The sequence below is a fragment of the Mycobacterium sp. NGS51 genome, assembly GCF_059812525.1.
The window spans coordinates 113,480-167,075 of the sequence record NZ_JCALCV010000007.1; the positions used below are offsets into that span (position 1 = coordinate 113,480).

At 65.3% G+C, this 53,596-nt stretch carries 64 protein-coding genes (2 of these 64 cut by a window edge); 22 read left to right on the top strand and 42 right to left on the bottom strand.

The window, feature by feature from the left end:
* The 4 genes from AC5Y5W_RS10920 to AC5Y5W_RS10935 form a co-directional block, all read right to left on the bottom strand.
* Positions 1–1,097, bottom strand: partial view of a cytochrome P450 gene (locus tag AC5Y5W_RS10920; protein ID WP_499900120.1) — the 5' portion only. The gene continues 127 nt to the left of window position 1, outside the view; only the first 1,097 of its 1,224 coding nucleotides appear in the window; the start codon lies at positions 1,095–1,097; the stop codon falls past the left edge of the window.
* On the bottom strand, positions 1,094–1,798 hold the full coding sequence (locus AC5Y5W_RS10925) for an NIPSNAP family protein (RefSeq protein ID WP_499900119.1): 705 nt from the start codon (positions 1,796–1,798) through the stop codon (positions 1,094–1,096). The genes AC5Y5W_RS10920 and AC5Y5W_RS10925 overlap by 4 nt, the downstream gene beginning before the upstream one ends.
* Positions 1,798–2,364: a hypothetical protein gene (locus AC5Y5W_RS10930; RefSeq protein WP_499900118.1), complete on the bottom strand. Its 567-nt coding sequence runs from the start codon at positions 2,362–2,364 to the stop codon at positions 1,798–1,800. Before AC5Y5W_RS10930 ends, AC5Y5W_RS10925 begins: the two co-directional genes overlap by 1 nt.
* Positions 2,365–2,462: 98 nt before the next feature.
* Positions 2,463–3,632, bottom strand: a complete 1,170-nt coding sequence (locus tag AC5Y5W_RS10935; RefSeq protein ID WP_499900117.1) for a CaiB/BaiF CoA transferase family protein — start codon at positions 3,630–3,632, stop codon at positions 2,463–2,465.
* Between the two features lie 96 nt (positions 3,633–3,728).
* Here AC5Y5W_RS10935 and AC5Y5W_RS10940 point away from each other — a divergent pair, with 96 nt between their 5' ends.
* Together AC5Y5W_RS10940 and AC5Y5W_RS10945 are read left to right on the top strand one after the other, a co-directional pair.
* Positions 3,729–4,880, top strand: a complete 1,152-nt coding sequence (locus AC5Y5W_RS10940; RefSeq protein WP_499900116.1) for a phosphotransferase — start codon at positions 3,729–3,731, stop codon at positions 4,878–4,880.
* Entirely contained in the window at positions 4,877–5,395 is a 519-nt protein-coding gene (locus tag AC5Y5W_RS10945; protein WP_499900115.1) for a TetR/AcrR family transcriptional regulator, read from the top strand. Before AC5Y5W_RS10940 ends, AC5Y5W_RS10945 begins: the two co-directional genes overlap by 4 nt.
* An 11-nt stretch (positions 5,396–5,406) precedes the next feature.
* On the opposite strand, the gene AC5Y5W_RS10950 is transcribed toward AC5Y5W_RS10945, so the two are convergent.
* A complete protein-coding gene (locus AC5Y5W_RS10950) occupies positions 5,407–5,799 on the bottom strand; it encodes a type II toxin-antitoxin system VapC family toxin (protein ID WP_500009419.1) in 393 nt (130 codons plus the stop codon).
* Entirely contained in the window at positions 5,786–6,016 is a 231-nt protein-coding gene (locus AC5Y5W_RS10955) for a FitA-like ribbon-helix-helix domain-containing protein (RefSeq protein WP_499900114.1), read from the bottom strand. The genes AC5Y5W_RS10950 and AC5Y5W_RS10955 overlap by 14 nt, the downstream gene beginning before the upstream one ends.
* Before the next feature lie 55 nt (positions 6,017–6,071).
* Here AC5Y5W_RS10955 and AC5Y5W_RS10960 point away from each other — a divergent pair, with 55 nt between their 5' ends.
* Positions 6,072–6,752: a DUF427 domain-containing protein gene (locus AC5Y5W_RS10960; RefSeq protein ID WP_499900113.1), complete on the top strand. Its 681-nt coding sequence runs from the start codon at positions 6,072–6,074 to the stop codon at positions 6,750–6,752.
* Positions 6,753–6,865: 113 nt separating this feature from the next.
* Here the strand turns inward: AC5Y5W_RS10960 and AC5Y5W_RS10965 are convergent, their stop codons facing one another.
* The gene (locus AC5Y5W_RS10965) at positions 6,866–7,747 is read right to left on the bottom strand and encodes an acyl-CoA thioesterase (protein ID WP_499900112.1); all 882 of its coding nucleotides are present in this window, start codon (positions 7,745–7,747) and stop codon (positions 6,866–6,868) included.
* 77 nt (positions 7,748–7,824) lie between these two features.
* Here AC5Y5W_RS10965 and AC5Y5W_RS10970 point away from each other — a divergent pair, with 77 nt between their 5' ends.
* The 3 genes from AC5Y5W_RS10970 to AC5Y5W_RS10980 are packed head-to-tail and all read left to right on the top strand — an operon-like array spanning position 7,825 to position 9,924.
* On the top strand, positions 7,825–8,289 hold the full coding sequence (locus tag AC5Y5W_RS10970; protein ID WP_499900111.1) for an SRPBCC family protein: 465 nt from the start codon (positions 7,825–7,827) through the stop codon (positions 8,287–8,289).
* The gene (locus AC5Y5W_RS10975; protein ID WP_499900110.1) at positions 8,286–9,104 is read left to right on the top strand and encodes an SMP-30/gluconolactonase/LRE family protein; all 819 of its coding nucleotides are present in this window, start codon (positions 8,286–8,288) and stop codon (positions 9,102–9,104) included. Before AC5Y5W_RS10970 ends, AC5Y5W_RS10975 begins: the two co-directional genes overlap by 4 nt.
* Before the next feature lie 10 nt (positions 9,105–9,114).
* A complete protein-coding gene (locus AC5Y5W_RS10980) occupies positions 9,115–9,924 on the top strand; it encodes a thioesterase family protein (protein WP_499900109.1) in 810 nt (269 codons plus the stop codon).
* Here AC5Y5W_RS10980 and AC5Y5W_RS10985 read toward each other — a convergent pair whose 3' ends face one another.
* Complete coding sequence (locus tag AC5Y5W_RS10985) at positions 9,925–11,157, bottom strand: cytochrome P450 (RefSeq protein WP_500009420.1); 1,233 nt, start codon at positions 11,155–11,157, stop codon at positions 9,925–9,927.
* 135 nt (positions 11,158–11,292) lie between these two features.
* On the opposite strand from AC5Y5W_RS10985, the gene AC5Y5W_RS10990 reads away from it, so the two are divergent.
* Positions 11,293–11,823, top strand: coding sequence for a TetR/AcrR family transcriptional regulator (locus AC5Y5W_RS10990; protein WP_500009567.1), 531 nt, complete (start codon positions 11,293–11,295; stop codon positions 11,821–11,823).
* Here AC5Y5W_RS10990 and AC5Y5W_RS10995 read toward each other — a convergent pair.
* Positions 11,798–13,144 (bottom strand): FAD-binding oxidoreductase, encoded by a 1,347-nt coding sequence (locus AC5Y5W_RS10995; protein WP_500009421.1) that lies wholly within the window; start codon positions 13,142–13,144, stop codon positions 11,798–11,800. The genes AC5Y5W_RS10990 and AC5Y5W_RS10995 overlap by 26 nt on opposite strands.
* Positions 13,145–13,148: 4 nt before the next feature.
* Entirely contained in the window at positions 13,149–14,945 is a 1,797-nt protein-coding gene (locus AC5Y5W_RS11000) for an acyl-CoA dehydrogenase (RefSeq protein ID WP_500009422.1), read from the bottom strand.
* Positions 14,946–14,997: 52 nt separating this feature from the next.
* On the opposite strand from AC5Y5W_RS11000, the gene AC5Y5W_RS11005 reads away from it, so the two are divergent.
* Positions 14,998–15,882 carry an alpha/beta hydrolase gene (locus tag AC5Y5W_RS11005; protein WP_500009423.1) on the top strand — a complete coding sequence of 295 codons (885 nt, stop codon included), beginning with the start codon at positions 14,998–15,000 and terminating at the stop codon, positions 15,880–15,882.
* Positions 15,883–15,904: 22 nt separating this feature from the next.
* Here AC5Y5W_RS11005 and AC5Y5W_RS11010 read toward each other — a convergent pair whose 3' ends face one another.
* Positions 15,905–16,678 (bottom strand): SDR family oxidoreductase, encoded by a 774-nt coding sequence (locus AC5Y5W_RS11010; protein WP_500009425.1) that lies wholly within the window; start codon positions 16,676–16,678, stop codon positions 15,905–15,907.
* Between the two features lie 98 nt (positions 16,679–16,776).
* Here AC5Y5W_RS11010 and AC5Y5W_RS11015 point away from each other — a divergent pair, with 98 nt between their 5' ends.
* Together AC5Y5W_RS11015 and AC5Y5W_RS11020 are read left to right on the top strand one after the other, a co-directional pair.
* A complete protein-coding gene (locus AC5Y5W_RS11015) occupies positions 16,777–17,247 on the top strand; it encodes a GbsR/MarR family transcriptional regulator (RefSeq protein WP_500009426.1) in 471 nt (156 codons plus the stop codon).
* Positions 17,211–18,077: a class I SAM-dependent methyltransferase gene (locus AC5Y5W_RS11020; RefSeq protein ID WP_500009427.1), complete on the top strand. Its 867-nt coding sequence runs from the start codon at positions 17,211–17,213 to the stop codon at positions 18,075–18,077. Before AC5Y5W_RS11015 ends, AC5Y5W_RS11020 begins: the two co-directional genes overlap by 37 nt.
* Here the strand turns inward: AC5Y5W_RS11020 and AC5Y5W_RS11025 are convergent.
* Positions 18,040–18,696 carry a TetR/AcrR family transcriptional regulator gene (locus AC5Y5W_RS11025; protein ID WP_499900590.1) on the bottom strand — a complete coding sequence of 219 codons (657 nt, stop codon included), beginning with the start codon at positions 18,694–18,696 and terminating at the stop codon, positions 18,040–18,042. The genes AC5Y5W_RS11020 and AC5Y5W_RS11025 overlap by 38 nt on opposite strands.
* A 141-nt stretch (positions 18,697–18,837) precedes the next feature.
* Here AC5Y5W_RS11025 and AC5Y5W_RS11030 point away from each other — a divergent pair, with 141 nt between their 5' ends.
* The gene (locus tag AC5Y5W_RS11030; protein WP_156657862.1) at positions 18,838–18,963 is read left to right on the top strand and encodes a hypothetical protein; all 126 of its coding nucleotides are present in this window, start codon (positions 18,838–18,840) and stop codon (positions 18,961–18,963) included.
* Here AC5Y5W_RS11030 and AC5Y5W_RS11035 read toward each other — a convergent pair.
* The 4 genes from AC5Y5W_RS11035 to AC5Y5W_RS11050 form a co-directional block, all read right to left on the bottom strand.
* Positions 18,960–20,384, bottom strand: a complete 1,425-nt coding sequence (locus AC5Y5W_RS11035) for an NAD(P)(+) transhydrogenase (Re/Si-specific) subunit beta (RefSeq protein WP_500009428.1) — start codon at positions 20,382–20,384, stop codon at positions 18,960–18,962. The two genes, AC5Y5W_RS11030 and AC5Y5W_RS11035, sit on opposite strands and share 4 nt — an antisense overlap.
* Positions 20,381–20,707, bottom strand: a complete 327-nt coding sequence (locus AC5Y5W_RS11040; RefSeq protein WP_500009429.1) for an NAD(P) transhydrogenase subunit alpha part 2 — start codon at positions 20,705–20,707, stop codon at positions 20,381–20,383. Before AC5Y5W_RS11040 ends, AC5Y5W_RS11035 begins: the two co-directional genes overlap by 4 nt.
* Positions 20,708–21,805, bottom strand: coding sequence for a Re/Si-specific NAD(P)(+) transhydrogenase subunit alpha (locus tag AC5Y5W_RS11045; protein ID WP_500009430.1), 1,098 nt, complete (start codon positions 21,803–21,805; stop codon positions 20,708–20,710).
* An 88-nt stretch (positions 21,806–21,893) separates the two neighbouring features.
* Positions 21,894–22,355, bottom strand: coding sequence for a nuclear transport factor 2 family protein (locus tag AC5Y5W_RS11050; protein ID WP_500009431.1), 462 nt, complete (start codon positions 22,353–22,355; stop codon positions 21,894–21,896).
* A gap of 56 nt (positions 22,356–22,411) precedes the next feature.
* Here AC5Y5W_RS11050 and AC5Y5W_RS11055 point away from each other — a divergent pair, with 56 nt between their 5' ends.
* Together AC5Y5W_RS11055 and AC5Y5W_RS11060 are read left to right on the top strand one after the other, a co-directional pair.
* A complete protein-coding gene (locus AC5Y5W_RS11055; RefSeq protein ID WP_500009568.1) occupies positions 22,412–23,623 on the top strand; it encodes an acyl-CoA dehydrogenase family protein in 1,212 nt (403 codons plus the stop codon).
* Positions 23,623–24,435, top strand: coding sequence for a tyrosine-protein phosphatase (locus tag AC5Y5W_RS11060; RefSeq protein ID WP_500009432.1), 813 nt, complete (start codon positions 23,623–23,625; stop codon positions 24,433–24,435). The genes AC5Y5W_RS11055 and AC5Y5W_RS11060 overlap by 1 nt, the downstream gene beginning before the upstream one ends.
* 9 nt (positions 24,436–24,444) lie before the next feature.
* On the opposite strand, the gene AC5Y5W_RS11065 is transcribed toward AC5Y5W_RS11060, so the two are convergent.
* From AC5Y5W_RS11065 to AC5Y5W_RS11125, 13 genes are all read right to left on the bottom strand, one after another.
* On the bottom strand, positions 24,445–25,716 hold the full coding sequence (locus AC5Y5W_RS11065) for a DUF7373 family lipoprotein (protein WP_500009433.1): 1,272 nt from the start codon (positions 25,714–25,716) through the stop codon (positions 24,445–24,447).
* A gap of 37 nt (positions 25,717–25,753) precedes the next feature.
* On the bottom strand, positions 25,754–26,230 hold the full coding sequence (locus AC5Y5W_RS11070; RefSeq protein WP_500009434.1) for an Rv0361 family membrane protein: 477 nt from the start codon (positions 26,228–26,230) through the stop codon (positions 25,754–25,756).
* A gap of 11 nt (positions 26,231–26,241) precedes the next feature.
* On the bottom strand, positions 26,242–28,005 hold the full coding sequence (locus AC5Y5W_RS11075) for a serine/threonine-protein kinase PknH/PknJ (RefSeq protein WP_500009435.1): 1,764 nt from the start codon (positions 28,003–28,005) through the stop codon (positions 26,242–26,244).
* Positions 28,006–28,117: 112 nt separating this feature from the next.
* A complete protein-coding gene (locus AC5Y5W_RS11080; RefSeq protein WP_500009436.1) occupies positions 28,118–28,600 on the bottom strand; it encodes a DUF456 domain-containing protein in 483 nt (160 codons plus the stop codon).
* Complete coding sequence (locus AC5Y5W_RS11085) at positions 28,600–29,568, bottom strand: NADPH:quinone oxidoreductase family protein (protein WP_500009437.1); 969 nt, start codon at positions 29,566–29,568, stop codon at positions 28,600–28,602. Before AC5Y5W_RS11085 ends, AC5Y5W_RS11080 begins: the two co-directional genes overlap by 1 nt.
* Positions 29,569–29,577: 9 nt before the next feature.
* On the bottom strand, positions 29,578–30,438 hold the full coding sequence (locus AC5Y5W_RS11090; RefSeq protein ID WP_500022277.1) for an SDR family oxidoreductase: 861 nt from the start codon (positions 30,436–30,438) through the stop codon (positions 29,578–29,580).
* 49 nt (positions 30,439–30,487) lie between these two features.
* Entirely contained in the window at positions 30,488–31,894 is a 1,407-nt protein-coding gene (locus AC5Y5W_RS11095; protein ID WP_500022278.1) for an aldehyde dehydrogenase family protein, read from the bottom strand.
* A gap of 79 nt (positions 31,895–31,973) precedes the next feature.
* A complete protein-coding gene (locus AC5Y5W_RS11100) occupies positions 31,974–32,912 on the bottom strand; it encodes a class I SAM-dependent methyltransferase (RefSeq protein ID WP_500022279.1) in 939 nt (312 codons plus the stop codon).
* A gap of 33 nt (positions 32,913–32,945) precedes the next feature.
* Complete coding sequence (locus AC5Y5W_RS11105) at positions 32,946–33,893, bottom strand: SAM-dependent methyltransferase (protein ID WP_500022280.1); 948 nt, start codon at positions 33,891–33,893, stop codon at positions 32,946–32,948.
* 71 nt (positions 33,894–33,964) lie between these two features.
* Positions 33,965–34,597 (bottom strand): TetR/AcrR family transcriptional regulator, encoded by a 633-nt coding sequence (locus AC5Y5W_RS11110; protein WP_500022281.1) that lies wholly within the window; start codon positions 34,595–34,597, stop codon positions 33,965–33,967.
* A 238-nt stretch (positions 34,598–34,835) separates the two neighbouring features.
* Positions 34,836–35,822 (bottom strand): pirin family protein, encoded by a 987-nt coding sequence (locus AC5Y5W_RS11115; protein WP_500022282.1) that lies wholly within the window; start codon positions 35,820–35,822, stop codon positions 34,836–34,838.
* Positions 35,823–35,884: 62 nt separating this feature from the next.
* Positions 35,885–36,433, bottom strand: coding sequence for a DNA starvation/stationary phase protection protein Dps (dps, locus tag AC5Y5W_RS11120; RefSeq protein ID WP_500022283.1), 549 nt, complete (start codon positions 36,431–36,433; stop codon positions 35,885–35,887).
* A gap of 81 nt (positions 36,434–36,514) precedes the next feature.
* A complete protein-coding gene (locus AC5Y5W_RS11125; protein ID WP_500022284.1) occupies positions 36,515–37,426 on the bottom strand; it encodes a DNA-3-methyladenine glycosylase family protein in 912 nt (303 codons plus the stop codon).
* Between the two features lie 59 nt (positions 37,427–37,485).
* Between AC5Y5W_RS11125 and AC5Y5W_RS11130 the strand changes: the two genes are divergently transcribed.
* On the top strand, positions 37,486–37,893 hold the full coding sequence (locus AC5Y5W_RS11130; protein WP_500009446.1) for a nuclear transport factor 2 family protein: 408 nt from the start codon (positions 37,486–37,488) through the stop codon (positions 37,891–37,893).
* Positions 37,894–37,899: 6 nt separating this feature from the next.
* On the opposite strand, the gene AC5Y5W_RS11135 is transcribed toward AC5Y5W_RS11130, so the two are convergent.
* The 4 genes from AC5Y5W_RS11135 to AC5Y5W_RS11150 all read right to left on the bottom strand — a co-directional run bounded on the left by AC5Y5W_RS11135 (position 37,900) and on the right by AC5Y5W_RS11150 (position 40,758).
* A complete protein-coding gene (locus AC5Y5W_RS11135) occupies positions 37,900–38,280 on the bottom strand; it encodes a DUF427 domain-containing protein (protein WP_500022285.1) in 381 nt (126 codons plus the stop codon).
* Between the two features lie 65 nt (positions 38,281–38,345).
* A complete protein-coding gene (locus tag AC5Y5W_RS11140; RefSeq protein WP_500022307.1) occupies positions 38,346–39,128 on the bottom strand; it encodes a class I SAM-dependent methyltransferase in 783 nt (260 codons plus the stop codon).
* Positions 39,129–39,238: 110 nt separating this feature from the next.
* Complete coding sequence (locus AC5Y5W_RS11145) at positions 39,239–40,255, bottom strand: NAD-dependent epimerase/dehydratase family protein (RefSeq protein ID WP_500022286.1); 1,017 nt, start codon at positions 40,253–40,255, stop codon at positions 39,239–39,241.
* Entirely contained in the window at positions 40,252–40,758 is a 507-nt protein-coding gene (locus AC5Y5W_RS11150; RefSeq protein ID WP_500022287.1) for a nuclear transport factor 2 family protein, read from the bottom strand. Before AC5Y5W_RS11150 ends, AC5Y5W_RS11145 begins: the two co-directional genes overlap by 4 nt.
* A gap of 68 nt (positions 40,759–40,826) precedes the next feature.
* Here AC5Y5W_RS11150 and msrA point away from each other — a divergent pair, with 68 nt between their 5' ends.
* On the top strand, positions 40,827–41,339 hold the full coding sequence (msrA, locus tag AC5Y5W_RS11155; RefSeq protein WP_500009450.1) for a peptide-methionine (S)-S-oxide reductase MsrA: 513 nt from the start codon (positions 40,827–40,829) through the stop codon (positions 41,337–41,339).
* A 13-nt stretch (positions 41,340–41,352) separates the two neighbouring features.
* On the opposite strand, the gene AC5Y5W_RS11160 is transcribed toward msrA, so the two are convergent.
* Both AC5Y5W_RS11160 and AC5Y5W_RS11165 read right to left on the bottom strand, forming a co-directional pair.
* Entirely contained in the window at positions 41,353–41,814 is a 462-nt protein-coding gene (locus AC5Y5W_RS11160; protein WP_500022288.1) for a PaaI family thioesterase, read from the bottom strand.
* A 15-nt stretch (positions 41,815–41,829) separates the two neighbouring features.
* Positions 41,830–43,164: a cytochrome P450 gene (locus tag AC5Y5W_RS11165; RefSeq protein ID WP_500022289.1), complete on the bottom strand. Its 1,335-nt coding sequence runs from the start codon at positions 43,162–43,164 to the stop codon at positions 41,830–41,832.
* A gap of 112 nt (positions 43,165–43,276) precedes the next feature.
* Here AC5Y5W_RS11165 and AC5Y5W_RS11170 point away from each other — a divergent pair, with 112 nt between their 5' ends.
* Together AC5Y5W_RS11170 and AC5Y5W_RS11175 are read left to right on the top strand one after the other, a co-directional pair.
* Positions 43,277–43,885, top strand: coding sequence for a TetR/AcrR family transcriptional regulator (locus tag AC5Y5W_RS11170; RefSeq protein ID WP_500022290.1), 609 nt, complete (start codon positions 43,277–43,279; stop codon positions 43,883–43,885).
* Positions 43,886–43,953: 68 nt separating this feature from the next.
* Positions 43,954–44,166 carry a TOBE domain-containing protein gene (locus AC5Y5W_RS11175; protein ID WP_065014754.1) on the top strand — a complete coding sequence of 71 codons (213 nt, stop codon included), beginning with the start codon at positions 43,954–43,956 and terminating at the stop codon, positions 44,164–44,166.
* A gap of 12 nt (positions 44,167–44,178) precedes the next feature.
* On the opposite strand, the gene AC5Y5W_RS11180 is transcribed toward AC5Y5W_RS11175, so the two are convergent.
* The 3 genes from AC5Y5W_RS11180 to AC5Y5W_RS11190 all read right to left on the bottom strand — a co-directional run bounded on the left by AC5Y5W_RS11180 (position 44,179) and on the right by AC5Y5W_RS11190 (position 47,320).
* Positions 44,179–45,057, bottom strand: a complete 879-nt coding sequence (locus tag AC5Y5W_RS11180; RefSeq protein WP_500022291.1) for an alpha/beta fold hydrolase — start codon at positions 45,055–45,057, stop codon at positions 44,179–44,181.
* Positions 45,058–45,139: 82 nt separating this feature from the next.
* The gene (locus AC5Y5W_RS11185) at positions 45,140–46,240 is read right to left on the bottom strand and encodes a fatty acid desaturase family protein (RefSeq protein ID WP_500022292.1); all 1,101 of its coding nucleotides are present in this window, start codon (positions 46,238–46,240) and stop codon (positions 45,140–45,142) included.
* Between the two features lie 15 nt (positions 46,241–46,255).
* Positions 46,256–47,320 carry a ferredoxin reductase gene (locus tag AC5Y5W_RS11190; RefSeq protein WP_500022293.1) on the bottom strand — a complete coding sequence of 355 codons (1,065 nt, stop codon included), beginning with the start codon at positions 47,318–47,320 and terminating at the stop codon, positions 46,256–46,258.
* Between the two features lie 69 nt (positions 47,321–47,389).
* On the opposite strand from AC5Y5W_RS11190, the gene AC5Y5W_RS11195 reads away from it, so the two are divergent.
* From AC5Y5W_RS11195 to AC5Y5W_RS11205, 3 genes are read left to right on the top strand one after another with little or no spacing between them, the layout of a single operon-like run.
* On the top strand, positions 47,390–48,064 hold the full coding sequence (locus AC5Y5W_RS11195) for a TetR family transcriptional regulator (RefSeq protein ID WP_500022294.1): 675 nt from the start codon (positions 47,390–47,392) through the stop codon (positions 48,062–48,064).
* Positions 48,065–48,088: 24 nt separating this feature from the next.
* Positions 48,089–48,766: a DUF427 domain-containing protein gene (locus AC5Y5W_RS11200; protein ID WP_500022295.1), complete on the top strand. Its 678-nt coding sequence runs from the start codon at positions 48,089–48,091 to the stop codon at positions 48,764–48,766.
* Positions 48,754–49,809, top strand: coding sequence for a glycoside hydrolase family 183 protein (locus AC5Y5W_RS11205; protein ID WP_500022296.1), 1,056 nt, complete (start codon positions 48,754–48,756; stop codon positions 49,807–49,809). The genes AC5Y5W_RS11200 and AC5Y5W_RS11205 overlap by 13 nt, the downstream gene beginning before the upstream one ends.
* Here AC5Y5W_RS11205 and AC5Y5W_RS11210 read toward each other — a convergent pair.
* Positions 49,788–50,138 carry a hypothetical protein gene (locus AC5Y5W_RS11210; RefSeq protein WP_500022297.1) on the bottom strand — a complete coding sequence of 117 codons (351 nt, stop codon included), beginning with the start codon at positions 50,136–50,138 and terminating at the stop codon, positions 49,788–49,790. The two genes, AC5Y5W_RS11205 and AC5Y5W_RS11210, sit on opposite strands and share 22 nt — an antisense overlap.
* 65 nt (positions 50,139–50,203) lie before the next feature.
* Positions 50,204–50,818: a GNAT family N-acetyltransferase gene (locus AC5Y5W_RS11215; RefSeq protein ID WP_500022298.1), complete on the bottom strand. Its 615-nt coding sequence runs from the start codon at positions 50,816–50,818 to the stop codon at positions 50,204–50,206.
* A 56-nt stretch (positions 50,819–50,874) separates the two neighbouring features.
* On the opposite strand from AC5Y5W_RS11215, the gene AC5Y5W_RS11220 reads away from it, so the two are divergent.
* Positions 50,875–51,351 (top strand): SRPBCC family protein, encoded by a 477-nt coding sequence (locus AC5Y5W_RS11220; RefSeq protein WP_500022299.1) that lies wholly within the window; start codon positions 50,875–50,877, stop codon positions 51,349–51,351.
* A 19-nt stretch (positions 51,352–51,370) separates the two neighbouring features.
* The gene (locus tag AC5Y5W_RS11225) at positions 51,371–52,660 is read left to right on the top strand and encodes an acyl-CoA dehydrogenase family protein (protein WP_500022300.1); all 1,290 of its coding nucleotides are present in this window, start codon (positions 51,371–51,373) and stop codon (positions 52,658–52,660) included.
* Positions 52,661–52,671: 11 nt separating this feature from the next.
* Here AC5Y5W_RS11225 and AC5Y5W_RS11230 read toward each other — a convergent pair whose 3' ends face one another.
* Both AC5Y5W_RS11230 and AC5Y5W_RS11235 read right to left on the bottom strand, forming a co-directional pair.
* Positions 52,672–53,574, bottom strand: a complete 903-nt coding sequence (locus tag AC5Y5W_RS11230) for an alpha/beta fold hydrolase (RefSeq protein WP_500022301.1) — start codon at positions 53,572–53,574, stop codon at positions 52,672–52,674.
* Between the two features lie 9 nt (positions 53,575–53,583).
* On the bottom strand, positions 53,584–53,596 hold the 3' end of the coding sequence (locus AC5Y5W_RS11235) for a MaoC family dehydratase (RefSeq protein ID WP_500022302.1). It continues 443 nt past the right edge of the window; only the last 13 of its 456 coding nucleotides appear in the window; its start codon lies beyond the right edge, outside the window — the gene reads right to left on this strand; its stop codon occupies positions 53,584–53,586.

Consider the following 53,596-nt stretch of genomic DNA (forward strand, 5'->3'; position numbering starts at 1 on the left):
AGGCGGGCGAGGTGATAGCCCAGGCAAAAGTGCTGACCGCGCCCAAAAGCCAGCGATCGTTTGATGGGCCTGTTCCAGATGAACTCGTCGGGCTGCGGATATTCGCGTTCGTCGCGGTTGGCCGACGCTAGCAATGTGATGATCCGCTGTCCCGGCCGGAGTGTGGTGCCGTGCATCGTGAACGGTTTTCGTGCGGTCCGCGCAAACCATTGCGCCGGTGCGCAATAGCGGACCATCTCATCACGCACCACAGGCACGTTGTTTTCCGGATCCGCCCGCACGGCCGCCAATTGAGCCGGGTGCTGGCCGAGTTCCCACAGTCCATGGGCGACGATTTTGGGCACGGTCTCCGTCCCGCCGATCAACACGCACAGCAACTGGGTCGCCGCCTCGACGTCGTCGAGTGCGCTGCCGTCGGGCAGTCGGTAGTCGAACAACCCGTCGACGACCGGTAGCTCACCGTCGGACGAGCTCGCACGCCGGCGCTTGACGACGGGAGTGAGGTATTCCAGATAACCGGGGCGAGCCGTTGCGGTGTCGACTCCGGCCTCGGGCTGGGGCAGGCTGCCGGCATTGACCGCGGCGAGTATGTCTGCCGCCAGATCTGTTGGCAGGCCCAGCAAGTCGCACACCATCGCGGCGGCCACAATGCCGCCGTAGTCCTGGGTCAGATCTAGGCGTCCACGCGGTAGCAACTCATCCAGCCGCTGGTTGGCCAGCTCACGGATTCGCGCTTCGTACTGGGTCACCGATCGCGGGCGCAGCGGCCGTCCGTGCGCCCGGCGGATGCCGTCGTAGATCGGCGCGTCGAACATGGCGTGAAACGGCAGCGGATGTAACGGCGGGTCAGGCACCGGTCCGTCGTTGTGGTTTGCCAAAACCGTTGCAGCGGGCAGGGTTCCCTCAGAAGCGACGAAGGTTCCGTCGTTGACTTCCAATACCCGCCAGATGTCCTCGAACCGCGAAACAGCGTAGGTGTCCCACTTGGGAATGTAGTAGAGCGGGTGGTGATTCCGCAGCTCCCAGTAGTACGGCAGCGGATCGTCCATCACCGCCGGATCGAACGGGTCGTAGGTAAAGCTCTGTGCCGCAGTCATTGCAGCGGCGACGGCGGTAGCGCCTGCAGGATCGAGTCTTCCCAACCGTCGCGCAACGCGGGGGCCACACTCATCCAGGTGACGATCTCGGCGGGCGGGTTCTCCTTCCAGGACGGGTAGTGCTCGGCGAAGCATTCCCAGCCGCCATCCAGCGCCCAATAATGAATGACCTCGTTGTAGCGGAAGGTGGTGGTGAACGAGCCGAGCCAGCGCTTTCCGGTCCGCTCCGACCACGGCACGTACAGCCGTTCCAGCTCACGGATGTAGTCGTCCTGACGTCCGGGTTTGGTTTGCATGATCTCCTGGATCACCACGGTCGCATCGAAGTTCGCCTCGCGCAGCTGGGTGAGCGTCTTGTTGCTGGGCCCCGGATACATGATCCGGCCCTCCCCTGACGCTGCGATCTCCGACAGGAATGCCGACCACTTGGCCGCCTGCGCCTCGTGGCTGCCGCCGCGCGCCTGCGCAGCGCCGATGCGCGCGTAGTCGGCGAACGTGTCGATTTCCCAGATCACGGTGACCTGCGGCCAGTGACCGTTGTAGGTGCTGGTTTCCCACATCCCGAACAGCCGGGCGCCGAGGTCGGTCATCATCGGCTGGTAGCTGTCGGTGAACACCTCGGCGAAGCGGTCGCTGCGCCCGCAGCCCAATGCGATGGTCTCGTGCAGATAGAGCAGCGTGTGGTTGTGGTACGTGCGCATCAATCGACCAGGATCAGTTCCGAACCGACCGGCGAACACGTTTTGAGGTGGCTGCGCAAGCTCTCGGTGGGGCCGACCGGCAACGCCGTCCCGGCCGCCGCGAGCGCGTGGCGTTTGAAAGACCGTGCGGCCGCGCTGAGCACGTGCTGTGCGGCAGCTGTCCGACGATCGACCGCCAACGGCCAATCGTCACCCCACAACGTGACGTCGGTCAGACTGTGGTCCAGTGCCTCGAGCACCGCGTCCCGAATGCGCGAGTCCACCGCCAAGGCCCCGGCGCTGACCGCCAGCCCCGATCCGGCCAGTGGTGTGCTCAGCTCAGTGTGCAGATCCAAGCAGCGCACCCCCAGGATTTGCAGTGGCCGAACGTCCTGGTTCTGCGGCAACAGGACATTGACCTCCCATCCGGCCATCACCCGGTCGAACAACCAACCGCCGGCCGAGCACACCACGTCGACAACGTCGGACGCCAGAACATCAAGCCGATACTTCGGGCTTTGCCGGGCGTCTTCGCTTCGGCGTGAACGGGGCTTTGACGCAACGCTAATCACGGTCGACGTCGTCATCGCATCATCCTCAGTGCGTAACGGGGCTGAGCGGCTGCAGTGGGACCGCACCGCAATCGGTCATCAGCGTGACATTTTTAAGCGAATCTGTAAAGCCTCTAGGTGTCTCGACTTGATTGCAACTCGGCGAGGACTTCATCGGTGTGCTCGCCGAGGTTCGGTGCGGTATGGCGCGGCGCCCACGGCGTGCCGTGAAAGTCGACCGGTGTCGCAACCATGGAAACGCCTGCGGCCCCGTCCGGTACGTTCACCAGGCCGCCCGCCGCGTGAAACTGGTCGTCAGCCACGACGTCTTCGATCGTGTTGATCGGCGACCAGAAGAAGTCCGGCTCGCGAGCAAAGATTTCCGCCCATTCGGCCAGCGATTTGGCGGAGAAGACCTCGTCCAACTCGGTAATCAACGCGGCAGCGTTCGCCGCACGGGACCGCGGCCGTGCGAAGCGCGGATCGGACAGCCACTCCGGGCGACCCACCACCCGGCACAACGGCGGCCAATGCCGCTCCCCCTCGAGGCCGACAATCCAGAAGCGCCGCCCGTCACCGGCCACGTAATTGTTCATGCACGGGTTGCCCATCGACTCGCGTTGGCCGATCGCGATCGACTGGCCGGTCAGCAGGAACGTGTTGAGGTCGAAACTGACCGTGTATGCGCCCTGCCGGTACAGCGAGGTGGTCACCAGCTGACCGGTGCCGGTGCGCGCGCGGGCGATCAGTGCGGCGCAGACCCCGGCGGCCAGCGTCATGCCCACGGTGTGATCACCCATGCCGCCCCGTTGAAACGGCGGCGTGTCTCCGGGGCGCGTCAGCAGATGAGCGAGGCCGGCACGGGCCCAGTAGGCCGCGACGTCGTAGGCGGCGCGGTCGGCGTCGGGTCCGGTCAGCCCGTACCCCGTGATCAAGCCGTAAACCAAACGGGGATTGTCGACGGCCACCGTTTCGTAGTCCAGCCCTAACCGGTGCAGCGCGCCGGGGCGCACGTTAGTGAGGAAAACGTCTGCGTCACTGAGCAATTCGAGTGCGGCAGCACGGCCGTGCTCGCCGGTGAGATCGAGGACGACGCTGCGCTTGGAGCGGTTGTCCATTTCGAACGGCGGGTTGGTGTCCAGCCCACCACCCAGGATCCGGGCGAATGTGCGCCCCGGATCACCGGCGGGCGGCTCGACCTTGACGACGTCGGCACCCCAGTCGGCCAGGATGCCGCCCGCCGCCGGGCCCGCCACCCAGACGCCGAGTTCGACGACCTTCGTGCCTTCCAGTGGTCCAGCCACGCGGATCCTCCGATGATTTCGACGAAACTCTTTACACTTCTGCGCTGGTTCGTAAACTACGCGGATACCCTCGCGGACCTAGGAGGCTAGCGGCCGGTGGCAGGCAATTCCGGGATTTCATCGGCGGCGGCCCGGACGATCCGCCGCGCGGTGCCCGCCGCGGGTTTGGCCGCCCACCTGGGCCGGGGGGTGCAGCGGGTGGCCACCGATGCACTCGTCGGCGGACTCCGCTCGTTTCCGCGGCGGCTCGCAGATCTCAACCCGACGGTGCTGTCCCGGCTCATCGGGAGACCCGTGTCGTCGGTGTCGCTCATCGCCGGCGACTCGGGCACATCGTCACGGGCGCGGCTGGCGCTGCGCGGCGACGGCGTTCCGGGATCGGTGTTCGTCAAGATGACGGCGCAGACGGTGGCCACGCGGCTGATGGGTGAGCTGGGCCGGCTCGCGCACACCGAGGTCCGGTTCTACCGCGAGCTGTCCTCGGGGCTGGTCGGGGTTCCCCACTCGTATGGGTCGGCGTTCGACTTGCTGACCGGCCGCTACGTGTTGGTGCTGGAGGACCTGGCGGTCGACGAGTGCGAGTTTCCCGACACCCTGCATCCGCTGGACAAAGACCAAGCCGGTCTGGTCGTGGAGGTGCTGGCCCGGCTGCACGCAACGTTTTGGGGGCGCCTGCCTCGCTGGGTTTATAGCGCATCGGGTGATCACACTTCGCTGCTGACAGGCACTCTGCTCAAAACATCCGCCCGCCGGCTGGCCGAACGCACGTCGATACCTGTGGAAGCCGGTCGCTTCATCGACGAGAATTACCGTGCCGTCGCGCAATTGATCGATACGCCGCCGCACACGGTGGTGCACGGTGACGCACACCCGGGCAACGTCTACTTCCGAAACGGAGCGGCGGGACTGCTTGACTGGCAGGCTGTGCGCCGTGGACATCCCACCCGCGAGCTCGCCTACACCCTGATTACCGGCATGACCACCGCCGACCGCCAGGCCAGCGAGCGCGAATTGCTCGACGAATATCGTCGAACGCTGGCGGCGAGTGGCGGCCCGCTCCTCGATCGCGAAGAGTTGTGGGAGCGCTACCGAACCGCTGCCCTGTATGCCTATGTGGCGCCGTTGATCACCGCGGGCATGGGCGGCATGCAAGCCGAAAGCATCGCGCTGGAAGGCGTGCGGCGAGGCGTCGCGGCCCTGACGGATCTGGACACGGTGGCGTTGCTCGAGAAATCGCTGTCGTCGTGAGCACCCGGGACCGGATACTGGTGGCCACTGCCGAGGTACTCAGCCGCAACGGCCTGACCAAGCTGAGCTTGTCCGATGTCGCGCTGCAGGCCGGGGTTTCCCGGCCGACGCTCTACCGATGGTTCGCGTCGAAAGAAGAACTGCTCGACGCTTTCGGCGACTACGAGCGCCAGATGTTCGACAGTGGTATCAGCCGCGCAACCGCCGGCTTGCACGGATCGGACAAGCTCGAGGCCGCGTTGCGCTTCATCGTCGAATACCAGCAGTCTTACTCGGGGGTCCGGGTTGTCGACGTCGAACCCGAAGTCACGATTTCCCAACTGGCCGACGTGATTCCGGTGATGCGGGCGCGGCTACAGCGGCTACTGCCGGGGCCGAACGGAGGGGTCAAGGCGGCCACTGCCATCCGGGTCGCCGTCGCGCACTACATCGTGCGCAGTGATGACGCCGATCAATTCCTGGCGCAGCTTCGCCACGCGGTCGGGCTGAGATCGCCGCTGAACGGCGACAGCTGATCGGCAGTGCGTCAGCTCAATACTTCGATTCTGCATTTCGCCCCGGGCGCTCGCGCTAGGCGGGCATCTGCGGTTACCAGCACTGCGCCCAGCGCTTCCGCCAGCGACACGTATGCGCCGTCGTAAGGCGTAATGGCGTGTCTCAGCTGCCAAATCCGTTCTAGCAGCGGCCGATGAGGCGAGCGCCAAAGCGCCAGATCGGCCAAATCGGCTGTCGCCTCGGATGCTCGGCGCGCAGGCATCACTCGAGCGGTAACCTGACGGCGCAACACTGACAAGACCTCAAGGTCCACGAGTTCAGGTGCAGCCAAGGTTTCACCCGCCAAGCGATGCCGCGCGCGTTGCCCGTCCGGACCGTCATCGCCGAGGGCCACGGCCAATACGCTCGCATCAACGACGATCACGTTCGTCCCGAAGGTGGTTTACTGCGGTGCGAAATGACACAGAGCCACCTTTTCGGGTCGCAAGCCGGTCCAGCACCTCATCGAGAGTCGGCTGACCTGCTTCAGCGATAAGTCGGCTGCGGAGGTATTCCTGCAACGACTGGTGCGCGCGAGCAGCGCGCTCACGCAGGACCCGGTGCGTCTCTTCCGGCACGTCTTTGATCTGCACACTCGGCATGGCGCCATTATGGCGCTACTGGCGCCATACTGCAAGTATCGACTATGGTGTGGACATGAGCCTGGTTGCCGGCAGAGGGCCGCTGAGCGATGAGCCCGCCGGCCGGTTCTCGGCACCATTGCCCGACGGTCTGGTGTACGTCGAGTCGCATCCGCGCCGCGTGCAAGCGTTTCTCGGCGGACACACCGTTATCGACACCGAACTTGCATTGTTGGTACACCGCCGGAATCGACCGCTGTCCTACGCCTTTCCCGCCGACGAGGTCGGCGACTTGCCCAGCGCGCCCGAGCCCGAGGCCCCCGGCTATGTCACGGTGCCCTGGGACGCGGTCGACACCTGGCTGGACGAGGGCCGCACGCTGGTGCACTATCCGCCGAACCCGTATCACCGGGTCGACTGCCGCCCGACGCGACGGCGGTTACGCGTCGACGTTCGGGGAACGACGCTGGTGGACACCGACGACACCGTGATCGTGTTCGAGACCGCGCTGCCGCCGCGGCTCTACGTGGACCCGTCGTTGGTTCGCACGGATCTGCTGCGGCGCACCGACACCTCGACCTATTGCAACTACAAGGGGTATGCGACCTACTGGGGGGTAGTCATCGGTGACGCCGTGGTGGAGGACGTCGCCTGGAGTTACCCGGACCCGCCGCCGGAAAGCTTGCCGATCAAGGGTTTTCTGAGCTTCGACGCGGCGCGGGCCGACGTCATCGCAGAACTGCCGTCGGCCAGATAGGCCGCCACCCAGACTGCGGCCACAGTCACTCGTGGCGAAAACTCGCGCTGTGAAGGCAGTCTCGGCGCGTTACTCGCAGGCTCGGTCGGGTGCGGCTGAAGCCGCGTACACCGCTATATCCGCGACTGGACGGCGATCGCGGTGTCACTGCCCCGCATCGGCCGGATCAATGCTTCCTGGGTGAACGACGCGAGCAGGTCGCCTTCCTCGGTGTGCACCGTGCCGCGGATATATGACATGCCCGCGCCGACCTGTGTGCTTTCGTGCGAGTACAGCAGCCAGCCGTCCCAGCGCACCGGTTCGTGGAAGCTGACCGTCACCGTCATCGGTGCGGTCGACACCGTCAGATGCGACTGGCTGGTGCCGATACCCGCGTGGGCGCGCATCGTGGTCGAGATGCCCAGATGACCGGTGAAGTAGGCGATCAATGCCTTGGCCAGCTCGTCGCGCGTCGGGATCGGGTCATAGTGCAGCCAGGCATACAACTCCGGCGGGCCCACCTCGTCGGGACTGTTGACATCGACGACGTCGACCAGCCGCAATTGTCGTCCGACCATCGGCATTTCCGAGACGTTGGCGTCGGCGGGCGCAGTGACCTCGGGACGGGAAAGGTGATGGCTGATGACATCTGCCGAGGAGACGTCGGCCAGCACGGTCACCGTCATACAGCGCCGACCATTCTGCACGGCAGCCACGACCGCCGTGGCCGTCGACCGGCCCTCGTGGACCACGTCGATCTCCAACTCGACCGGCGGCCCCACCGTCACGGCGCGGGCGAACACCGCATGCGCAGAACGCACCGATTTCTCCGGGAACCGTTTGGCCGCAGCGACAATCACCTGCGCGAGCACCTGCGTGCCCTCCACCACCTGACGCTCGTCGGCGCCGGCGAGGCCGGTGTCGCCGGTGAACCGGTCGGTACCGTCGGTTCGCACATCGAACAGCTCAAGCAGCCCGGACACTGACCATTGGGTCTGATCGGCTTCGGTCGTCATGGCTTACAGCGTGACACTTTCGAACATATATGTAAAGCTAGCGGCCAGGCCGGCCACCTGCGTAGAAAGGCATCAGATTGGGCATCGTCACCACGAGCTCCCAAACGGCATTCACCCACTGCGCCGAGACCGTCTACGACTTCGTCACCGATCCGGCCAACTGGACGAAAACCTACCCCGGCAGCGCGCACATCGGCGATCTGCCGCAAGTCCCGCTCCAGGTCGGCGATACCTGGGTGGAAGCGGGTCCCGCCGGCGACAAACTGTTTACCTGGCATCTGGCCATCGCCATGCGGCCCAAGCTGTTTGTGTTCAACTCGGTCGGCCGGCTGGGCCACGATCACGACGGCAACGGCGGTTTGGCGGGCCGCATGACGATCGAATATCACTTCACCAACCCTGGCCACGGCGTCACGCTGTTCACCCGCACGATGACGATCGAAGCCGACAAAGAAGCCCCGCTCCCGGATGCCTTCTTCCGCATCGTCAACCCTGCCTACATCGACGCGTACCACGCCGCCGTCGCACGAGAACTCCAATGACGCTCACACCGCTGGCCAAGGAGTTCTGCTTCGGCGAGGGACCGCGCTGGTTCGAAGGCCTGCTGTGGTTCTCCGACATGCTGGGCGAGGCGGTGCACACCGTCACGTTGGGCGGATCGATGACGACGTTGCCGCTACCCGGTCACACTCCGTCCGGGCTCGGTTTTCGTCCCGACGGATCCTTGCTGATTGCTTCCACTGAAGACCGGTTGGTGTTGTGCTATGACGGTGAAACAATCACCACCGCAGCGGATCTCGCCGATGCCGTACCGGCCAGCCTCGGGGACATGGTCGTCGACGAGGCCGGACGCGCATACATCGGCTCGCAGGCCTTCCACGGCGGGGTCATCGTGCGGCTGGACCCCGACGGTTCGGTGACTGTGGTGGCCGGCGATCTGGACTTTCCCAACGGCATGGTGATCACACCGGACCGGCAGACCTTGATTGTCGCCGAGTCGATCGGCCGCCGACTCACCGGATTCCGCATCGACGGCGACGGCGGGCTCACCGACCGGCACGTATTCGCCGACAACCTCGACGGCCCACCCGACGGCATCACGCTGGACGCCGCGGGCGGGGTCTGGACGTCGATGACGCTGGCGCACCAGTTCGAGCGAATTACCCACGGCGGCACCGTCACTGACCGCATCGACATCGGTGAGCGCGCCGCGATCGCCTGCACGCTCGGTGGGCCCGAGCGCCGCACGCTGTTTCTACTGTCGAGCACCGACGCCTACCCCAAGAGGTTGATCGGCACCCGGCTCTCCCGCCTCGACACGGTCACCGTCGACATCCCCGGCGCCGGCCTGCCCTGAAAGGTGAACGATGACCGACTCGTATTACGAACTGATCGACGCCACCGACCCGCTGGGAGAGAAGTTCGTCGCGACCGACTTGGTGCGCAGTACGTGGTCGGCGGCAATCCAGCACGCCGCACCGGTGTCGGCGCTGTTGGTGCGTGGCCTCGAGCGGTGCGATCAGCGCGACGACACCCGGCTGAGCAGGGTGGTCGTCGACCTGCTCGGGCCCGTTCCCGCCGAGGGCGACTTCTGGGTGCGCTCGCAACTGGAGCGCTCCGGCAAACAGATCGAATTGGTCAGCACTGAAATGCTGGCGCCGGGCCCCGACGGCCGGCCTCGGCCGGTCGCCCGCGCCAGCGGCTGGCGGTTAGCGCAGCAGGACACCCACGATGTGACGCGAGCCGCCGAACCGCCGCTTCGTCCGCTCGGTGAAGCGCGCAGCCGCAACCTCGAAAAGGATTGGGACCGCAACTATGTGCACAGCCTCGACTGGCGGTGGCTGACCCCACCGCTCAACGACGGTCCCGGCGAATCGTGGATCAGCCCGACGGTCGATCTCGTCAAGGGCGAGACGATGACTCAGCTGGAGCGGCTCTTCGCGGTGGCCGACGACGCCAACGGCATTGGCGCCAAACTCGACATCAGGAAGTGGACGTTTCTCAACACCGATCTCGTCGTCCACATACACCGGGTTCCCGACGGGGAATGGATCGGCATCCGCGCAGAAACCAACTACGGGCCCGACGGCATCGGCACGACGATCGGCACGCTGTTCGACGAGCACGGCGCGGTTGGCGGCATCCAGCAGTCGGTGCTGGTGCGCCGCCGCGGTTAGCTACCGGACGAACGCCGGAACCCGCTTGATGCCGTGCACGAAATTGCTGTAGAGGAAATCCGGTTCGCCAAACTCGATCCGTTCCAGGCGGGTCAGCAATTCGTGGAACAAGTGGCGCAACTCGGTCTTGGCCAGCCGGTTGCCCAGGCAGAAATGTGGACCGCCGCCACCGAAGCCCAGGTGCGGGTTGGGTGAGCGCTGCAGATCGAAGGTGTGCGGTTCGCTGAAGACGTTCTCGTCGCGGTTGGCCGAGCAGTAGAACAGCCCCAGCTTGTCGCCGGCGTTGATCGGCTGGCCCGCGATCTCGGTGTCGGTGGTGGCGAACCGGGCGAACTGCATCACCGGCGTGGCCCAGCGCACGAATTCCTCAGCGGCCACGCCGATTCGGCTGTCGAAGTCCGTTACCAGCCAGTCCCGCTGGGCGGGGTGGGCCGCCAGGGCCATCATCGCGTGCGTGGTGGTCTGTTTGGTGGTGTCATTGCCGGCGGACGCCAGCAGCACCAAGAAGGCGCCCACTTCCTCGTCGGTCAACCGGTGGCCGTCGACTTCGGCGTTGACGATGCTGGTCATCAGGTCGTCCGCGGGATGGCGCCGGCGGAATTTGGCCAACTCGATGCCGCAGTTGCTCAAGAAGATCATCTCGTTGACGGTGTCGGCGGCTCGCTCCTCCAGCGTGCTGTATTCGTCATCGCTCATGCTGAACAGCTTCTCGGCGGCCTTCGCGACGGTTTCGCGATCCGACGGTGCGACGCCGAGCATGTCGGCGATCGTCATCATCGGCAGTCGCGCCGAACACGCCGTGACGAAGTCGATGTCGCCCGCGCCGACGAGGTCGTCGACGACTCTCACCGCGTTCTTGTGGATCTGGTCGTCGATCAACCTGATGTTTCGCGGCGTGAATGCCGAGCTGATCAACTGCCGATACACGGTGTGCTGCGGTGGGTCCATGGTCAGGAAAAAGGTTGCGATGCGCTGGACTTCGGCGGGCATCGGGTCCAGTGCCACACCTTGGGCGGAGCTGAATAGTTCAGGATGCTGGCTGGCGTAGACGATGTCCTCGCGCCGGGTCAGCGCCCAAAACCCTGGTTCCTCCATCGGAAACAGCGACGGTAGCGGCGGGTGCCAGCTCAGCCCGTCAGCGGCGCGCAGCCGGGCGAACGTTTCGTCTCGGACGGTGAACGGCTGACTCCAAAATTCGTGTGAGGTGATGTCGACAGCGCTGTACTCGGTCATCGAGCCCTCACGATCTGTCCCGCGTTACGCCGAGATCCTGGGTGCTCACGGCTAGAATCACAGGGGCCGTTGAGGGTGGCACCAGGACAGCGTGACACTTCAACAATATTTTGTAAAGGTTCGGATGTGGACACAATGTCCGGTGGCGACACCTCGACCCAACAGCGGATCCTTGCGGCCACTGCCGAGGTGCTCGGTCGCAATGGCAAGCGCAAGCTCAGCCTTTCGGACGTCGCCACCCAAGCCGGCGTTTCCCGCCCGACGCTCTACCGCTGGTTTCCGTCGAAAGACGAATTGCTGACGGCGTTCTCGCGTTATGAGCGGCAAACATTCGACAGCGGCTTGAGCCGGGCGACGGCCGGTCTCAAAGGCGTCGAGAAGCTCGATGCCGCACTACGATTCATTGTCGACTACCAGCACTCCTACACCGGAGTGCGCATGGTCGATATCGAACCCGAGCACGTGATCGCTGAATTCTCGCGTGTCATACCGGTCATGCGGGCTGGGCTGCAGCGGCTGATGCCCGGGCCAGGCGGCGCGGTGAAGGCCGCGACGGCCATTCGGGTGGCAATATCGCATTACATCGTGCGAAGCGACGACGCCGACCAATTCCTTGCCCAGTTGCGGCACGCGGTGGGCATCAATCGAACAACACCGCTGCGTTGAGGTAGCCCGTCGGGTCGAAAGCCGCCTTGATGGTCCGCATCGCGGCGATGTCGCCGGGCTCCCGCGACATCCCGATGTAGCGGCGTTTGCGACTTCCAACACCGTGCTCGGAGCTGACGTTGCCGCCGCAATCGGCGATCAATTGCATCATCGCCGGGTAGATCACCGCTTCCGCGTCTGTTGTACAGCGCAGCACGTTGAGGTGCAGGTTGCCCTCGCCGATATGTCCGAACAGTATCGGGATGGCGTCGGCCGCGCGATGACGAATCAGTGTGTCGGCGTCGGCGGCGAAGCCGCTGATTGCCGAAAGTGGCAACGAGACATCGAATTTCAACGGTGGTCCATACACGCCGAGCACCTCGGCCAGCGATTCGCGCACCCGCCACAGCCGCTGCTGCGCGGCCATGTCGACGCCGACTGCAGGCTCGCCGCACATCGTCACGTCCGCCAAAACGTCGGCAAGCCGCTCGGTCTGGTCGTGGTCGGCCGCCAGTTCCACCAACAGCAACCAGTCGCCGGCTACCGGCGCCGTGATGCCCAGCCGTTCGCCGGCCAGGGCGCTGGCCCGGCCATCGACGAGTTCCAACGCCGCGATGCTGTCGAGGTCGCGAAACCGGTGTCCGGCATCGACGAGCGCGGCCAGTTCGGAGAATCCGCACACTGCGGTCACCCGATGCAACGGGATGGGGCGTAGCCGCAGCTCCAGCCCGGTGATGACACCCAATGTGCCTTCGGCGCCGACGAACAGGTGCACCAGGTCATAGCCGGTGTTGTCGGCGCGCACGCTGCTGTGTCGGCGCACGACCGTTCCGTCGGGCAGCGCAACATCCAATCCGACCACCTGCTCGGCCATATTTCCGTAGCGCACGGTGCGCAGCCCACCGGCGTTGGTGGCGGCCATGCCGCCGACGGTGGCGCTGTCACGCGCGGCCAGGTCGACGCCGAAGAGCAGCCCGGCTGCGCCGGCGGCCCGCTGCACCGACGACAGCGTGGCCCCGGCCCCGGTCCGGATGCGACGCTCGGCGGTGTCGACATCGCCGGCGTGGCACAGTCGCTCGGTGGATAGCAGCACATCGTCGTGCTCGGGCACGGCGCCGGCCACCAGCGAGGTGCGCCCGCCTTGGATGGTGACGTGCGCCCCGGCGTCGCGGCAGAGCCGCAACACTTCGGCTGCCTCGTCGGCCGTGCCCGGCCGTACCAGCGCACTGGCCCGGCCCCGGTACCGGCCGGTGTGGTCGATGCTGCGACTCGCCAGCACGTCGGGATCGGAGCTGACGTGCGGGGCGCCGACCGCGCCCGCCAGCGCCTGCAGAACACTCATTTGATCAGAACCAGTCCGGGCGCATTTCCAGCGTGGTGCGGTCCAGGCTCTCCAACAGGTCGAGTTGTGGTGCGGTCTTGGGTAATTCGTACCGGAAGAAGTAACGCCCGGCCTGGCGCTTGCCGTCGTAGAAGTCGCCGGTCTTGTCGTGGGCGGCCAACAGTTGCTCGAGCCACATCCAGGCGATCGCGATGTGCCCGAACGCCTCGAGGTAGATCGCGCTGTTGGCCAAGGCGGCGTCGATGTCGCCGGAACCGAACATCGCCATCGTCACCGCTGCCAAGCGGCGGCTCACGGCATCCAGCTGCGCGGCGAACTCGGCAGGTTCGCCGCCGGCCGCATCGGCGGCACGGACGCTTTGGCGGATTGCGTCGTTGAGCGCGCTGAGGCTGGCACCGTTGCGCTGGGTGACCTTGCGGCCCAATAGGTCCAGGCTCTGTATTCCGTGCGTTCCCTCGTGGATCGGGTTGAGGCGATTGTCGCGGTAGTGCTGTTCGACGTCGTACTCGCGGGTGTAGCCGTAGCCGCCGTGGACCTGAATCGCGAGGTTGTTGGCTTCCAGACACCACTGCGATGGCCAGCTTTTGGCGACCGGCGTCAAGATGTCCAGCAGCGATGTGGCCTCGTCGAGTTCGTCCGCCGATTCCGCGCTGTGCTGGACGTCGACCAGCTTGGCGCAGTAGAGCGCCAGCGCCATGGCGCCTTCCACGTAGGATTTCTGGGCCAGCAGCATGCGTTTGACGTCCGCATGATCGATGATCGGAATTTGCGGCGCCGCCGGGTCTTTCGCTGTTGGCGGCCGCCCTTGGGGTCGCTCACGGGCGTACTGTAGCGACTTCAGATAGCCGGTGTAGCCCAGCGCGATCGCGCCCATGCCGACACCGAGCCGGGCTTCGTTCATCATGTGGAACATCTGGTTGATGCCGCGATGCGGTTCGCCGACCAGGTAGCCGACAGCGCCTGGCTCGCCGCCCGGCCGGAAGGCGCCCTCTCCGAAGTTCAGGACGGTGTTGGTGATCCCGCGGAAACCCATCTTGTGGTTGAGCCCGGCCAGCACGACGTCGTTGCGCTCGCCGACTTCGCCGTCGTCGCCGACGAGGTACTTGGGAACGATGAACAATGAGATGCCCTTGGTGCCGGCTGGGCCGCCGGGAATCTTCGCCAGCACCAGATGCACGATGTTGTCGGTCAGTTCGTGATCACCGCCGGAGATCCACATCTTCGATCCGAACAGCCGGTAGTCGCCGTCGTCGCGGGGTTCGGCGCGGGTGGTGATGTCGGCCAGTGACGAGCCCGCCTGCGTCTCGGACAGGCACATGGTCCCGAAGAACCGGCCGGCCAGCATCGGCTTGACGAAGCGCGCCACCTGGTCGGCCGTGCCGAACTTCGCGATCAGGTTCGCGTTGGCCATCGTGAGCATCACATAACCGGCCGTGCTGACGTTCGCCGCCGAGAGCCACGCGAAGCCCGCTTGCGCCACGGTCGCGGGCAGTTGAGCTCCACCCAGTTCCTCGTCCATCGCCATAGCGATGAGATCGGCGGCGGCGAATGCCTCCAGCGCTTCTTTCACTTCGGGAATCACCGTGACCGTCGAGCCGTCGAAACTGGGCTCGTGGGCGTCGCTCTTCTTGTTGTGCGGCGCGAAGTAGCGCTCCGCCAACTGCTCGCACAACTCGAGCACGTCGGCGAACGTCTCGCGAGAGTGCTCGGCGAAGCGTTCGCGCTTGGTCAACTCGTCGATTCGCAACCACTCGAAGAGCAAGAAGTCCAGGTCTCGCCGTGAGAGCAATGTCGATTTCACCGCATCCTCCGCCGTCTTTCGTATCACGCCACGGTACGGAATGATCCGTCATATGGCCCAACGCGAGGATATTTGGTTCAACTCCAATCATGACCGCCTCAGCGCCTGGCTCTACCGGCCAGACAGCGCCGGTGACGCCCCACTGCTGGTCATGGCGCACGGGCTGGGCGCAGTGCGCACGATGCGACTCGACGCCTATGCCGAACGCTTCAGCGCGGCCGGTTACGCCTGTCTGGTCTTCGACTATCGCAACTTCGGCGACAGCGAGGGCCAACCGCGCCAGCTCCTCGACATCGGAATGCAACTACAAGACTGGGTCGCCGCTGTAGCGTATGCCCGTACCCTGACCGGCGTTGACCATAATCGAATCGCCTTGTGGGGCACGTCGTTTGGCGGTGGGCATGTGATCGCGACGGCGGCCAGACTGCCGGGCATCGCCGCCGTCGTCGCGCAATGCCCGTTTACCGACGGTATCGCGTCGCTGCGGGTGCTGAATCCGCTGGTCGCCGCGCGCGTCACCGCGCTGGGAGTTCGTGACCTCGTTGCCGCCCGGCTGGGCAAGCCGCCGATAATGGTTGCCACGGCAGGCAATCCGGGTGAGGTCGCGTTGATGAGCACGCCCGACGCATACCCCGGCTACATGCGCCTAATCCCCGAGGGGACACAACCGCCAAACCAGGTCGCAGCCCGGGTCGGACTGAAGATCATGACCTATCGGCCGGGCCGGCTGGCTGCAAGGGTTGCCTGCCCAATCCTGTTCTGCGTCTGCGAGACCGACTCGGTGGCACCCGCCGGCCCCACTTTGCGCTACGCCTCCGAAGCGCCCCGCGGTGAGGTCAAAACCTATCCCGAGGGGCATTTCGCGATTTACGTCGACGCCGCATTCGAGCGCGTCGTCGCCGACCAGCTCGCGTTCCTCGACCAGCACCTGAAATGACCGCCGGTCGACCAGCCGCGGCCTAGCGGATGACGGTCGCACCGCCGTCGACGGGAATCACCGCACCGGTGATGTAGGAGCTGGCCCGGCTGGCGAGAAACACCGCGATGCCGGCCATGTCGTCGGGCTGGCCGATCCGCCCCAACGGCAACAGCGAGCCCACCGCGTCCGGCCCGGCCCGCAACAACTCCTTGGTCATCCGGGATTGGAAGAGCCCGGGCGCGATTGCGTTGACCAAAATTCGCGGCGCCAGTTCACCGGCCAGGTGCTTGGTGAGCATATGCACGGCGGCCTTGCTGGCGCTGTAGGAGAAGTTGTCTCTGCCACGTTCGGGGGCGACGATCCCGTCGATGCTGCCGGTGTTGATCACTCGCGCCGGATCGTCATCGGTCGCGCCAGCGGTCAGCATCGGCACCAGCGCGCGGGTCAACAGAAACAGTCCCTTGACGTTGACGTTGAAGACCTTGTCGAAGCCGGATTCCGGGAACTCGCCAAACGGCGCTCCCCACGCTGCGCCGGCATTGTTGAACAGGGCGTGGATGGCGTCCTCCCGATCGGCCAGCCCCGCGGTGAGCGTCTGCACCCCCTCGGCAGTGCCCAGATCGGCGGGGATGGCATGGACCGGCCCATCAGCCGACAACTCGGCCACGGCCGCCTCCAGCTCGGCTTCTTTCCGGCTGGACAGATACACCGTTGCGCCAGCCCGCAGGAGGCCACGCGCCATCATCACACCAATACCGCGACCGCCGCCGGTGACCACGACGACCTTTCCGTCGAGTCGAAACATCTCAGTCATGGCCATCAGTCTGGACGCCGGCCCAATCGCCACGCCCGGCGGGAGTGTGTACAGTACGTTTAGTTCGTACTGAACGTTATCTATGGAATGGAGCTTGGGTGTCTCCCGATGAAGCGGAGTTCGTCGACCGGATGGGCTTGTTTTTCGAGACGCTCGGCGCCGGCAGGACGATGGGGCGGATCTACGGCTGGTTGATGATCTGCGATCCGCCGCAGCAGTCGTTGAGTGAGCTGGCGGCGGCGCTGTCGGTCAGTAAGGCGTCGGTGAGCACCGTGGCGCGACAGCTACGGGAGGCCGGCATGGTCGAGCGACTGCCGTCGGCGGCCCGCCAGCATCGCTACCGCATCACGCCGGGCGGCTTTACCCACGTGGTCAACGTCCAGATGACACTGATGGGTGCAGGCATCCATGCCGCCGACTTCGGCCTGCAGCTGCTCGGCGATGACCGAGCGGCACAGCGTGAGCGGCTCCAAGACTTTCGGGACTTCTGTGAATTTTCCGCTAGCGACTACCGCGACGAGCTGACGCGTCGATGGGAGGACTACCGGGCAAAGAGGAGGAAACGATGACGAACAAGCTCGACTTCTCCGGGGTGCGCTGGGGCTCTGTGGAATGGACCAATCTGTGCACCTTGTACCTGCGGGCCTATGAAAGCCGTTTGGAGCAACCAGTTCTCGCCGACCGGGCGGCGGCCGAAGCAGTCGACCGGATCGAATACGACTTCGCCCGAATGCACCGAACTGCCCAGCCATGGGCCAACCAGTTTTTGGTTGCCTTGCGTGCCAAGCAACTCGACATATGGGCCGATGATTACCTGCGGCGCAACCCGGAAGCCGTTGTCTTGCACCTGGGATGCGGGCTGGACAGTCGCGCGTTTCGCCTCGACGTGCCACGCGGGGTGAGCTGGTTCGACGTCGACGTGCCCGAAGTCATCGACCTGAGGCGCAGGTTGTACGACGCCTACCCCGGCTACACGATGATCGGCTCGTCAGTCACCGAAGCCGGTTGGTTGGACCAGATCCCAACGGATCGTCCCGCGTTGATCGTCGCCGAGGGCCTGCTGATGTACCTCACCGAAGCGGAATTACGCGATCTGCTGAAGCGGCTGACGGATCGCTTTGGCACCGGCGAGCTGCTGGCGGACCTGCTCTCACCATGGGGCCCGCGGTTCTCCAATTCGCCAATGCTCGCCAAGTTTTCCACCTCGGGCATCACCAAATGGGGCACCCGCGACGGCCATGAGCTACCAGAGTGGAACCCACGGCTAAGGCTCGTTGACCGAGTCGTGTTCCTCGACCCCACCAAGATTCCGCTAACGCCGCAGCGTCTGGTCTACCAACTGCTGACCGCAATTCCCGCTGTCAGGAACTACGACCGGCTGTACCGATTTCGGTTCTGACGCCCAGCGGTGACTCGGCGCGGATGGTCTCGTCGCGGATCAGACCACGCAGCAGCGCAGTGCTGAATTCGGCGGCGATTTCCTTGGCCGTGCGACGTCCACTGGGCCGCAGCCACCGGTAGGCACCCAGCGTCATCCCGATGTAGCCCAACGCCAGCACGTGGGAGTCGCACTCGTAAAACTCGCCGCTGCTGACACCGCGGTCGATCAGGTCGTGCACATGTTCGTAGACCTGGGTTTCCTTTTCCCGGACCGCGGCGACCTGTTCTTCGGTGAACCACTCGGTGATATAGGGCTGCTCCTGGAAATACACCGCCGCCCCTTCCGGATTGGCGGCGATCTGGTTGAGCAACCGCACCGTGTACTGATACAGCGCCTCGCGCGCGGTCATCGACGGATCGTCGTGCACCGCGGCCAGCGTCCGCTCGGCAGCCTGCTGATAGATGTCGTAGAGAATCAGCGACTTACTCGCGTAATAGTGGTAGACGGTCGCCTTGTTCAGGCCGACCACATCGGCGACGTCGTCCATCCTGGTGCCGTGGTAACCGCGCGCGGCGAACAGCTTGGTGGCGACCGTCAGCAGCTCCTCGCGGCGGGATTGCCCGTTCTCGGATGGCATGTCTACTCACTATCAGCAGGTCCGGAGCATCTCCGGGTGTCAATCAACTAGTTGGACAGTTTAAGTGTTGTCTGTCGCGACGTTGACCGATGGGACTAGACTGCTCAACGAGGCAAGAGGCGACTGAAAAGAGATGGTCAGATGGACCCGAATCCGGACTACGACTTTTCCGACGAGGTCGAGTTCTTCTTCCGTTATGTGCCCTGGGGTTTGCGCGGCGTCGTCGACGGTAACGGCTACCCGCCGCCGGCATATCCCCCGGTCTAGAGGGCTTTGAGCTCCTCCGTCACTGCCGATACCGACTTCTTCGCATCACCGAACAGCAGCGTGGTGCCCTCCGCGTAGAAAAGCGGGTTGTCGATGCCCGCGAATCCTGAATTCATCGACCGCTTGAGCACGATCACCGACTTGGACTTGTCCACGTTGAGGATCGGCATGCCATAGATCGGACTCGACGCCTCGTTGCGGGCCGCCGGGTTGGTGACGTCGTTGGCGCCGATGACCAGCGTGACGTCGGTGCGGGCGAACTCGTCGTTGATGTCGTCCATGTCTTTCATCGCGTCGTAGTCCACCTCGGCCTCGGCCAGCAACACGTTCATGTGGCCTGGCATCCGGCCGGCGACGGGGTGGATCGCGTATTTCACCTCCACCCCGCGATTTTCCAGCAACGCGGCCATGTCCTTGACGGCGTGCTGGGCCTGCGCGACTGCCAACCCATAGCCTGGGACGACGATCACCTGGTTGGCGTAGGCCATCTGGATCGCGGCGTCGGCCGCCGAGGTGGACCTGACGTGCTTGTCGCCGCCGTCGCCACCGCCCGGGGCCACTCCGCCACCACCGAACCCGCCCGCGACGATCGCCGGGATGGAGCGGTTCATCGCCTTGGCCATCAGGTTGGTCAGGATCGAACCGGAGGCACCGACGATCATGCCGGCGACGATCATCGCGGTGTTGTTCAACGCCAGCCCAGCCGCCGCCGCGGACAGACCGGTCATCGCGTTCAGCATCGAGATCACCACGGGCATGTCCGCGCCGCCGATCGGCAGCACCACCATCAGACCCAGCACGCCGGCGGCGGCCAACAGCCCGATCATCCACCACAGCGACACCCCGCCGCTGCCCGGATGGGCGTGCAGCCCGATCACCACCGCCGCGGCGACGGCCGCGGCCAACAACAGCAAGTTCAGCGGCTGCTGCGCCCTGCCCACACCGATCGGTCGACCGGAGATGATCTCCTGCAGCTTGCCGAACGCAATGATCGATCCCCAGAACGAGATCGAGCCGATGATCGCGGCGAACAGCGACGCCACCACGATGTGCACGGTCGGCGACTCGCCGTGCTGGAACTCGGAAAACCCGGTGGTGTCAATGAACTCCGACAACGCGATCAGCGCCACCGTGCCACCGCCGACGCCGTTGAAGAACGCCACCAGTTGCGGCATCGCGGTCATCTTCGTCAGCCGGGCCGGCGGAACGCCGAGCACGACGCCGAGCACCAGACCCGCAATGATCAGCGGCCAGTGCTCGGTATGCCGGATGAGGATCAGCGTCGCGGCTACCGCGATGGCCATGCCGACCGCGGCGATCCAGTTGCCGCGCACCGCCGTCTTGGGACCGGTCAGGCCCATCAGGCCGTAGATGAAAAGAGAAAATGCGACGAGGTACAGGACGGTGACGAGGTAGTTCATTTCGCGACCGACTCATCGCTCTTGACCGGCGCCGGTTTTTTGCCCTTGAACATGCCCAGCATCCGGTCGGTGACGATGAAGCCGCCGATGACGTTCAGGGTTCCGAACACCAGCGCGACGAACAGGATGATCTGCTGGGCCAGTGTCGGGTGCTCGATACGCCCGAGCACCAGCAGCGCGCCGAGCACCACGATGCCGTGGATGGCGTTGGTGCCCGACATCAGCGGGGTGTGCAGCGTGTTGGGCACCTTGGAGATCACGGCGAAACCGACGAAGCCGGACAGCACCAGGATCGCCAGGTTGGCCAGGAGTTCGTCGTACATCTAGGCGTCCTTTCCGCTGCTGCGGGTCACACACGCGGCGGCCACCACTTCATCGTCGAAGTCGGGGGCCAGCTTGCCGTCGGTGATCAGCAGCTCCAGCAGCGCGGTGATGTTCTTGCTGTAGAGCTCGCTGGCGTGCTCGGGCATGGTCGCGGGCAAGTTCAGCGGAGCCGCGATCGTGACGTCCTCTTTGACGACGGTTTGGCCGGGCTCCGTCAGCTCGCAGTTACCACCGGTCTCGCCAGCCAGGTCGATGACCACGCTGCCGGGCTTCATCCCTTCCACCGCAGCGGCGGTGACCAGCCGTGGCGCGGGTTTGCCCGGCACCAGCGCGGTGGTGATCACTACGTCGAACCCGCTGATCGCCTCCTCCAACGCCTTCTGCTGCTGGGCGCGCTCCTCGTCGGTGAGCTCACGCGCGTACCCGCCCTCGCCGGACGCGTCAATACCGACATCGAGCCACTGGGCCCCCACCGAGCGGACCTGGTCGGCCACTTCGGGCCGCACGTCGTAGCCTGACGTGCGGGCACCCAACCGTTTGGCCGTCGCCAGTGCCTGCAGCCCGGCCACGCCGACCCCGAGCACCAGCACGGTGGCCGGCTTCACCGTGCCTGCCGCGGTGGTCAGCATCGGAAAAAACCGGGTCGACTCGGAGGCCGCCAGCAGCACCGCCTTGTAGCCGGCCACATTGGCTTGCGACGACAACGCGTCCATCACCTGAGCCCGGGAGATCCGGGGGATCGATTCCAATGCGAACGCTTGGACGCCGGCCTCGGTCAGCGCGCCGACCTGGTTGTCGGAGTTACGCGGGGCGAGGAAGCCGATCAGGGTCTGTCCGCTCTTGAGCCGGCTCACCTCGTCGGCGCTGGGCGGTGCGACCTTCACGACGATGTCGGCGGTCCAGGCATCGCCGATGGTGGCGCCGGCTTCGGTGTACAGCTCGTCCGGAAGCAGCGCCCGCTCACCGGCGCCCGACTCGACGACGACGGCCACGCCGCTTTTCACCAGCGGTGCGACTGCCTTGGGCACCAGCGCTACCCGCCGCTCGTCGGCTCCGGACTCGGCGACCACCCCGACCGTGGTCTGCGTTTCTGCCATCGGCTTCCTTGTGCTTTCCCTACCCCAGTGGATCGGCCCTCACCCTAACTGGCGGTCGCTGACCCGGCGCGAGCAGACGGTAGCCGCATCACCAGAGCGGGATGTCTTGGCCGTGCTCCGCGTCTGGGCGGGGACCGAAGTAGCGGCGATCGGCGGCGTCGATCGCGACGTCATTGATGCTGGCTTCCCGCCGGGCCATCAGACCGGTGTCGCTGAACTCCCACAGCTCGTTGCCGTAGCTGCGATACCACTGGCCGGCATTGTCGTGGCTCTCGTATTGGAAACGCACCGCGATGCGGTTGCCCTGGAAACCCCACAGGCTCTTGCGCAGCACGTAGTCGAGTTCGCGCTGCCACTTGCGGGCCAAAAACGCAATGATCTCGTCGCGGCCGACGACGTGTTCGTCGCGATTACGCCACTGCGAGTCGACCGTGTAGGCGCTTGCGACCTTCTCCGGGTCGCGGGTGTTCCAGGCGTCTTCGGCGGATTGAACCTTCTGGATCGCGGTCTCGAGGGTGAACGGCGGAAACGGTGGACGTGTCTCGGTCATGACGTTCATCCTGCGCCCGATTCACCGTGGCTTATCGTGACGGCATGGACTTCGCGATGTCAGCCAAAGCGAGCGACTACCACAAGCGGCTGTCCGACTTCATGACCGAGCATGTCTTCCCGGCCGAGGCCGAGTACGACCGCTACCGCCACGAAGCCGGTCCGAACGATCACACCGTTCCGCCGATCATCGAGGAACTGAAAACCAAGGCCAAAGCTGCGGGCCTGTGGAATCTGTTCCTGCCGGACGAGTCGGGCCTGACCAACCTGGAGTACGCCCCGCTGGCCGAGTTGTCCGGCTGGAGCCTCGAGATCGCGCCCGAGGCGCTCAACTGCGCGGCCCCCGATACCGGCAACATGGAGACCCTGCATCTGTTCGCCACCGAGGAGCAGCGCAAGCAGTGGCTGGAGCCATTGCTGGCCGGCGAGATCCGCAGCGCGTTCTCGATGACCGAGCCCGCGGTCGCCAGCAGCGACGCCCGCAACATCGAGACCTCGATCGTGCGTGACGGCGGCGACTACGTGATCAATGGCCGCAAGTGGTGGACGTCCGGGGCAGCCGATCCGCGCTGCAAGATCCTGATCGTGATGGGCCGCACCAACCCGGAGGCGGCCAGCCACCAGCAGCAGTCGATGGTTTTGGTTCCCATCGATACGCCGGGTGTCACCGTGGTCCGCTCGACATCGGTTTTCGGCTACCAGGATCAGCCCGGGCATTGCGAGATCAGCTATGACAACGTCCGGGTACCCGTCACCAACCTGCTCGGCGAAGAGGGCGGCGGCTTCGCGATCGCTCAAGCGCGGCTGGGGCCAGGGCGCATTCACCACTGCATGCGTGCGCTCGGCGGGTCCGAACGTGCGCTGGCGCTCATGGTGCACCGCGCGAACACCCGGATTGCGTTCGGCCGTCCACTGGCCGATCAGGGTCTTGTCCAGCAGGCGATTGCCGCGTCCCGCAACGAGATCGATCAAGCCAGGCTGTTATGCGAGAAGGCGGCATGGACCATCGACCAGCACGGCAACAAGGCTGCCCACCTGCTGGTGTCGCAGATCAAGGCGGTGGCACCGCATGTGGCCTGCAATGTCATCGACCGCGCCATCCAGGTCCACGGAGCAGCCGGGGTCAGCGAGGACACGGCACTGGCCCGGCTGTACGCGTGGCATCGGGCGATGCGGATCTTCGACGGACCCGACGAGGTGCACATGCGATCGATTGCGCGGGCCGAGATCGGCCGGGAGAAAAGCGCTTTCGCTGCGGCGGTTACATAGTGGCCACAGAGATTCGCGAGCTGTCCGGCGCGGTCAACTTTCGCGACGTGGCGATGTCGGCCGGCGTGCGGCCTGGCCGGTTGTTTCGCTCCGGTGAGCTGAGCCGGCTCGACGATGATGGGCGCGACGCGCTGCGCCGGCTGGGTATCACCGATGTCGCCGACTTACGTTCGCCGCGCGAGGTCGAGCGCCGCGGTCCGGGCCGGGTGCCCGGCGATGTCGACATTCACCTGCTGCCGATCCCCGACCTCGCCGCCGAGGATACGGACGGCGCTGCGCCGCACGAGCATGCGTGGCAGCGGATGATGACCGAGAAGCCGGGCCAAGAATCCGTCGCCGATGCAGCTGCCCGCTACATGGTCGACGAGTACCGCCGGTTCCCCACCTACAACGGCGCGCAGCCCGCACTGCGCCGGGTCGTGATGCTGCTGGCCGCCGGACGCCCGGTGCTGGCGCATTGTTTCGCCGGCAAGGACCGCACCGGCTTCATGGTCGCGGTGGTGCTCGAAGCGATCGGTATTGACCGAGACGCGGTGCTGGCGGACTACCTGCGCAGCAACGACGCCGCACCCCAGCTCCGGGAACGGATCCTGGAAATGATCCAGCAGCGCTCGGAGAGCGAGTTAACGCCTGAGGTAATGACATTCACCGAGGCGCGGCTTTCTGATGAGGTTCTCGGTGTCCGTGCGGAGTACCTGGATGCGGCGCGCCGCACGATCGACCAGACCTACGGCTCGCTGGACGGCTACCTGCGTGATGCGGGCATCACCGAGTCCGATGTCGATCGGCTTCGCGAAGCGCTGCTTGACTGATTGCGGGATCTAACTGCCGACAAGGATGCGGTACTGGGCGGCGAGTTGCTGGTGCGCAGTATCTAGTTGGCCAGCAACGGTTTTGATCATGTAATTCTCGGCGGTGGCCAGACACCAGTGGTGCGAAATGACTCCGCCGGCTCCTGGTATCACTGTGCAGCGGCTTTGCGGTAGCCCGGGCACACCGTCGGCGGGTTGGGCCGCTTTGGTTGCGGAGAGGGTGTCGCCGTAAGCCTGGAGCAGCGTCTGAGCCGCTTCGGGGGTGGCGGCCTGATAGATCGTCGCGCGGTTGATGGAGACTTCGTCGACTTTCGTGGAACTGAGGGCCGGCCCGACGGTGACCGGGTCGTTTTCGAAGTGCAGCGCGCCGGCTGGTTCGTAGGCGGCTCCGGTCGTTGAGGTGGCCTCGTCAGGTGGCAAGGGAAGGGTACGGGCGACGAGGCCGGTGGGATCGAGCGGCAGCGCGGCGAACTGGGTGGGGTCGGTGGGCGTAAACGAGTCGATCAGCGGAAGTTGCAAGTCGAGGGTGTGTGCGGCGAGTTGTGCAGGGCAGTCTGGCGTAGCTGCGCAGTGGATGACTTGGACGAGGACATAGGGACCATGTGCGGTGGCTACGATCAGCTCCTGGAGGCGTTCGGCCCCTTGCTGGTACGTGATCAGTGCGCCGTGGGCGTCGGGATGGGCGGGTATGGGGGTGGCCTGTTCGGGTTCGGTCACGACGGGCATGGAGTCCTCGAGGCGGGGAAAAGACATGGCTTTGTCGTGAAAGCCTTGCGCAACAGCCGATGCCGCGCGTTCGTCGGCGAAGCGCAGCACGGCGTTGCGCAGTGACTTTTGCGGCCCGGCAGCGCTGTGGCGCTCGGAGGTGAATCCCACGAGGAAGGGTTGCCCCCAGGCGCCGCCGGCAACCCACGGCCACAGCACCTGGCCCACTTGGTCATAGGTGTCGATGACGGCGACGTCTGCGCGTAGGTGGGATTTCAGGGCGGGGTCCACTTGCCAGGGCCCGACTGTGTAGTTAGCCATGCGGCGCCCCTCTGCGAGGCGCCCTGCCTGTTCAGAGCCGGCGGTGCCGGCTGGCGGTTGCGGTGTCGTCGGGAATCGGCCCGGGTCCAGCAGCGACGCGTTGACCGAGCTGGTCGGTGGAGCAGGTGGCGTGATAGCAACACCGGCGGTGGTGGTGCTGCAGCCGACCAGCGCGACGAAGAGCGCACTCGATAGGATCGAAACACCAAGGCGTGCAGGCAGTCTCGCTGCTACTGTAACGTGCACACCTTCCACCTGTCCTCTCGCTTATGTGGGAGTTCTATGGCGGTCATCAGTAGGTTTGGCAGATTTTCCACCCGTCCTCGTCGCGCTTTACCTGCATGTTGACCGATGCCGATCCTAGAGCTTCATTGTGCGAATCCATGCTGACTGTGGCGTTGTCGCCGTCGACGGAGACCGACGTGATGGACACCGTCGTGACGCCGGTGTTGGTCCGGTCTTTTTTGAGGTAATCCATCACCGTACCGGTGAATCGGGCCCGCATCGGCGCACACATCAATTCGGTGTAGGCGTCCCAGTTCTCGGTGTTGTACGCATCTCCGAAAGCCATGACGGTTCGGCGAATCTGCTCTTCGTCAGAGGGGGCAGCTGTCGGCACTGGCGACGTCGTCGGGTTGGGTGCGCCGACATGCGCCGATGTGCGGACATGTGGCAGGACTGGGGCACCGCCGGTGGTGTGCGCGCACGCGGCAGAGATCGCAGCGACACACAGCACAACTCCGGTAAGTCCGAGGGCGTTCGTGGGCATGGGGCGCCTCCTCACTGGTGTGGCACCTTGGCGGCGGTCGCGAGAACCAAGGCGGCGACGTCGGTGCCGCCGCCGGCCCGGCATTGCCGGATGTCGATCATTACGTTGCCGCGCGGCATTATCCCGTGTTGGCAGGTTCCATTCTCGCCCTGCAAAGCGGCGGTGATGGTGTAAACGCCGGTGGTGGTCACCGGGTGGGTGAACTCCCAGGTTTGCGGCGCCGCGCCGGACGGGAGGACGGTGATTGTCTTGCCGCCGCACAGCTCCACTGCGCCGCGTTGGCGGACGTAAAAAGCGTTGGCCGAATTTACGGTGGCGAATGACACCACGGCCTGGACGACACCATCTTGCCAGGGTTTCTGGTTGATACCGCGCAGGGTTTGGATCGCGGCCCCGGTGACGACAACATTCGGGGCGGCCCGCGTTGCGTGGTACACCGACTGTTGGGCGGGCACCCATGCGTTGAGGCACTGCTGGTCAGCCGCGGAGACGGTGCCGGCGTCGTCTGCCAGGCCGGTGTTGTCTTGCTCGAGCGCCATCGGTGCGCCGCCGGATTGGGGAAGCTCGGCCGCAGTCAGCAGGATGGGGCGTAATTGGTCCGGGTTGATGTCGGTGGCGGCGGGTTTCAGGCCCGGCGCGGATACGGATGTCGGCGCGGGTGTCGTCGGGGGTTGCGCGGCGGAGCCACGCGGGGTGTTGTCGGCCGCATCCGGCCACACCGCCACGGCGACCGCTGTTGCCGCAACCAGCGCCGCCGCGCCGACGCCGGCACCGATGGCGATGCGCCGTCGCCGTCGGGGTGGCGGTGCGACGGGGCTGCGCGTGGTGCGCGGTGCCGCGTTCTGCCACCACGGTGCGCTGCCGTCGCCCGGCATGTGCGGGTAGGAGACGACGTCGGTGGTCGGCACCGCCGGTAGCGGCGCTCGTACCGTCAGCGTGGGGTCGCGCAGCGCGGCTGCGGCGGCGTGGGCCAAGTCGGACGCGGAGGCGAATCGGGCGCCGGGATCCTTCGCCATCGCGGTGGCGACCACGTGGTCTAGGGCCGGCGGCAACCCGGGCACAAAGTCGGTGACGCGTGGCGGCGGCCGTTGCAGATGAGCCAGCATCACCGCGGCTGGCCCATTGCCGCCGGAGAACGGGGTTTTGCCGGTCAGAAGCCGAAATAATGTGCAGCCCAACGAGTAGATGTCGGCACGGCCGTCAAACCGCCAGCTGGACAACACTTCCGGTGCCGCATAGGCGATCGTGGCCATCACTGATCCGGTTGCGGTCAAACCGACGTCGTCGAGGGCACGCGCAATTCCGAAATCGCCCAACAGCACCTGCTCGTGAGCGCCTACCGGCCCGGAGAGCAGAAAATTCGCCGGCTTGACGTCGCGGTGCACGACGTGACGTTCGTGGGCGAAGTCCAAAGCTTTGGCTACCTCGGCGATGATGTGTACGGCGCGCTGCGGTGTCATCGTGCCAGCGCGCAGCGCGTCGTCCGCATCGGTGCCGTCGACGAATTGCATGGCAATCCACAGCTGACCGTCATCGGTGGACCCGCGGTTGTACACCGACACGATCTGGGGATGCTGCAGCGCCGCGGCCACATCGGCTTCGCGGGTGAAGCGGGCCCGGAAATCACGATCACGTGACAGCTCGGGGGAGAGCACCTTAAGTGCGTCGAAGCGCGGCAGGGTCGGGTTGGCGGCCAGATACACCGCGCCCATCCCGCCGACACCCAGGATGCGTTCGATACGGTATCCGGCCACCATCGACCCGGCCGTCAGCATCTACAGCACCTCCGATGCGGAGTCGGTCGACCCGCAGGCCATACGCTACTTCCAATTAGTCTCGGCGCCCGCCGATACCCTGCTGATACTGACGAACTGCGCCCGCTGCGGCTCACCAGAAAGCGACGGCGCCAATCCACACCACAGTGGCGATCAGCGCGGCGGTCAGCTCCACACCCACGGACAGCGCCACGCCTTTCAATGCATGCACGGTTGCTACCCATGCGGTTCGCCGGTCGCGGCCGTGCGTCAGCTCAGCCAGATAGATGCCGCCCACGAAGCCGATCGGCAACCCCAGTACCGGGATCACGAAAAAACCGACGATGCCGAGCAATCCACCGACGACAAGACTCGATGTCGCCACCTCGGCACGGCGCATCCGACGCACCGGCCACAGATACTTGACCACCATGCCAACGCCCAGCAGCGCGGCAACGACGCCAAGTGTCACCCACGACGTGGCCGTCCGCTCGACGGCAGCCCACACCGCGATAGCCGCAAATACCAGCGCCGACCCTGGCAGCATCGGCACGATGACGCCGATGAGGCCGAGGGCGATCGCTAGCGCGATCAAGACCACCCCGCCGGTGCTCACTACGGCTCCAAAACCACCTTGCCGAGCACGCCGCCGTCGGCCAGGCATTGCAGCGCGGCAGGCCCATCCGACAGCGGATAGCGTTGCGGCGGGGGCGGTTTGAGCCCCAGCGCTACCAACTCATTAAGGCCCCAGGCGAACAACTTGGCCGAGCCGGGAACCTTGCTGAGGTACTCACCCCAAGCCACGCCCACCACGCTGACGTTGCGCAGTAGCAGCCGATTGACCTTGACGGTGGGAATGCCGCCCGCAGCGAAGCCGATCACCAGCAGCTTGCCGTCGACGGCCAGCACCCGGATGGCGTCGTCGAAAGCATCCCCGCCGACTGGATCGACAACGATGTCGACGCCGCGGCCATCGGTCACATCCCGCACCGCCTGCGCCCAACCCGCCGTCAACGGCAACACCAGGTCGGCCCCCAGCGACTCGACGAATTCCGTTGCGCCCGATCGATGAACCACGGCGATCACCTCGCTCGCGCCCATCGCTTTGGCCACCTGAATCGCCGCGGTGCCCACCCCGCCGGCCGAGCCCAGCACCAGAACCGTGTCTCCTGGCCGCATCGCAGCCCGGCGCGTCAGCGCGAAATACATCGTGTTGTAGTTCACCAATAGCGACACCGCCTCGGCGTCATCGAGTTCCGCCGGACTGGGTATCACATTGTCGACAGGGACGACCACCTGCTCGGCGAAGCCGCCGAGCACGCCGAACGCCGAGACCCGCTCGCCCACCCGAACACCGGACTCGTCGGGCGCCCAGCGCACGACGCCTGCGGCTTCCATGCCGGGTATGAACGGCGGCGGCAGCTTCAGTTGGTACTCGCCTCTGCTCAACAGCAGGTCGGGAAAGCACACCCCGGCGGCGTGGACGTCGATGACCACCGTGTCCTGATTAGCGCGGACATCATCGACGTCGGTGTATACCATGCCCGATGGGCCTGAGAGTTCTTGTACTACACAGGCTTTCACGGCCGGCTGCTATAACGAGAACTTGGCCTGCTGCGCCCCGGACAGGTCGCTGATCGTCGACCACTGCCCCGCGATGTCGTCGACAGACGGCGGGTTCTCGAAGGTGACGCCGTCGTTCTGGAACAACGCCGTGCGCTGCACCTTGCCGCCGCCGACGATGAACACCGATCCGGTATCGTCCGACTCTTCAGTGCACAAGTAGGCAACCACTGGTGCCACGAATTCCGGTGTCAGCTTTTCGAACACCTCGGGCGGCAAGATGTCCTGGGTCATCCGCGTAGCGGCGATCGGCGCCAGCGCATTGGCATGAATGTTGTACTTGGCGCCCTCTTGCGCCAGCGTGTTGATCAAGCCCACCAGGCCCAGCTTGGCCGCCCCGTAGTTGGCCTGGCCGAAGTTGCCGAACAGCCCGCTGGTCGAGGTCGCCACCACCACCCTGCCGTAGCTCTGCTCACGAAAGTGCGGCCAGGCGGCACGGATCACGTTGTACCCGCCGTAGAGATGCACTTTGAGCACGGCGTCCCAGTTCTCGAACGACATCTTGTGGAAGGTGCCGTCCCGCAGAATCCCGGCGTTGCTCACCACACCGTGGATAGCGCCGAATTCGTCGAGCGCGGTCTTGACGATGTTGGCCGCCCCGCTCTCCTCCGCGACGCTGTCGTAGTTGGCGACCGCGCGGCCTCCCGCATCCTTGATTTCGGTGACCACCTGGTCGGCCATCGCCGATCCTGCGCCGGTACCGTCGCGGGCTCCACCGAGGTCGTTGACGACGACGCTGGCGCCCTCGCGCGCAAGAGTCAGGGCGTACTCCCGCCCCAGTCCCCCGCCGGCTCCGGTGACGACGATGACACGATCTTGCACTCCGGGCATGAATTTCCTTTCGGTTTTCAGGGTTTAGCACGCCTTGATCGGATCTGCTTTAAAACAGCCGGCGCGCCAACTTCCACGCCTTCTCTGTATACGGCGGGTAGATCATGCTCGATACATCGGGTCGGGTCGGTTTGGTCAGCACCGCCTTGCGGTGACTGAATTCCTCGAAACCCCAACGTCCGTGGTAGGCACCCATGCCCGAGGCGCCGACTCCGCCGAACGGCAGCTTGGCGGTGGTCACCTGGAATGCGAGGTGGTTGACCAGCATGCCGCCCGCCGGTACCTCGGCGATCACCCGCTCGCGGACGGCGCGGGTCTTGGTGAACAGGTACGCCGATAACGGCTTGGGCCGTGCGTTGACGAAACGTATTGCGTCGTCGAGTGATTGCACCGAAATGATCGGCAGAATCGGGCCGAAGATCTCGCTGGTCATCAGCGGCTCGTCTGGGTCAGGATCGACGACCACGGTGGGCTGCAGACGCAGAGCCGCGGCATCGAACTCGCCGCCCAACGCGATCGTTCCTTTTGTGTCGGACAGATAGCCGGTCAGCCGGTCGAACTGACGCTGGTTGACAATGCGCATTCCGGCCGGTTCCGCAGACCGGAACTTCGTGATGGCCTCGCCGATCTTGTCGACGAGCTCGTCGCGGATCTTGGTGTCGGCCAGCACGTAATCGGGTGCCACGCAGGTCTGCCCGGCGTTCATCAGTTTGATCCAGGCGATCCGCTTGGCCGCGACGTCGACGTCGGCGTCGGCCGCGACGATCACCGGACTCTTGCCTCCCAACTCAAGCGTGACCGGCGTGAGATGCGGTGCTGCACCCTCGTAGACTTTGCGGCCGATCTCAGTGCCGCCGGTGAACAACACCCGGTCAAAGCCCTGCGCGATCAACTCCTGGCTGACTGCGCCGTCGCCCTCGACCACCGCGATCGCGTCGCTATCCAGATATTTCGGCACCAGCTCGGCCATCAGCGCCGACGACGCCGGTGCGATTTCAGACGGCTTGAGCACCACGGCGTTTCCGGCGGCGATCGCTCCTACGGCCGGACCGAGCGTCAAGTAGAAGGGGTAGTTCCATGCGCCGATGATCAACACCGTGCCGTAGGGCTCGTACTCCACCCAGCCGCGCCCGGGCAGCTGCGCGAGCTCAAGGCGCCGATACTTACGACGCATCCATTTTTTGACGTGCTTGGCGGCGTAGCGCGCCTCGCCGGCGGTGGATGCGCTGTCGGCCAGCCACGCCTCGAATGGTTTGCGGTCGAGGTCGGATTCGAGCGCGCCGGCGATCGCCGACTCGTTTTCGATCATCATCCGCTCGAGGCCACGCAGCTGGCTGCGCCGCCATTCCAGGCTTCGGGTTCTCCCGGTCGAGAAAGTCTCCCGCAGCCGGGCGACGGTTCTCGCGACGTCACTGCCGGGTGTTGTGATGGTGTTTGCGGCGGCTTCGGTGGTCACCGGGGTCCCCTTCCTGACCGGCGGAAGCTCAAGCTTAATCAACCACCCGGTTGGGCAACAGATGCCGGTCAGGCCTGAGCTATGCGCGCTCGGCGGTGACGAAATGCGAGAACGCGGCTTTGTCGTCAGCCATCGGCACGCCCGGCACCGCTCGGTCCAGCCGGTGCATCTCGTCGAGCGAGTGTTGCGAGGTGGCCCGCCAGCCGTAGCCGTTGAGCCATTCGGCCACGTCGGCACGATCCTGGTCGTGGTAGATCAGTTCGCCCACATCGACCGTCTGCGTGAAGCCGAGCTCGTCGGCCACCCGCTCGAAGCGCTCCCGCATTTCCTGCCGCCGCTCGTCGGCGTGACTGGCCGCGGTCTCGGCAGCGATGCGGCTACCCGGCGCGCTCAATTCGGTGATCTGCGCGAACAGCCGGTCCTGGGCGTCAGCGGGCAGATACATCAACAGTCCTTCGGCCAGCCAAGCCGTCGGCGCCCCCGGGTCGAAGCCCGCGCCGCGCAGCGCCGCAGGCCAATCCTGACGCAGGTCGATCGGCACCTCGCGGCGGTCGGCCGAGGGGGTTACACCGTGCGCGTCCAGCGTCGCGGCCTTGTAGGCCAGCACTTTGGGCTGGTCGATCTCGTACACCGTGGTACCGGCCGGCCAGTCCAGCCGGTAGGCGCGGGAATCCAGGCCGGAGGCCAGAATCACGACTTGCCGGATGCCGGCGGCCATGGCGCCGGCGAAGTGGGCGTCGAAAAAGTGTGTGCGCACCGCCTGGTAGCTGCGCATGTGGTGGAAGATTGCCGCTGTTTCCGGATCGGCGGCCTCGATCTTGGCGACCATCGAATCATCGAGCATGGCCTCCCAGACCCCGGTGGCCGCGTCGGCGACAAGGAGTTTCGCGTACGGGTCGCGAATCAGCGGTTCGGGGCTGTCCGTCTCGACGGCTCGGGCGGCGGCCACCATCACCGCGGTGCTGCCGACGCTGGTGGTGATGTCCCAGGTGTCGTCATGGCTGCGCAGGGTGCTCATCGGGGTTCCATTTCTGCGAATGCGTTTGACCGGTCAGCTGGTTGGCGTGAGTTGTGCACGCACCAATGTGCTGACGATGCTCTCCTCGAGCAGGTCGTGGGGTATCGGTCGGCCCAGGCGGGCCATTTCGTCGCGGTTGTTCACCGCACGTACCTGCCAGCCGTGGTCGGTCAGCCACCGCGCGGCGTCGGCACGGTCGCCTTCGCGGTAGGTCAGGCTTTCAACGTTGACGTCCAGACCAAGCCGCTGCATGCGCGCCCACCGTGCGCGTCGGGCCGCCCGGCGCCGCTCGTTGGTGGCGTCAAAGCTGAATACCTCGACGCCGAGCTGGGTGCCCGGCGCGCTCAGCGCAGTGACCATCTCGAAAAGCCGGTCCTGGGCATCGGGGGGCAGGTAGGGCAGCAAACCCTCGGCCAGCCATGCGGTGGGCTGATGACGGTCGAAGCCGGCCGCATCCAGTGCAGCCGGCCAGTCGTCCCGCAGGTCCACCGCGACCGGCTGTCGCACAGCGCGGGGAGCCGCGCCGGCCGATTCCAGAACACTTGTCTTGTACTGCAAAACTTTGGGCTGATCGATTTCATAGACGGTGGTGCCCGTCGGCCAATCCAGCCGGTAGGCACGCGAATCGAGCCCGGCGGCCAGGATCACCGCCTGCCGCGCACCCTGCTGGGCCGCGCTGGTGAAGTACTCGTCGAAGAAATGCGTGCGTACGGCCTGGTAATTGACGGCCACCCGGTGTGCTCGTCGGCCAGGTTCGTCGTCGCCGATCCAATCCAGGTCCGGGCTGGCCAACTGCGTCCAGCCCGTGCCCGCCGCCGTCACCAGCACGCGGGCGAATTCGTCACGGATCAGCGGATCGGCCGACCCGGTCTCGACAGCGCGGGCGGCGGCAACCATCACCGCGGTGGCGCCGACACTTTCGATGATGTCCCAGCTATCCCCTGCGGTTCGTACACAGAGCGCTTCGTCCAGATCAGTCATGCCGCGGCCCATGCTACCTAATAAGTTAGGCAACCTATATGCCGCTGTGCCTTATATCACTGCGCTAACACTTACTGCTGCCGCGAGTGCGCGCCGGGTAGCAGTCGCGCCAATCCGGCGATGACCGCTTCCATCTCGTGAGCGCTTTCCACAAAGCCGGAGTAGAAGCCCACGCCGCACAGCACCGCCAGCAGCACCTCGGTCAACGACTCGGCATCGGTATCGGCGGCCACTTCGCCGCGCTCGATCGCGTCGCTGCTTACCTCGGCGAGAAATTCGCGGGTACGGCGCATCGAATCGTTCTCGCTGCTTTTCAGATCCGGGTGGCGTTGCGATTCCAGCGCAGATGTCACCAGAAACCTTGCGGCCGAACGGTTTTCGGAGTCAGCTTCGAGCGCCGCAGCAAGGAACGCCGAGATCCGTCCGATCAACGTCGTCTCGCGCTGCGCCCGGGCGATGCCGGCCTGGATCAGCAGCTCGTTGGTCTGCTCCACGACTTCGTGATACAAGGCTCGCTTACTCGAGAAGTAGTGATTGATTGCCGGTCGGGTGAGGTCGGCACGCAGTGCGATGGCCTGGAAGGTGGCGGCCTCATAGCCGCGTTCGCTGAATACGTCGCGAGCCGCAAGCATGATGCGCTTACGGGTGTCGGCCGCCTTCGCTGCAGGGGGGCGACCGGGCCCCCGGCTCGCGGGATGCGGCACATCCACGATTGTGCCACAGATCACACTGTCGGCTCCCTGGGCCGACGGGCAGTCCCGCCGCGCAAACCGCTTCTACGCGCGTCGAACGACGTCCACCGGTGGGTACCATACATCGCGCCGGCGGCGGTCTTGCTCGCCGGAAACCGTCCCGCCGAAGCGGTTGACAACCGGCGTCCGCTGGCGTCGATCAGTTTGCCAGCCGCGGGTCGCCGGTGAGCGGGGCCGGGGTCGTTCCGAGTTAGCCGAGCCGGGAGCGCCGGGACGCGTGAGGCATCAGCGCGTCGGGCGGAACGCTGCCGAACTTGCCGGCCTGGAAGTCCTCGAGCGCCTCGATCACCTCCGTCTTGGTGCTCATCACGAATGGCCCGTAGTGAAACACCGGCTCTCGAATCGGCTGGCCGCCCAGGACCAGGACCTCCAACGCCGGGGCGGGCGCGTCCTGGGACGCCGCAGCGGCGACGGTCAGCCGATCGCCGGGCCCCAGGATCGCCAATTGACCGTGCTGGATGGGGTGCCCCACCGGTCCAACGGATCCCCGACCGGACAGCACATAGACCAGCGCGTTGAAGTCCCGTTTCCACGGGATGTTCAGGCGCGCGCCAGGTTCGATAGTGGCGTGCGCCAAGGTAATCGGGGTATACGTGCGGCCGGGACCGCGGTGCCCGTCAATGTCGCCGGCGATGATGCGGATCAGCGCTCCGCCGTCCTCGGATGCCAGCAGTTTGACGTCGTTGCCCTCGATGGACTGATAGCGGGGCGCGGCAAATTTATGCACTTTCGGCAGGTTCACCCACAGTTGGATGCCGTGGAAAGTTCCCCCGCTCTCGACCAATTCAGCGGGCGGAGTCTCGATATGGAGGATGCCCGAACCCGCCGTCATCCATTGGGTTGCGCCGTCACCGATCAGCCCGCCGCCACCGTGGGAATCCTGGTGGGCGAACCGGCCGTCGATCATGTAGGTGACCGTCTCGAATCCCCGGTGCGGATGCCAGTCGGTTCCTCTGGGTTCGCCAGGTAAGTACTCGACGGCGCCCATCTGGTCCATGTGCACGAACGGGTCCAGCGCCGCTGTGCTGACCCCGGCGAACGCCCGGACGACGGGAAATCCCTCACCCTCGTAGCCGCGTGGGCCTGAGGTGATCGACCTGACCGGTCGTTCGGTATCAGTGGGCGCCGCGGCAGGCGCTCGCGGCAGGGTCAAGGTGTCAGCGGTTACGGCGGGCAACGGTACCTCCTTGCGGTAGAGCTACCCGCTATAACCGGACTACGGTCCGATTATTCCATCGGTCAGGTTTTCTTGCGCGCCGCGCTGGCGGCGCCGCGTTCGGTGGGCGAGCCCTCGTGCGCCAGCTTGCCGCCGGCATTCTCCAGGTGTGCCCGCACAAACCACTGGAACTTCTCCAGCTCGGCGGCGTGGTCGATCAGGATGTCCTGGGTGACCTTGTCCAGTTCCTCGGTCTCATCGATCGCTCGGCGAACATCTTCGATCACGCCGGTGTAGACCACGTCGAGCGCGGCCAGATGTGCCTGCACGGTGTCACGACCGACCGAATAGTCGTCCCAGCTGCGATCGCGAATGATCGCGCCGGGCGTGCCCTGCGGCGAACCGCCCAAAGCAGCGATGCGCTCGGCCACCTCGTCGGCATAACCGCGCACCAATTCCACTTGCGGATCGATCATTTCGTGCACACCAATGAAGTTGGGCCCGACGACATTCCAGTGGACGTGCTTGAGGGTCAAGTGAAGATCGTTGTAGGTGCTCAGCTGCCGCTGCAGCAGCTCGGCCACCTGGGCGCCCTGCTTGTCGGTCAGGCCGGGGATAGTGAACTGCGTCATCGATTGCTCCCTAGGTCGTTCGGACACGGTCACTTCCGGCACCGGATACCCGATGGCCGCCGCGGGTAACCACCCGGGCGTTTAGAGCGAGCGAATGTTCTGCACCGGAAGCCGCGACCCGCGCCGCGGCTCGTAGGCCAATCCGCTGGCATAGAGCAGGCGGACCACCCGGTGCCGATGCGGCCGCATCGGCTCCAGCAACTCGACCATGACGTCGTCGGCGATCGGGTGCCCCAGCAGCGTCCAGCCGATCATTTTGGGAACGTGATAGTCGCCCACGGAGAGCGCATCGGGGTCGCCGAACGCGCGCTGCGCGGTCTCGGCCGCAGTCCAGATGCCGACACCCGGCAACGACGTCAGCGCTTCGCGCGCGTCGGCTGCCGGTCGTGACATCAGCCGTTCCAGCGATGACGCTCGTCGCGCGCAGCCGACGACGGTGCGAGCCCGCCCGGGGTCGACGTTGGCGCGGTGAAACTCCCATGAGGGGATGCGCCGCCACGCTTCGGCGGACGGCGCCACCCGCATGCGTTTCGGCGCCGGCCCCGGCGGCGGTGTCCCGAACTTGGTCACCAGCACTCGCCAGGACCGGAAGGCGTCCGCGCCGGGAACCCGCTGCTCGAGGACCGCCGGGATGAGCGCTTCGAGCACCTGCCCGGTGCGCCCTAGCCGCAGGTGCGGAACCCGGTGGTGCGCGGCGGCCACCGTGGGGTCGCGCGGTACGAAATCCGACGCGTCATCGTCGGCGCCCAGCAGGGCCGGCAACGCGTCGAGGAACTCCGCAGCGCCGCTTCCCCATGCGGTGCAATCGACGGCATCCGACGCGGCCCGGCTGATCCGCGCGGTGACGGGGCCGGTGGACAGCAGGCTGGTGCGCCAGATCGCACCGTCGTCGGCAACCTGAAAACACGGATCGCCCGGGCCCCGACGCAGCGGCGCCAGCGTGATCTCGGGGCTGACCACACCAGGGAATGTGACGGTGCGAGCGCTTTTCACTTACGGTGATCATAGGTTCAGCCGCTGACGATTGACCCTCACCCGTCTTCCGCGACAGGATGGCGATTGTGACCACCCCGTTCGACGATCCGCAGGCCGAACTGGCGTGGATGTTCTTGCAGTGCCTCTGTGATAGCGCGGACGTCGACGAATGCTTCGCGTTGTTAAGCGACGATTTCACTTACTGGAGCATCATCACCCGCCAGTCGATCGACAAAGCGGCGCTGTGGCAGGAGATCGAGCGACGCAAACGCCATGTCGAGATCGATCTCGAGCTCATCCAATGCGTCAACGACGGCGAAAGCGTGGTGGTCGAGGCGCAGGGCGACGGCGTCACCGCGGACGGGAGGCGCTACGACAGCCCGTATGTCTTCATCGTCGAAACCCGGGATGGGCTGATCACGTCATTGCGCGAATACAGCGACACCCGGTTGGCGGCGCAGGTGTTCGACGCCGTCGGCCCATAGCGGGCCTTAATCAGCCTCGACGCTGATGTCGGCCTTGTCGGCGTAAAACGCGACATGACCGGCAATCTCTGCGACCGCGGGATGGGGCTGCTCGTAGGTCCAGATCACGTCGTCGACGGTGTCGCCGGCTGCGGTCCGCACGCTGTAGTAATTGGCTTCACCTTTAAACGGGCAGTAGGTGGTGGTGTCGGTGCGGGTCAGCAGCTCTTGCGCCACATCATCGAACGGAATGTATTGCACTACAGGGATAGTGGCTTCACGCAGCCCAAGCGCTGCGCTGGTGTCCGCAACGATCTCCCCGTTGACCCGGACCCGCACCCGGCCCGCGGTCGGCGTGATCGTGATCGGGTGTCCGGTGCTGGGTTCTAAGACAGGCCGGTGGCTCATGGTGACGTCTCCTCAGGTGTGGATAGGAGTTGCAACACCCGGTGGCGGAGAAGATTCCCCCGCCCTCAGGCGCTTCCGAATGCGTACCGGTGATACTGCGCCATGTTCGCAACCGCCGGAATCACTGCCATGGCTTTGCCCATCAACTGGGATGAGCGCGGCAGCTGTGCGAACGTGAACGACTCAAACCACCGCTGCCGGGCCACCAGCCGTACCCCGGGGACGGCGTCGAGGATGTCGCCGGGACCGTTGATTGCCCAGGACAGGGTCGATCCCGAGCGGCGCACGACGGTATTGAGCACCTGCGACTTGATACCGAGCCAGTTGAACCCGTCGAACTGCAGCTCGCCGCGGCCGAACCGCTCGACCACCCGACGCAGCAACGCGATGCCGTCGTGCTCGGTCAGATACATGGTCAGGCCTTCGCCGATCATCAGGGTGGGCCGGTCGTCGGGAATGCCCGCCAACCAGGCCGGATCGGTGACCGAGGCGGCGACGACGTGATAGTGGTCGCCGGCTGGGTAGAGCTGGGTGCGTAGCCGGGCCACATCGGGATAGTCGATGTCATACCAGTCGACCTCGGGACCGGGCCGCACCCGCCAGAACCGACTGTCCAGGCCGCAGCCGACGTGCAGCACCACCGCCTGTCGATGTGCGTCCAGAAATTGACGTGTCCAGTTGTCGAAATGTGCGGAGCGCGTCGTCACCGACGGGGCCCGGCGGGCGGTGATCGTGGTCTTTGTCCAGTCGTAGTCGATGCGTTCGACGACGGCCTTGGCGTAGCGATCCCCCAGGATCGGATTGTCGAAGTCGGCGTCGAGCGCCTTGGCGTACAGGGTCGCCAGCATGGTCTGCGGGGCGCCGCTCAGGTCTGCGCGAACTTTTTCGGTGGTCACCCATCCGACGCTAGCCACGCACCGGGCGCTGTGGACGTTTTGAACAGCGGTCGGCGCGGTGTTCAGCCCGCAGTGGTGCTCTTGCCTCTGGCGTTTCGCAACTCCACCCAGAACCGGGCTGCTTCGCGGATGGATTCCTCGACTGGCCTTGGCTGCCAACCCAATTCGCGGACCGCCTTGCCGTGGTCGACGTCGGCTTCGGCGCGCATCATCCGCACCGACGCCAAGCTCAACTCGGCGTCTTTCCCGGTGAGCCGGGCTCTGAGGCTGCCCATTGCGCCCAGCGCGTAGAGCACGGGTACCGAGATCGAGCGCTGCGGCGGGGGCACACCGGCTTCGTCTGCGGCGATGCGCACGACTTCCTTCAACGCAATCATCCGTTCGGAGATCAGGTACCGCTGCCCATTGCGTCCGCGGTCGGCGGCCAGAATCAACGCCCTGGCGGCATCATCCACGCCGACAACTTCCAGTTGAATGCCGTTCATCAGGAACGGCAGCTTGCCGAACACCGCTCCTGCGATGAAGGCGCCATGCGGGGTGCGCCCCCAGTCACCGCTGCCGTATGTCGTCGAGACACACATCGCGACGGCGGGCAAGCCGGCCTCGGTTGCATATCGCAGCACCAAATCTTCGGCCTGGACCCGAGATTGGACATACGGGGTGAGTCCGCGACGATTGATCTGGTCCTCTTCGGTGGCCACGTGGCCGTGTCGGCGGCCGACCGTCGCATAGCTGCTGGTGAAGACGAACCGCCGCAAGTTGGCGTCCTTCGCGACGTCCAGCACGTTGCGCAGTCCCTCGACATTGGTGTGGAACAGTGGCGACGGGTCACGCAGCCAGGCACGTGTATCGACGACGCAGTAGTAGACGACGTCGCAGCCGTCCATCGCTTCGCGCAGCGTGGCGGTGTCGAAGACGTCGCCGTGGAAGCGGGTGACGGTCAGGTCGTCGATGGCGCGGGTGTTGGCCGTGGGTCGCACCATGGCCCGCACGTCGGCACCGTCGGCGACGAGTTGGCGGGTGACATGCGAGCCCAGGAATCCGTTGGCGCCGATGACCAGTTTCGGCGGTGCGTTCATGATTGTCCTCCGTACTGGTCCAGCCACCGGGCCGCGTCGTCGTCGAGCGTGCCGAGCGCCTGCGCTTTCTTGCACCACTTCAGCGCCGCCTGGGCGAAACGCAGGGGGTTGTAGATGTCTTCTTGGCGGCACCACTGGCCGTCTCCGGCGTAGGTGATGATCGAAATGTTCGTCGCGCTGATGATCGTGCCGTCACCGGGGTCGGCCATCGGGTTGTCCAACTCGCAGATGACCCGACCGGTGGGCTCGTCAATGACCGACCACAACGACGGGAAGGCGGTCATGTGGCTGCCCGGGAACGTCGTCATCGTCTTACGGATCCAGCCACGCACCTCGTCACGGCCTTTCATGGTTCCGGCCGCGTGCTCGATGTAGTCGACGTCGGGCGTGTAATGCTCCACCCAGGCGTCCCAGTCCTTCGTCTCGGCGGCACGCTTGACCGTCTGCTCGAACGTTTCGAAGGCGGCGGAGAGTTCGTCGCGAGTGAAGATGCGGGTTGTCACGCCAAAACTAGAACACGTTCTATTGATGTTTGTCGAGCGGTTCCTATGCTCGAGTCAGGAGGGCAATCATGACGACTACTAACCGAGCGATCCTGGCCGGCGGCTGCTTTTGGGGCATGCAGGATTTGATCCGCAAGCAACCCGGCGTGGTTTCGACCCGGGTGGGCTACACCGGCGGCCAAAACGCCAACGCCACCTACCGCAATCATCCCGGCCACGCCGAGGCCATCGAGATTGACTACGACCCGGCGCGCACGGACTATCGCACGCTGCTGGAGTTTTTCTTCCAGATCCATGACCCGACCACCAAGAACCGGCAGGGCAACGATGTCGGGACCAGCTACCGCTCGGCGATCTTCTACCTCGACGAGGAGCAGAAGCGGATTGCTGAGGAGACCATCGCCGACGTCGAGGCGTCGGGTCTCTGGCCGGGCAAGGTGGTAACCGAGGTCAGCCCGGCAGGGGATTTTTGGGAGGCCGAGCCGGAGCACCAGGACTACCTGGAACGCTTCCCGGGTGGATATACCTGCCACTTCCCCCGCGCCGACTGGAAGCTGCCGCGGCGCGCCAGCGTGGACTAGCTCGTCAGGGCCGCTATTTGCGGTGCGTCCGTAGCTGGTAGAGGCCGCGGGTGGTGGCGACGGTCTGACCGGCAGCGTCGGTCACGACCGCGTCGAGGGTGAAATCGGCCTTGCCGTGCTCGGCAGCTTCGGCTTCGACGCGGTCGATCGTTTCGTCGTCAAGCGTCGCTTCGGCCCGTACCGCGGTCTTGGCCATCGCGACAAAGTGGATCTCGATGCTCTTGACCAGCGGGAAGTACTTGGCGGTATCGAAGGTGCTCAGCGGGATGATTCCGCCGAGGACTTCGGCCACGGTGAACAGCACGCCGGCGTACATGACGCCGAAATGGTTCCCGTTGCCCTCGGCGGGGACGGTCGTGGCCGCGAAACCACGCCGGACATCGACAACCTGCACGCCCATTTTGTGCGCGATCGGAATGGTGGATGCCATCGCGTTATTCATCATGTCCACAACTTCGCCGGCGTCACTGGTCATGGCCGCACAGCCTAATCAGTGCTGACGGCGATGCACCACCACGCGTCCGCCGTTCTTCGGCGTAAAGGCAACGCCACGGGAGTGCCATGGTTCGCCCTGCGCGCTGGTAGTCGCAATCGTGAAGTGGCGCAACACTGTTCGCAGCACCACATCCATCTCCATGTTGGCGAACACGGCGCCCACGCAGCGGCGCGCGCCACCGCCGAATGGAATCCACGCGAAGCTGGACGGCTTGCTGTCGATGAAACGTTGCGGGTCGAAGCGCCCCGGGTCTGGGAAGACGTCAGCGTCGGCGTGCAGCTGCGCGATACTGACCAAAATCGACGAACCACGCGGAATGACCCACTCGCCCAGCTCGTACGCCGGCGCGTAGACATGTCGGCCGGCCAGATCGATGACCGTCCGGTTGCGCTGCACTTCGAGGATCGTCGCCTGACGCAGTTCGTTGTCGTCGCTCTCGGCCTCTGTCACCAACGCTGTCAGCACATCGGGATGCCGACTCAGTCGTTCGAATGCCCAGCCCAGCGTCGAGGCGGTGGTTTCGTGTCCGGCAGACAGGAGGGTCAGCAACTCGTCGCCGATATCACTGCGCGACATGGCTGAACCGTCTTCGTAGGTGCTGCGCAACATCAACGCCAGCACGTCGGTCCGATCCTCGAAGTTCGGGTCGGCGCGCTCGTCGGCGATCAGCTTGTCGATGACGTCCTCGTATTGGCGCCGATATTCCGCCAGCCGCCCCCACGGGCTGTAGCGCCCGTAGGTCCGAGAGGGTTGGGGCAGTGTCGCCAATCGCGAGCCCAAGGTGATCCACGGCGGGAAGATGCGCCGCAACGTGTCGAGCTCGGCGCCCTCGGCGCCGAAAACCGCGCGCAGGATGGCGTTGAGCGTGATGCGCATCATCGAGGGCAGCGTGGGGAACGACGTGCCCTCCGGCCAGCCGGCCGTTTCGCGCAGCGTCTCTTCTTCGATGATCGTCTCGTAGTTCTTGATGCTCTTGCCGTGAAACGGCGGGGCCAGTAGTCGGCGTCGCAGGCGGTGGCCATCACCGTCGAGGGCAAACACCGAACCCGGTCCGAAGAACCGGCTCAGGTTGGGCTGAATATTGCCGAGATCGTCCGGATTGGTGGTGAAGACCTGCTTGGCCAGCTGTGGCTCGGCCACCACCACGGTTCGGCCGTACACCGGGACGTTCAGCGTGAAGATGTCGCCGTACCGACGCCCCATCTGCTGGATGGTCCGTCGCCGTGAGATGACAAAAGCTGTGCCCTGCAAACCTTTTGGTATATGTGGCCCCGGCGGGAGTTTGACCGCCCGCTCCTCGGCGGTCACTTCGGTCTGCGCGGAGCTCATAACAGGTGCACTCCCAACATCGGCGTGGTACCCGGGGGTACCGCGGTGTACTTCGGTACGGTACCGTGTGGTACCAACGGCTGGCAAGGGTTCATCGAGAGGAGGTGCGGTCGTGACAGCAGTGGTCCACGACGCGGCGAGTCTTGAGATCGACCCGTTTCGGCGTCGGCTACTCGACGGCCTTGCCGCCTCGATCGGCGAGCGCGGCTACCGCGCCACCACCGTTGCCGACATCGTCCGGCATGCCCGCACGTCGAAACGCACCTTCTATGACCAATTCCTCAGTAAAGAACAGTGTTTCCTCGAACTGTTGGAAGCCGACAACAAGAAGCTCGGCGACGATATCCGGGCGGCCGTTGATTCGGAAGCCGACTGGGGCGACCAGATCCGGCAGGCGGTCGAGGCCTACGTCAGCCACATCGAGTCGCGGCCGGCGCTCACGTTGAGTTGGATTCGGGAGTTTCCATCGCTTGGCACGGTCGCCCGGCCGGTCCAACGGCGCGGTCTGGAGCTGTTGAGCACTCTGCTGGTCGACCTCAGTGGCAGTGCCGGATTCCGCCGCTTCGATCTGGCACCGCTGACACCGTCGATGGCGGTAATCCTGTTGGGCGGCCTGCGCGAACTGACCGCGCTTGCCGTCGAAGACGGCACGGATGTGCGCGAGATCGTTGCGCCCGCAGTGGACGCGTCGGTGGCACTGCTGGGTGCTCGCCGCCGCTGAAACGCTAACGCCGGCCGATGCGCCCGCTTAGGCTTCCTCGGAGATCACCGATGAATGGGAGGCCTGCGATGCGGCTATCAACCAGAAATCAGCTCACCGGGACGATCGACGATGTCGACCTCGGCAGCGTGATGGCGACCGTGAAAGTTCGACTCGATGGCGGCGACCAGGTCGTCACCTCCTCGATTACCAAAGACGCCGCGGTCAATCTCGGCCTCAAGGCCGGTCAGCCGGCGACGGTGTTCATCAAGGCGACCGAGGTGACGATCGGCGTCGATTGAGCAGTACGCGGCTCAAAGTTTGAGGAATTTGCGCAGCCGGTCCAACACCAGATCGGGGCGCTCCTCGACGATCCAGTGGCCGACTCCGTCGACCAACTCGACCTCGAAATCGCTTGCGCGGTCGGCGTAGCCGCGAAGCAACTCCGGCGTAAGCACCGGGTCGCCGGTGCCGTGCAGCCAGCGGATCGGGACGTCGACGCGGGTGTCGTCGAATTCGCCCCGCAGCCACCGCAGCATTTCGCTGGTCTGGAATGTGCGATACCACCGCGATCCCGCAACCGCATGCCCCGGTTCCTGCATGCATTCGACGTACATGCGGACATCGTCCTTGGGCACTGCGGATCCGCCCCACCCGAGCATTGTCCGGAGGTAGCGCCCCTTCGCACTGCCGAGCACCCGCGGACCGATGAGTGGCAGCGCGATCGGGATCTGGTACCAGAATCGCCACACGTCCACAATTGTCGTGAGATCGCGAGTCACCCAGGGCGCCGAGGTGTTGAGGCCGAAGAACCCGGACACCTTCGTCGGATGGTTCAGCATCATGATGAACGCGACCGGCCCACCCCAGTCGTGGGCGACCAGCCTGACCGGCCCGACGCCCAGCCGATCCAGCACGGCCGCCAGGTCGTCGGCCATTTCACTTTTGTAGTAGCGCGAACGCGGCGCCGAACTCCAGCCCGCCCCGCGCAGATCCGGACACAACACCCGGTAACCGTCGGCGGCCAACGGCCCGATCATCGCGTGCCACTCCCACCAGTTCTGCGGAAAGCCGTGGACCAGCATCACCGGCGGCCCGTCAGCCGGGCCGGCCTCGGCGACGTGGATGGTGACGCCGTCAGCCAAGTCGACAAACCTGTGCTCAACGCCGTCGAGTGCGGGCATACTCACCATGGCTTGGCAGCGTATCAGGCGTCGAGATTGCGCGTAGGGTCGTGATTTCGCGAAAACCACAACCCTGAGCGCAATTTCGGCGTTAGGCGGCGACGGCCTCTGGGGCAGCCTCAACGTCGTGCTTCTTCGGCGGCACAGCCAATCTGACGATCTTGCGCACCACGGTGGCGAACTGCCGCGGCAGTGACCCTGCGTTGTACGGGATGCCGTAGCGCTGGCAGATCTCCCGCACCTGCGGCGCGATCTCCGCGTAGCGCCGCGCCGGCATGTCCGGGAACAGATGGTGCTCGATCTGATGCGACAGGTTGCCGGACAACAGGTGGAAGAGCTTGCCGCCGGTGAGGTTTGCCGAGCCGAGGACCTGCCGGAAATACCACATGCCGCGAGACTCGTTCTGCGTCTCCTCGATGGAGAATTCTTGCGTGCCGTCCGGGAAATGACCGCAGAAGATGATCATGTAGGACCACACGTTGCGGATCAGGTTGGCCGACAGGTTGCCCGCGAACACGAATGGAGCGAAGGGCCCGGCCAACAGCGGGAAGGCCACGTAGTCCTTCAACATCTGGCGGCGTGTTTTGCGCCAAATGCCCTGCAGGATCTCACGTTTGTCGGCCAAACTGATCTCGCCGGCGCGGATGCGCTCGGTCTCCAGTTCGTGTAGCGCGACGCCGTACTGGAACAGCACCATCAGCAGGAATGCGTAGAGCGGATTGCCGAGGAAGTACGGCCGCCAGGGCTGGTCTTCGCTCATCCGTAAGATGCCGTAGCCGATGTCGCGATCCATGTCCACGATGTTCGTGTAGGTGTGGTGCATGTAGTTGTGCGAGTGACGCCACTGGTCGGCGGGGCAAGCGGTGTCCCATTCGAAGGCCCGCCCCGAGATCGCGGGATCGCGCATCCAGTCGTATTGACCGTGCATCACGTTGTGGCCGATTTCCATGTTGTCGAGGATTTTCGACACCGCAAGCATCGCGGTACCGGCCAGCCAGGCCGGCGGCAGGATGCCGGCGAACAGCAGCGCGCGTCCGCCGACCTCAAGCGCGCGCTGCGCTTTGATGACCCGGCGGATGTAGTCGGCGTCGCGTTGGCCGAGGTCGGCCATCACGCGCTCTTTGATTGCGTCGAGCTCGCGGCCAAATTCCTCGGCCTGCTCGGGGGTCAGGGTGATCTTGGGCTGTGACATGACTGCTCCTTATCGCTAGAGCGCTATATCGACGTCGCCGACCGGGACGGACACGCAGATTTGCACGTCCTCGTCGGGGGCGGTCGAGACGGCGCCAGTGGTCAGGTTGCGCACCACACCGCAGGCCTTGCGACGGGTGCACGTGTGGCAGATGCCCATCCGGCATCCGCTCTGCGGGGTGAGCCCGGCCGACTCGGCCTGCTCCAGCAGCGGGCGGCCGTCGTCGATGACATCAATTCCGCTGTCGGCGAACGAAACCCGGCCGCCTGATGGCTTCTCGGGCACCTCGATTGTGGGTGCCACGAAGCTCTCCGCGTGCACATTGCTGCAGTGTTCGCGCACTGCGGAGATCAATGCTGCTGGGCCGCAAACGAATACCGCGTCGGGCTCGGCCATGGCGGCCGCCAGGTGTTCCGGCCCGACCCGGCCATTCAGGTCGCCGCCACCCGACCGGGTGTAGCCGTGCAGTACCCGCACCCCGGGCATCGCGGCGAGCTCGTCGCGGTAGCAGGCCTCGGCAGGGGTACGTGCGTAATGGACGAACGCGATATCCCCGTCGTGCCCCTCGGCGATCAGGGTGCGCAGCATTGCCATCACGGGCGTGATGCCGCTGCCGCCGGAGACGAGCAGGATGCGCCGAGGCCGCGGTGTCGGCAGCACGAAGTCGCCGGCCACGCCGTCCAGGCCCACCACCATCCCGGGCCGGGCGTGCTTGTACAGGTAGGTGGAAACCACCCCGCCGTCGTGATGACCGATCGTCAGCTCGAGATGCGACGTGCCCTCGGCGTTGGCCGGTGAGTAGCAACGGACATGTCGGCGGCCGTTGACCTCGACGGCGACGTTGACGTACTGGCCAGCTCGGCGGGCGCCGCCAATAGTGTCGAACGCCGGGTTGGGCGCCAGGACGAGGGTGACGCTGCGCGGAGTGGTCCGCCGCACGTCGATGACCTTGGCGCGTGCCTCGCCCCGCGTCCAGGTCGGGGTCAGAATCTCGGTGTACCGGTCAACGCCGTGCGGACCGGCGAGCAGGTCGGCCAGGCCGGAACCTAGCATCCGCTTCGACAAAGTTTGAGTGAACATATGTACACCGTGCGACCGGATGCCGCAGGTCGTCAAGCATCTGAGCTGTATTGTGGTAGGGTTCACACGGTGAACGACCGTACGCCCAGTTCGCGGCCGCACCGGTCGGGCCGTGGACGTACCCGGGACAGTCCCTCCCGCGAGGAGCGCAAGGAGGCGACCCGGCGTGCCATCATCGCCTCGGCGCTCAAACTGCTCAGCGACCGCGGTTTCGGCAGCCTCAGCCTGCGTGAGGTGACCCGGGAGGCCGGGATCGTGCCGGCAGCGTTCTACCGTCATTTCGAGTCGATGGAAGCGCTGGGCCTGGTGCTGATCGACGAGTCGTTTCGAACCCTGCGCGACATGCTGCGCGGCGCCCGGGCCGGCAAACTCGACCCCAATCGGGTGATCGAGTCGTCGGTCGAGATCGTGATCGCCAGCATCACCGACAAGCGCGAGCACTGGCGGTTCATCTACCGGGAGCGCTCCAGCGGCGTCACCGTGTTGCGGTACGCGATCCGCACCGAACTTCGGCTGCTCACCTCGGAACTGGCCACCGACCTCGCCCGCTTCAACGGGCCGAACACGTGGAGCACCGAAGACCTCAATGTGCTGGCCACCTTGTTCGTCAACTCGATGATCGTGATCGCCGAGGCGATCGAGGACGCGCAGGGCGCCGAGGCCATTGACGAGATCCGCCGGACCGCGGTCAAGCAGTTGCGGATGATCGCCGTGGGGGTCGCGGGCTGGCGCAGCCACCCGTAGTCGAGCCGGGGTGATGATGGGTCAATGGCCATCAAGATGCGGGATCTGCTCGGCACTGCACTCGGGTCGCTGCGCTACGAACCCACCGATAAGCGGCTGCGGGTTTACCTCGCCGACGAGTTAGTCGCCGACACGCGGAATGGACGGTTGGTCTGGGAGCCAGGCCGGGTGGTCCCGACGTACGCAGTACCGGACTCCGATGTCTTGGCGAAGTTGGATCCTGCTACCGCAGTTCGAAGCGACGACCCCGATCTGGCCGGTTATCTCATCCTCGATTTCAGCGCCTTTGACTGGCACGAGGAGGACGAGCCCATCGTGGCTCACCCGCATGACCCCTTCAAACGGATCGACATCTTGTCCAGCACCCAACCTGTCCGGATCGAACACCACGGCCGGCTGCTGGCCGAATCGTCGCGAGCGCTGTTGCTGTTCGAGACGCTGCTGCCGATCCGGTACTACCTGCCGCGCGCAGACGTCGTCGTCGACCTCGAACCGACCGACACCGTCACCTATTGCGCATACAAAGGCCGCGCGTCGTACCTGTCTGTTCGTGACGGCTTGCGCGACCTGGCCTGGACGTACCCCGCGCCGCTGCGTGAGGCCGAACCGGTGCGAGACCGCATCGCCTTCTTCAACGAGAAGGTGGATGTCATCGTCGACGGTCAGCACCAAGAACGGCCGGTCACGCCGTGGTCGAGCTGAGCTCGCGTCGGCGCGCCGACGGCAAGCTGGCCGACCTCACTGGTCCGGGTCTCACCGACCGATGGGGGGTTACCTGTGCGGATCTGGGCGCATCGGTGCTCGCACCTAACGGCACGCTGGTGTCGGTGTTCGGAGATACCTTCTCCGGCAACAAGGTTGGCCTCGGCGATTGGCGATCACCGGTGGTCCTGATCGGCACCGGGGATGCTGCTCATCGGATCCGATACCACCGCGCCGGCGGCGACGATCCTGATTATGCCCGCCAGTTGTGGCACTACCGGCACCACGACGGTGCCGGACCACGCCGCGGCATCAGCACCGTGATCCCGTCGGATCTACTGCGGGTGGACGACGCCCTCTACCTGCACGCCATCGTCAACCGCGGTTTCGGCAATGTCGTGTGGACCGAGGTGTGGAGATCCGACGACAACGCAATTTCGTGGCGTCGCCTCGGTGCCCGATTCCCAGCCGACCTGCATCACGGTCACGCACAATGCTGGTCCTGGGACTACGATCCCGACGACGGCTGGGTGTATGTCGCCTCGACCGGGTTTCAGCGCGACAAAGGCATCATCGTGCGACGGGTCCGCCCGGACCACATCGGTATGCGGTCCAAATACGTCGCGTGGGGTTACCGCGCGGGGCGCTGGTCGTGGGGCAGCAGACCGACTCCGATCACCCCCGACGGCGAAACCTGGGGCGAGCTGTCGTTGCGACGGCTCGCGCCCGGCACATGGGTCCTCGGGGGCTTTCTGTCGTCGAAGTACGCGCTGGGCTACCGGGTGCTCAACTCTCCTACCGCGGTGAGGAATTCACCGCTGCAGCTACCGGTCGTCGGGGATGCCTGGGACTCCGAAGATCACAGTCGCAACCGCGTCGCGCAGTTGTACGGCGGATACGTCTTGCCCGGTTCCCGATTGGATGTCGCACGCGGCGTCGGGCTGGTGGTGTCGCAGTGGAATACCGCCCGCGGTTGGCCCTATCGGACAATGCAATTTCGGGTGACGCTGCAGGACACTGCTCACTCGTCGACGACGTCGTAGAGCGAGTCGCCGTCCTCCGGTGTGCCATCGATCTGGCTCCGGTGTGCGCGGTGCGGACCCCGGTCATCGGGGACGCCGTCGGCGGGCACATCGGGTTCCTCGGCGGCGAGTTTGGCGTCGAGGGATTCGCCCTCTTCCTCCTCGCGTTCGGTCATCCCGAACTTGTCGGCCTCGCTCCAGTGCTCCGGCGGGTCGACGACGATGTCGCCGTCGTCGTTGCGGACCTCGTCGGAGTCGGTCGATTCGCTCGGGTTCAGCGTGTCGCCCGGTCCGCCTTCTTCTGGGAAATCCGATGGGTCGACGAGGTCGCCGGCTTGGTCGGTAGGCATGGTCAACGGTTGCCCGTGGACTCCACGCTCTAAACGGGCTTCGGCAATTCAGCGGAGAGGCCCGGCTACTGCGGCGCCCGCCACATCGGCCACAGCGTCGGCCCGCCGTTGCTCAGCACTATCTCGCCGGTGACGGTGAAGCCGAAACGCTCGTAGTACGGCACGTTGTCGGGTTTGCTGGATTCCAGATACGCCGGACAGTGCTCGGCGTCGCAACGATCGAGCCGTGAACGCATCAGGCGCTGGCCGAACCCGCGCCCGCGGACCGTCGTGTCGCTTCCGATGGTGGCCAGATACCAGTGCGGATCTTCGGGGTGCTGGCGCTTCATCGAGTCCAGCAGTTCGGCGAGCCTGCGGCCAACCGTCAGCCGTAAACCGAAGCCCCGAACCAGCGACGGCAACATCGCGAGTTGCTCACCAAGCGAGTGCTTCCACCGGTTCGGCGGATCCCACAGCGCGGCCGCGCCGATATCGGGACCCTCACAAGCGACCTCGACTCCCCCGCCGGTGAGGTGATGGTGCCGGGTCATCGTGGCAAAAAACCCATGCAGCCGCGCTGCTCGCGATCTGTCGTCGGGCATGATCCACATCGCGACCGGATCGTCGTAGAAGGCGCGGCCCAGAGTCTGTGCCAGCGCGGGGATATCGGCTTTGGCTGCCGGGCGCGCCTGGATCGTCACCGCACCAGGTTAGCGGCGGGCCACCGGTTGGATGTACCGTCAGGACGGCAGCAATCATGACCATCACTCCCGTCGATACCGGACCCGATCAGGTCAGCCGCACCGTCGAGGTTCACGCCCCCGCGGCGGAATTGTTCGCGCTGGTTGCAGATCCGCGGCGGCATCAGGAGTTGGACGGCTCAGGAACCGTCGGTGCCGGTGTTGGCGGTCCTCGTCAGCTGGCGCCAGGCGCGCGATTTTCCACCACGATGCGGTTCTGGGGACTGCGCTACCGGCTCACCAGCACCGCGACCGCCGTCGAACGGGACCGCCTTGTCGAGTGGTCGCATCCGGCAGGGCATCACTGGCGGTGGGAGTTCGCCGCGATCTCGCCGACGATCACCCAGGTGACGGAGACGTTCGACTACCGCGACACCGGACCGGTGAAGGACCGGCTGCACTTCTATGAGCGAGCCGGCTTGGCCAAACGTAATGCCGCCGGTATCGAAGCGACCCTGGCCAAGCTGCGGGACCGCTACACCCGCCGCACCTGACTCTTCGGAAAGGCCGACGATGTGGGACTTTGAAACCGACCCGGAATATCAGCAAAAGCTGGACTGGGTCGAAGAATTCATGGTCGGCGAACTCGAGCCGCTCGATTTGGTCGCCCTCGATCCGTACGACAAGAAGAACCCCGAGACGATGGCAATCCTGCGGCCGCTGCAGCAGCAGGTGAAGGACCACGGACTGTGGGCCGCGCATTTGACACCCGAACTCGGCGGCCAGGGCTACGGGCAGGTCAAGCTCGCGCTACTCAACGAAATCCTCGGCCGGTCCCGCTGGGCGCCGACGGTGTTCGGCTCCCAGGCGCCGGATTCGGGCAACGCGGAAATCATCGCGCTGTTCGGCACCGAGCAGCAGAAGGCGCGCTATCTGCAGCCGCTGCTCGACGGCGACATCAGCTCCTGCTATTCGATGACCGAACCGCATGGCGGGTCCGACCCGGGGATGTTCGTCACCCGCGCCGAGCGTGATGGCGACTCCTGGGTGATCAACGGCGAAAAATGGTTCTCCAGCAACGCCAAACACGCCACGTTTTTCATCGTCATGGCGGTCACCAATCCCGACGCCCGCACCCGCGACAAGATGTCGCTGTTCATTGTGCCGGCCGAGACGCCCGGACTTAAGATCGTCCGCAACGTGGGTGTCGGCACCGATTCACACGGCAGCCATGGTTATGTCCGCTACACCGACGTCCGGGTGCCCGCCGACCATGTGCTCGGCGGCGAAGGGCAGGCGTTTGCGATTGCGCAGACCCGACTCGGCGGCGGCCGGGTTCATCATGCAATGCGCACGATCGCACTGGCCCGGCGTGCTTTCGACATGATGTGCGAGCGGGCGGTATCGCGCCAGACCCGGCTGGGCCGGCTGGGCGACTTGCAGATGACGCAGGAAAAGATTGCCGACAGTTGGATTCAGATCGAGCAGTTCCGGTTGCTGGTGCTGCGCACCGCCTGGTTGATCGACAAGCATCACGACTACCAAAAAGTGCGTCGTGACATTGCGGCGGTGAAAGTCGCGATGCCGCAGGTGTTGCACGACGTCGTGCAGCGCGCCATGCACCTGCACGGCGCGCTCGGCGTTTCCAACGAAATGCCGTTCGTCAAGATGATGCTGGCCGCGGAGTCATTGGGTATCGCCGACGGTGCCACCGAGCTGCACAAGATGACCGTTGCCCGCCGCACATTGCGCGAATACGAACCGGTGTCAACGCCTTTCCCGTCGCAGCATCTGCCCACTCGGCGCGCCGAGGCCGAAGCCCGGTTGGCCGAACGCCTGGAGCACGCGGTCGCCGAGTTCTGACATAACGGCGGTCAGCCGGTGGTGACCCGGTCGATATGGGCCAGAAAGTGGGTCAGCACGGCATCGGGCGCTTCGAGTTGCGGCCAGTGCCCGACGTCGTCGGCGAGCATCACCACGTCGGGGTGGGGTATCACCTCCGCGTAGCGGCGCGCCATGTGCGCGCCGGAGTTGGGGTCGACCGGCCCGTCGATCAACCGCATCGGAACCGCGGTCTGGCGCATCGCACGTACCCACCTGTTCCGATGCGTGTAGCGGTCGTTGATGAAGCGGCCGACCTTGTGCAGCACGCGGCGGCCGTCGTTGTAATCCAAGATCTGGTTGAACACGTCCATCATGTGCCGTGTCGGTTTGGTGTTCGGGCCGAACATCTCACGCAGCGTCGGTTCCAAGAGTCGACGAGACAGCGGGCTGTTTTGCACATGACTGAAGATGTCACCCAACGGAGTCCGGGACATCAGTTTCTGCGCCGCTCGCGGCGTGTAGGTCTCGACGAACATGCCGCCGTTGAGCCAGGTGATTGAGTCGATGCTCAACTCGCCATAGGCGGGCTGACCGAACTCGTGACGGGCCAGCAGTTCCTGGCCCACCGAGTCGCCGATGTCGTGCGCCATGATGTGCGCGTTGCCGATTCCCAGGCGGTCCAACAGCGCCTCGTGCATGTCGGCGTGGTCGTGCACTGTGTATTCGTAAGCGACGGGCTTTGCCGAGAAGCCCATGCCCATCATGTCCGGTGCAACGACTGTGAAACGTTGCGTCAATGTTGACCAGATCGGTTCCCAGTCAAAGGAGTTGAACGGATAACCGTGGATCAGCAGCAGTGGAGGTCCGCTGCCTTCCATGCGGTAGAAGATGTCAAAGCCGAGGTAGTCAAAATGCTGTCCGGCGGCTAGCCAGGATGCCAGTTCAGCGTCCATAGCCTGAGCCTACGAGATGTAT

Bases quoted from the DNA above. Each gene is read 5' to 3' on its own strand.
- AC5Y5W_RS11010 (WP_500009425.1), bottom strand. From the start codon at position 16,678: ATGACTGAGATGTTTCGACTCGACGGAAAGGTCGTCGTGGTCACCGGC.
- dps (WP_500022283.1), bottom strand. From the start codon at position 36,433: ATGACGCAGTTCACTATCCCCGGCCTGACCGACAAGCAGGGCGCCCAG.
- AC5Y5W_RS11020 (WP_500009427.1), top strand. From the start codon at position 17,211: ATGGGAGGACTACCGGGCAAAGAGGAGGAAACGATGACGAACAAGCTC.
- AC5Y5W_RS11105 (WP_500022280.1), bottom strand. From the start codon at position 33,893: ATGACTGATCTGGACGAAGCGCTCTGTGTACGAACCGCAGGGGATAGC.
- AC5Y5W_RS10925 (WP_499900119.1), bottom strand. From the start codon at position 1,798: ATGCGCACGTACCACAACCACACGCTGCTCTATCTGCACGAGACCATC.
- AC5Y5W_RS10990 (WP_500009567.1), top strand. From the start codon at position 11,293: ATGTCCGGTGGCGACACCTCGACCCAACAGCGGATCCTTGCGGCCACT.
- AC5Y5W_RS11160 (WP_500022288.1), bottom strand. From the start codon at position 41,814: ATGACCAGTGACGCCGGCGAAGTTGTGGACATGATGAATAACGCGATG.
- AC5Y5W_RS10980 (WP_499900109.1), top strand. From the start codon at position 9,115: ATGACCGACTCGTATTACGAACTGATCGACGCCACCGACCCGCTGGGA.
- AC5Y5W_RS11185 (WP_500022292.1), bottom strand. From the start codon at position 46,240: ATGTCACAGCCCAAGATCACCCTGACCCCCGAGCAGGCCGAGGAATTT.
- AC5Y5W_RS10960 (WP_499900113.1), top strand. From the start codon at position 6,072: ATGAGCCTGGTTGCCGGCAGAGGGCCGCTGAGCGATGAGCCCGCCGGC.
- AC5Y5W_RS11210 (WP_500022297.1), bottom strand. From the start codon at position 50,138: ATGCCTACCGACCAAGCCGGCGACCTCGTCGACCCATCGGATTTCCCA.
- AC5Y5W_RS11190 (WP_500022293.1), bottom strand. From the start codon at position 47,320: ATGTTCACTCAAACTTTGTCGAAGCGGATGCTAGGTTCCGGCCTGGCC.
- AC5Y5W_RS11090 (WP_500022277.1), bottom strand. From the start codon at position 30,438: ATGCCCGGAGTGCAAGATCGTGTCATCGTCGTCACCGGAGCCGGCGGG.
- msrA (WP_500009450.1), top strand. From the start codon at position 40,827: ATGACGACTACTAACCGAGCGATCCTGGCCGGCGGCTGCTTTTGGGGC.
- AC5Y5W_RS11025 (WP_499900590.1), bottom strand. From the start codon at position 18,696: ATGCCATCCGAGAACGGGCAATCCCGCCGCGAGGAGCTGCTGACGGTC.
- AC5Y5W_RS11220 (WP_500022299.1), top strand. From the start codon at position 50,875: ATGACCATCACTCCCGTCGATACCGGACCCGATCAGGTCAGCCGCACC.
- AC5Y5W_RS11225 (WP_500022300.1), top strand. From the start codon at position 51,371: ATGTGGGACTTTGAAACCGACCCGGAATATCAGCAAAAGCTGGACTGG.
- AC5Y5W_RS11200 (WP_500022295.1), top strand. From the start codon at position 48,089: ATGGCCATCAAGATGCGGGATCTGCTCGGCACTGCACTCGGGTCGCTG.
- AC5Y5W_RS11005 (WP_500009423.1), top strand. From the start codon at position 14,998: ATGGCCCAACGCGAGGATATTTGGTTCAACTCCAATCATGACCGCCTC.
- AC5Y5W_RS11135 (WP_500022285.1), bottom strand. From the start codon at position 38,280: ATGAGCCACCGGCCTGTCTTAGAACCCAGCACCGGACACCCGATCACG.
- AC5Y5W_RS11180 (WP_500022291.1), bottom strand. From the start codon at position 45,057: ATGGTGAGTATGCCCGCACTCGACGGCGTTGAGCACAGGTTTGTCGAC.
- AC5Y5W_RS11070 (WP_500009434.1), bottom strand. From the start codon at position 26,230: ATGCCCACGAACGCCCTCGGACTTACCGGAGTTGTGCTGTGTGTCGCT.
- AC5Y5W_RS11140 (WP_500022307.1), bottom strand. From the start codon at position 39,128: ATGCTGGCGACCCTGTACGCCAAGGCGCTCGACGCCGACTTCGACAAT.
- AC5Y5W_RS11030 (WP_156657862.1), top strand. From the start codon at position 18,838: ATGGACCCGAATCCGGACTACGACTTTTCCGACGAGGTCGAGTTCTTC.
- AC5Y5W_RS11035 (WP_500009428.1), bottom strand. From the start codon at position 20,384: ATGAACTACCTCGTCACCGTCCTGTACCTCGTCGCATTTTCTCTTTTC.
- AC5Y5W_RS11145 (WP_500022286.1), bottom strand. From the start codon at position 40,255: ATGAACGCACCGCCGAAACTGGTCATCGGCGCCAACGGATTCCTGGGC.
- AC5Y5W_RS11100 (WP_500022279.1), bottom strand. From the start codon at position 32,912: ATGAGCACCCTGCGCAGCCATGACGACACCTGGGACATCACCACCAGC.
- AC5Y5W_RS11165 (WP_500022289.1), bottom strand. From the start codon at position 43,164: ATGAGCTCCGCGCAGACCGAAGTGACCGCCGAGGAGCGGGCGGTCAAA.
- AC5Y5W_RS10930 (WP_499900118.1), bottom strand. From the start codon at position 2,364: ATGACGACGTCGACCGTGATTAGCGTTGCGTCAAAGCCCCGTTCACGC.
- AC5Y5W_RS11175 (WP_065014754.1), top strand. From the start codon at position 43,954: ATGCGGCTATCAACCAGAAATCAGCTCACCGGGACGATCGACGATGTC.
- AC5Y5W_RS10955 (WP_499900114.1), bottom strand. From the start codon at position 6,016: ATGCCGAGTGTGCAGATCAAAGACGTGCCGGAAGAGACGCACCGGGTC.
- AC5Y5W_RS11130 (WP_500009446.1), top strand. From the start codon at position 37,486: ATGGCGATTGTGACCACCCCGTTCGACGATCCGCAGGCCGAACTGGCG.
- AC5Y5W_RS11045 (WP_500009430.1), bottom strand. From the start codon at position 21,805: ATGGCAGAAACGCAGACCACGGTCGGGGTGGTCGCCGAGTCCGGAGCC.
- AC5Y5W_RS10995 (WP_500009421.1), bottom strand. From the start codon at position 13,144: ATGAGTGTTCTGCAGGCGCTGGCGGGCGCGGTCGGCGCCCCGCACGTC.
- AC5Y5W_RS11040 (WP_500009429.1), bottom strand. From the start codon at position 20,707: ATGTACGACGAACTCCTGGCCAACCTGGCGATCCTGGTGCTGTCCGGC.
- AC5Y5W_RS11075 (WP_500009435.1), bottom strand. From the start codon at position 28,005: ATGCTGACGGCCGGGTCGATGGTGGCCGGATACCGTATCGAACGCATC.
- AC5Y5W_RS11230 (WP_500022301.1), bottom strand. From the start codon at position 53,574: ATGGACGCTGAACTGGCATCCTGGCTAGCCGCCGGACAGCATTTTGAC.
- AC5Y5W_RS10985 (WP_500009420.1), bottom strand. From the start codon at position 11,157: ATGACCGAGTACAGCGCTGTCGACATCACCTCACACGAATTTTGGAGT.
- AC5Y5W_RS11050 (WP_500009431.1), bottom strand. From the start codon at position 22,355: ATGACCGAGACACGTCCACCGTTTCCGCCGTTCACCCTCGAGACCGCG.
- AC5Y5W_RS11055 (WP_500009568.1), top strand. From the start codon at position 22,412: ATGTCAGCCAAAGCGAGCGACTACCACAAGCGGCTGTCCGACTTCATG.
- AC5Y5W_RS10975 (WP_499900110.1), top strand. From the start codon at position 8,286: ATGACGCTCACACCGCTGGCCAAGGAGTTCTGCTTCGGCGAGGGACCG.
- AC5Y5W_RS10965 (WP_499900112.1), bottom strand. From the start codon at position 7,747: ATGACGACCGAAGCCGATCAGACCCAATGGTCAGTGTCCGGGCTGCTT.